We start from the raw sequence: 57671 nt of genomic DNA, 5'->3' as shown, positions 1-57671 counted from the left end.
CGCGGCCGCACCATGATCATCATCGACCACGACATGGATGCCCTGTTCGAGCTGGTCGAGCGCATTACCGTGCTCCAGGAAGGCCGCGTGCTGGTCTCCGGAACGCCCGAGGAAATCAAGACCAACGCCGCGGTGCAGGAAGCCTATCTCGGCGGCGTCCACGGAGAGATCGCCGCATGAGCCTGATCGAGGTCAACGGCCTGAACAGTTATTACGGGGACTCCCACATCCTGTTCGACGTCGCCATGCATGTCGACCGTCACGAGGTGGTGGCACTGCTCGGCCGCAACGGCGCCGGCAAGAGCACCACGCTGAAGAGCCTGATGGGTGTCGTGACACCCCGCAGCGGCAGCGTGAAATTCGACGGCATCGATATCGCCGGGCGCAGAAGCCACAAGATCGCGCAAGCGGGCATGCAACTGGTCCACGAGGAGCGCCGGATCTTCGGCAGCCTGTCGGTGGAGGAGAACATCCTCCTTGCACAGATCACCGCGCCCAAACGCTGGCCGCTCGGCCGCATCTACGAGATGTTTCCCCGGCTGAAGGAGCGTCGCAACAACCGTGGCACCGAGCTTTCCGGCGGGGAGCAGCAGATGCTCGCGATCGCGCGGGCGCTGGTGCGCGATCCCAAGATCGTGCTGCTGGACGAGCCGTTCGAGGGCCTTGCGCCTGTGATCGTCCAGGATCTCGTCAAGGCCTGCCGCGAGCTGGCGGCGGCCGGCCAGACCATCGTGCTGGTGGAGCAGAATCTGGCGGCGACGCTAGCGCTGGCGAGCCGGATCTACATCATCAACAACGGCCACATTGTGCACGAGGGGCCGGCGCAGGAGCTGAAGGCCCAGCCGGAACTGCTACAGCGATATCTCGGCGTTTAGATGGATGTTTGAGCATGATCTCTTCGGAATGCCGCGGCACACTTTTCCGGATCATGCTCTAGCCGGCGAGCGCCGCGACCATCCGTCTGGCGTGATCGGCGAGCACGGCCATGTCTTCCTTGCGCGTCTGCGCCGGCAACAGCTCGATCCCGGACCTGACCGGCATGACGTGCATGTGCAGGTGAAAAACCACTTGGCCGCTGGCCGGCTCACTGAATTGCTGCAGGATAATACCCTCGGCGTCGAACGCCTTCATCGCCGCAATCGCGATCCGCTTAGCGGTTCTCGCAACCGCGGCGAGATCGTCATCGGCGATGTCGAGGATCCCGCGCGCCGGCGCGCGAGGAATGACCAGCGTGTGTCCGGGCGAGCGCGGCATAATATCCAGGAAGGCGAAGCTGCGGTCGTCCCTGAAAACTTCGAAGCAGGGAATCTCGCCGCGCAGGATCTTCGCGAAGACGTTTTGATCGTCATAGGCCGCCATGAACCCCTCCCATCGCTGCGAGGTACGATCAAACGCGCTCCTTTCCGTTGACGCAAGCAAGCCTGCGATCTATCCACGATGCCAAGCGAGATGGTTCCATTGACGACAGGCTTTGATCCCGGAAACAGCAGCTATACGCTTGCGATCAGCGGCAAGGCGAACCTCGAAATCACGCCCCAGGCGATCCGATATAGCCGGGAATTCATGCCGCAGTTCTTGCGTCGCCTGAAAAACGTCAGGCTCGGCGTCGGGCGATCGTTCGTTTCTGGGTCGGATTCAATATCGGCGCTTCTGGCCAACGATGATCGGATCTTCGAACAGAACCGCGTGCTGGATCCTCCGCCGTTGAAATGGCTGATGCGCCAAGTGGTGGAGAGTGTCCGGAAAACCTTCCCCCAACTCGGCGAAATTGAGATCGATAGCGCCTGGGGCGGCTTCGTCGATTGCACGCCGGACGCAGTGCCAGTGGTGTCGCAGGTGGACGGGGTGGAAGGCCTCGTCCTCGCGGCGGGCTGCTCGGGTCACGGCTTCGGTTTAGGCCCGGGGCTTGGCTATCTGGCCGCAGAGCTTGTCGCCAACGACAGGCCTAGCGTCGATCCCACTCCGTTCCGGCTGGCGCGTCTGGTCGATGGCTCGAAGCTGGACATCGCCGCCATATGAAGATCGAACCGGAAGTCAGGCAGTCCCAAAGGGGCGTTTCCTCCCCAACTTGAGTCACTCCTTCGGAGTGGCTCTTTCTTTATGGACAAGATGATTTGGCTGATCGAGGTGCCTCGGCCGAAGACCCACCGTTTGGACCTGGACGAAAGCATCGCCAGCTCGCCGGCCGATGGTTCAACAGGCAGGCGTCTCTCCCAATGGGCGAACGATCGTGCCGGCGTTCATGATGTCCGCCGGATCAAAGGCGGTCTTGATCCGGCGCATCGCCGCGTCGCGTCCGAGATCGCCGTACCGCTTCAGAAGGTGCTTCTTGAATCGACCGACGCCGTGCTCCGCGCTGAACGTGCCGCCGAGCGCCTCGAGCGCCGCGGCCGTGTCGTAGAGTTGCAGCGACAGGATGCCTTCTTCCACCCGCTTGGTGAACTCCAGCCCGTCGACGCCGGTAGGAACGAGCACGTTGTGCAGATTGCCATCGCCGACATGACCGTAGATGGACAGCTCAATGAGCCATCAATTCTAGCGTGTAACGCTCAAGCCGTAGCAAGCGGACATCAATCCAAGTTGCGGATATTGCCGGTCGATCGTGGCCACTTCTTTTCGCATCTGTGCGACGATCCAATCTCGGATTTCGGCGGCGATGGGCCGCATGGGCCGGTGGCGGGGCGGCAGAAACTCGCAGAGACGGCGTGTGGTGGCCAGTGTGTCGGAGGCCGGCACCAGTGCGCCGGTCAGAAGCCAATGCGAGGTCACCGTCAGCCAGCCGAGAGCGATGCCCTGACCTAGCAGGGCGGCCTGCACCACTACGGCATAATCCGTGAAGCTCAGTCCCTTGGCTACGCCGCGGCGCCCGGTCAGAAGCGATGGGTAATCCGCGGCCCAATCGCCCGGTGTCTCGGCAAGACGAATGATGGTGTTGCCCTCGGTAGGATCGGTCTCGCCGAGATAGCCGGGACTGCACATCGGCAGCATCACTTCTTTCATGACCAGCGTACCGCCGGAGGACGGCTCGTCGCGATCGCGGAAGCGCATGCCGAGATCGACATTCTCGACCGGCCCGCGCAGCGCGCCGGAGATCAGCTGAAAGCGCAGATCGACTTGCGGAAACTGTTTCTGCAGCTTGTCGATGCGTGGCATCAGCCAGTGTGTGGTGAAGGCGGAGGAGACCGACAGCGTCACCGTCTCGGTGCCCTTGCGGCGCCGCTCGATCTCGACGAGCCCGCTCTCGATGCTGCGGAAGCCTTCGAGCACACGGCGATACAAGAGCTCGCCTTCCTCGGTGAGCACCGCGCGCCCCGCTGTGCGATCGAACAGGCGAACGCCGAGATGCTCCTCGAACTGGCCGAGCATGCGGCTCACCGCCGGCTGCGTGACGTTCAGCTCGGCGGCCGCAGCCGTGAAGCTGCCATTGCGCGCCGCCGCGTCGAAGACGAACAGGGCGTTACTGGAAGGCAGCATGCGGCGCAGCTCGTGCATAACGTCATGTTATGGTCACGGTGAGAATTTGGCAATTGCCGAGTTTTCGCAAGTCTGGTGTCATCGACATGACAGCCCAAAGACAGGGGCTCTGAATGACGATTTGCTGCAGCGCACGCTTCGGCGGTGGCTGCACAGAATCCCTGTCTATAATGCAGGCTTATGGCGCGCAGCGAGGCACGCCAGCTAGGGACACGCGAGGTCGATCGTTGGACAAGCGAGCGAAAAGCGTCGAGATCAGGTCCGCCAGCAAGGCCTATGGCGCCGTTCGCGCCCTCGACGACGTTTCGCTCACTGTCGGCGCCGGTGAATTCGTCTCGCTGCTCGGCCCCTCCGGCTCCGGCAAGACCACGCTGCTCGGCATTCTGGGCGGCTTCATCCTGCCGACGTCAGGCACCATTCTCTTCGGTGGCCGCGACATCACCTATATGCCGCCGCACAAGCGCGATATCGGCGTCGTGTTCCAGAACTACGCGCTGTTTCCGCATATGAGCGTCGGCGAGAACGTCGCCTTTCCGCTGCGTGCGCGGCGCCTGCCGAAGTCCTCCTGGCCGGACAAGGTGCGCGCGGCGCTCAGCATGGTCGGCCTTGCCGGATATGAAGAGCGCGGCATTGCGCAGCTTTCCGGCGGCCAGCGGCAGCGTGTGGCGTTGGCGCGCGCCATGATCTTCGAGCCGCGCCTGATCCTGATGGACGAACCGCTCTCCGCGCTCGACAAGCAGCTGCGCGAATCCATGCAGATCGAGTTGCGCGCGCTGCACCGGCGAATCGGAGCCACCATCATCTACGTCACCCATGACCAGCGCGAGGCGCTGACCATGAGCGACCGCGTCGCGGTGATGAAGGATGGCAGGCTGATCCAGATCGACAAGCCTGAGCGCCTGCACGATCATCCCGCCGATTCCTTCGTCGCCAGCTTCATCGGCGAAGCGACGATGCTGCCGGTCCGCCGCGTCGATGCTTCCAGCGTCGCGCTCGGCAATGCCTTGCTGCGCAGCGCGCGTGCCATTCCCGATGGCGATGCCTTGATGCTGGCCGTGCACAGCGAAAAGCTGCTGATCGACGACGGTGCGCAGGATGAGGCCTGTAACCGGCTGACCGGGACCGTCACCGACATCGTCTACCAGGGCGAGAGCCTGCGCATTTTCCTCGCGCTCGCCGATGGCATAGCGCTCAGCCTGCGCCAGCCGAGCTACCACCAGGCCTATCACCGCATCCCACCGCTCGGCGGCAGCCTCACCGTCACGCTCCACCCCGAGGACACCATCATCGTGCCGAGGGTGGGGGACTGAACTCAAGCCTCATCCAACCCGAGAGAAGAAACTGATATGTCGACCCAAGCCGCGTTCAGCAATTTCAAGGTTCTCACCTTCGACGTCGTCGGCACCTTGATCGACTTCGAAACCGGCGTGCTCGAAGCCGTGCGCAAGATCGGAGGCAAGAAGGCGGCCGAGCTCAGCGACGAGCAGATATTCGAGCCCTACAAGCGTGGCCGCGACAAGCATTACGAGCGCTCGAGCGAGGTGATGTTCCACGTCTATCGCCATCTGGCCACCGAACTTGGGCTGCCAGCGGACGATGCGTCCTGCGACATGTTCCAGCTCTCCGTGCTGCGCTGGGGGCCGTTCCCGGATTCGGTCGAGGCGCTCAGGCGCCTGCGCACCAAATTCCGCTTGGTCGCGATGACCAACGCGGACCGCGTCGCGCTGTCCTGCTACGCGCACGCGCTGGGCAACCCCTTCGACGACACCGTCTGTGCCGACGACACGGGAGTTGCAAAACCGAACCCGGAATTCTTCGCCTACAACAGGGGCCGCCAGTCGGCGTTCGGCTACAAGCAATCCGACATCCTGCACGTCGCGCAGAGCCAGTATCACGACATCGGGATCGCGCGGAAGCTCGGCTACAAGGTGTGCTGGATCGAGCGCCGCCAGGGCATTGCCGGCTTCGGCGGCACGCCGGCGGTGGAGACGCTGACCAAGCCGGACTTCCACTATCCCACCCTGAAGGCGCTTGCCGACGCCGCGATCGGTCCGGCGGCGTAACGGAGAGCCGCGGCATGACAAGGGACTTCAGCACGCTGCCATCGGTCAATTCGCTGTGGGAAGCCACGGCGGACCCGGCGCGCGCGTTTCCCGTGCTGTCGGGCGAGAGCCAAGCGGATGTGGTGATCATCGGCGCCGGCTACACCGGCCTCTCCGCCGCGCACCACATCGCCAAAAGCGGGCTCAGCCCCGTCGTGCTCGAGGCGAACCGCCCCGGCTGGGGCGCGAGCGGGCGCAATGGCGGGGTGATCACGGCGAAATTTCGCCTGTCCTTCCGCGAGATCGATGCCTTACACGGCCGCGACATGGCACGGCGCATGTACGAGATCGCGCATGAATCGACCGACATGGTCGAGGAACTGGTCTCCGAGTTCGGCATCACCAGCGCGAACCTAGTGCGCACCGGCCAGGTCAAGGCCGCGCACAATGAAGCGACGCTAAAGGCCGCGATCGACGAGGCCAACTGGATGACGCGCGAGATGGGCTCGGCCGCGGTTCGCATTCTCGACAAGAACGGCGTGCGCGAGGAGACCGGCTCCGACATCTTTGTCGGCGGCGTGCTCAATCCCGGCTCGGGCGGGGTCCATCCGCTGAACTATTTGCGCGGCCTGGCAAATGGCGTGGCGAGCCGCGGCGTTCCGATTTTTCAGGAGTCGCCGGTCGTCAAGCTCCGGCGCGAGAAGGACGGCATCGTCGCCGAGACGCCGCAAGGCGCGGTGCGGGCGAAGCAGGCGATCATCGCCACCAACAGCTATTCGGATCTGACCGATGCCACCGTGCAGATACAGCGCACGCTGATCCCCTTCCGCAGCGCCATAATCGCGACCGAGCAGCTGCCACGCAATCTCGCGGGAAAACTGATGCCGACGGGGCGCACCTATACCGAGACCAAGCGCATGATGCGCTGGTTCCGCATGGTCGACAACCGCGTCATCTTCGGCGGCCGCGGCGCCTTCGGCAAGCAGGATTCGCAAGCCGCATTCGACGCCTTGCGCAAGGCGATGGTCGGCATCTTCCCCGATCTCGCCGATGTCCCGCTCGCATACAAATGGTCGGGGCTCGTCGCGATGACGCTGGACTCGGTGCCGCATATCGGCCGGCTCGACGACCGCACGCTGTTCTCGATCGGCTACAACGGTGCCGGCGTTGCGATGTCGAGCCTGATGGGCCGCTATCTCGCCGCCTTCGTGCGTGGCGAGACGCCCGACGTCGGCCTGCTCGATGCGCGGCGCATGAAGGCCATACCGTTCTATCCGCTGCGTGAGCCCGCCGTGCGCATGGTCGCGGGCTGGTATCAATTTCTCGATGCAATCGGTCAGTAAGATCTATTTGGAGAAGGCGAGGATGACCATGAAGCGCACTATTGGATTGGGCTGCGTCCTGCTGGGCGCAATCGGACTGACCAGTGCGGCCGATGCCGCCGAGCAGATCACCTTCGTCTCGCAAGGCGGGGCCTATCAGCAGGCCCAGACGGTGGCGATCCTCGATCCCGCCGCCAAGAAGCTCGGCATTACCATTAACCAGGACTCCATTCCGGATGCCTGGCCCGCGATCAAGACGCAGGTCGGCAGCGGCAAGCCGATCTGGGATGTCGTCGACACCCCGACCGGCAACTGCCTTCGCGGCGGCGAGCAGGGGCTGATCGAGAAGCTCGACTTTTCGAAGATTCCCAACGGCGCGGCGATGCCGGAGGCCTATCGCAGTCCCTATTCGGTGTCCTACGAGTTCTATTCCAGCGTGCTGTCCTACAGCCAGAAGACCTTCCCGAAGGACGCGCCGAACAGCTGGGCTGATTTCTGGGATGTCAAGAAATTCCCCGGCCGCCGCGCACTGCGCAACCACCCGTTCGCGACGCTCGAGGCCGCGCTGATGGCCGACGGCGTCGCGCCCGACCAGCTCTATCCGCTCGACGTCGACCGCGCCTTCAAGAAGCTGGAGGAGATCAAGCCGCATATCACGGTGTGGTGGACCTCGGGCGCGCAGTCGGCGCAGCTGCTCAATGACGGCGAGGTCGACATGGAGATGGCCTGGAACGGCCGCGTCAGCGCGGTCGCGAAGGAGGGCGCCAAGGTCGCCTTCACCTACAACCAGGGCATCCTGCAGAGCACTTCGCTCTGCATCCTCAAGGGCGCGCCGAATCTCGAGACCGCGATGAAATTCCTCAATGAGGCCGTTGATCCCGTGCACCAGGCCAATCTGCCGCACATCGATTATGGCCCGGGCAACCCCAAGGCCTTCGAGACGGGCGTGGTCAAGCCCGAGCGCGCGGCGCAATTGCCGAGCGAGCCGGCCAATGCGGCGAAGCAAGCGCTGATGTCCTACGCCTGGTGGTCCTCGCCCGCGGGCGAAGCCGCCGAGAAGCGCTGGGCATCGTTCATGCAGAAGTAGGGCGAGGCAGCCTTGACGACATCCGTGCCAGATCCTTCCCAGAAGCATCAGCGCCGCGAGCACGGTCTGATGCTGGTATTGGTGTCGCCGGCGCTGCTGGTGATCCTGGCGCTGATCGTGCTGCCGGTCGGCTGGCTCACCTGGCAGTCGATCTACCATGACGGTTTCACGCTGGAGAATTATCGCCGCGTCTTCACCGAAGACGTCTACTGGCGCAGCTTTGCGCTGACCTTCGAGATCAGCCTCGCGGTCACTTTGATCGCGCTAATGCTCGGCTATCCCGTGGCCTACCTCGCCAACTCGGTGCCGAAAGGGTGGAGCATCCTGATCCTGTCGCTGGTCGTGCTGCCGTTCTGGACCAGCGTGCTGGTGCGCGCCTATGCCTGGCTGGCGCTGCTGCAGCGCACCGGCGTGATCAACCAGTTCCTGCGCTATCTCGACGTCATCAGCGAGCCGCTCGCGCTGGTCCACAACACGTTCGGCACGGTGGTTGCCACCGTGCACATCCTGCTGCCATTCATGGTCCTGCCGCTCTATGCCACCATGCAGAAGATTCCGAACGATCTCATGCAGGCCGGCGCCAGCCTGGGCGCGAGCCCGTCCCTGACCTTCGTCCGCGTGTTCCTCCCGTTGTCGCTGCCCGGCGTGCTCGCGGGCTGCACCATGGTGTTCGTGCTCTGCCTCGGCTTCTACATCACGCCGGAGCTGCTCGGTGGCGGGCGCACCGTGATGTTGTCGATGCTGGTGAGCCGCAATGTCGAGCTCTACAACCAGTTCGGCGCCGCGAGCGCGGTCGCCGTGGTGCTGCTCCTATGCGTGCTCGCGATCTTCTTCGTCGTCAGCCGTTTCATCTCGCTCGATCGCGTGCTGGGGCAGAAATGATGCGCGTCTCGCCCGCCCGGATCGTCCTCTACGTGGTCAGCGCGCTGGTGCTGGTCTATCTGATCCTCCCCGTTCTGATCATCGCGCCGATCTCGTTCTCCAGCGCGCGCTTCCTGACCTTCCCGCCTCCGTCCTTCTCGCTGCGCTGGTACCAGCAATACTTCTCAAATCCGGCCTGGATGCAGGCGACGCGGGTGACGCTGACGGTCGCGCTGCTGACCGTCCTGATGGCGACCCCGCTCGGCGCGGCCGCCGCCTATGCCATCAACCAGTCGAAGCTGCGGATCATGCGGCTGATCCACATGACGCTGCTGCTGCCGCTGGTGGTGCCGATCATCATCACCGCCGTCGGCATCTTCTTCGTTTATGCCAGGATCGGCCTGGTCGCGACCATGCCCGGTCTTGTGCTGGCCAACGTGATGCTGGGCCTGCCCTATGTCGTGATCTCGGTGCTGGCGGGTCTGCAGAGCTTCGATCCCGCGCAGGAGATGGTGGCGCGCAGCCTCGGCATGAATCGCCTGCGCAGCTTCTTCGCGGTGACGCTGCCGCAGATCAAGTCCAGCGTGGTCGCCGGCGGCATCTTCGCCTTCATCTCGGCGATGGATGAGACCATCGTCGCGCTGTTCATCTCCGGCGGGCAATACCAGCCGCTGACCAAGCGCATGTTCACGTCGCTTCGAGACGAGATTGATCCCACAATTGCAGCGATATCGACGCTGATGACGGCGGCTTCCTTCTTCCTCGTGCTGCTCGCAACTGGTCGACGGAGGAAGAAAACGTAGGGCGCACGCCATCTGAGGTCCGGTAGATTGAATCGTATAGGAGGGTGGGCGCCTAGTTCAGCTGCGCGTTGACAATGCGGATTCGTGCGACGAATGCCCATCTTCGGCCGGATAAGTCCAGTGGTACGACCAGTAAGTCACTGATTGTGCCCAACCCGTCGCTATCGCTTAATCAGCGGGTCCCAGGTTCGAGCCCTGGTGCGCCCACCAAGCTTTTCAACGGCTTGGGTATCTGGCGATACGGGTATTCCAGCAAGCGATCAGCGGCCTTTCAGCCGATCACCGTCTCAATTCGGATCGAGGAGTGATCGTGGTCTGTGCTCGTCTCTTTATTCTCGGCAAGATGCCCACGTCGCTGAATTTAGTCCGGGCCGAAAACATGCGCATCGTACAACTGGACATTCGCAGCCCGTCATCGGACTGCTACTCGCGCTGAGGCGATCGATGTCTTGCGCAGCGCGAGTCGCGCGTAGAGTTTCGGAACAATAGGACGCTTGCAGGTGATGTTGGTGAGGGTCACGCCGGCTACAGACGCGTGCGATACCTTGTTGCTCGGGGCGTTCGCGTGCGCGAGGCGGATGCTGATCGCCGTCGTTCTCCCGAGCGTCGTGCTTCCGCTCTTCGTACTTTCTCCCGGAGCCGCTGCAATTGAGCGAGCAGGCCAACGAGTTCGATCGTTGCGTGACGCAGAACAGCCAGACTGCAAATCCCACTACTCACGACAACACCCCCGAACAGGCCCTTGCCAAACCCGTGACGGGAAGCTCGAATTTGTGATGACCTGCCAATAACGTCTAAGCGATTGATCATCGCGCCGTCCGTTCGCTTTACGACGATACGCGGAAATATTTTCGCGCATTCTAACGCGTCGCAACAAAATGCCTGCATCGGGGAAAGGGAATTTGGACGCACTCTCTAGAACGGCCTCGTCATTTGCATCAGAACGAGGGAGCCGCACCAAGCATCTCCGCCGTCCGGATGATCGGCTCTTCGACCCAGGCCTCGCGGGCGAACCAGTTATGATTAGCCTGACAGATCGGACAACGAGTATTGCCGAAAAACACGATGCTCCGCAGGAAAGTCTCACGATCGGATTTGATGCCGGTCGTGATCGCGCGACCGGTTTGCGGGCACTTGACCATAATCATACCCATGCGAGCCTCCCTGAAATAATTTGATGGTTGAATAAGGGGCCGGCCGGCTGGAGTGCGCTCTCGTCGGTGCGGGTTAACTGGGGGGCATCGCACCTGGGGTCGTTTGTTCGAGCAAGGGGCAGCTTGCTCGTGACGACGCTTCTCCAACCGACCGGATTCCTGCTTGGCGAAATGGGGATATCGCCGGCTTTCGCTCGGCAACCTTGAATGGTGCTGCGACCTCAACCGAAAGCTTCTGGGAGGCGCCTAACAATAGTCATGTCCAAATCCCTGCGGTTTCGCGCGGAACGTTCCGCTTGCAATGAAACCATTATCTTGGTCTTGACGGACAGATCAGCCCACCGGATCACTGGTATCGCTCCCTCGTGCAATTCGTTAATATTCGCTGTCCTTATTTAATGTGCGAACTAAAATTTGCATTGTCGGTCTGATTTGCGACTCTCGGCCGATTTATTTTGCGGGTGCTGCACGGCACGATGTCCCTCACCGAAATATCGGTCTTTCCTCCTTGGCTATAGCAGCCCCGCATTGCCGTCGTCGAGTTCGCTGCGTGCTGCGGCTTGCTCGTAGGTATTAAATGGTTACGCGAGGTTCAAATATGAAACAAATTTTGATTATGCGATAAATATGCAAATTTCGTTGTTAATTGCTGCCAATCACGTAAGCTAAACTCGTCCAAGTTCGTGCGACTGGAGGAGACGATGTGGGAATCAATTCTTAACAAGCACAACCTCACCTCGAATACACTGCAGTTGGCTCAGATGCGCGCTGAATTGCTAAGCATTGGCGAGAAGGAGCGCATTCTGAGAGAACGGAGTGCCGATCGCGAAGCTTATCGGTACCTGTTGGATGCTCATCGGTTGATTGCGAGAGCGAGCCTTCTTGGAAAGCAGGTGTTGAACATTTCTCCGCAGGGAGGGGGCAAGGACGGTCAGCTGGCGGCATGACCGGCCGGATTGTCATTTTCGAAACGAGCCCGATCGGGTGGCGTGTGTTCGGCTGAACGGGAATTGCAGCGCCGCAGGCCGGGCTAGACTGAATCTCGCGGGCGACGGCCGTCTCCTTGGTGCCGCGACAATAGCGCCTCCCAGACGCTGTCGCCGCCTCGTCGGTACAGGGCGAGGCAGACCTGTTCACATTGGTTGGAGCCGTGCTGGAAAGATCGTCGGCAGAGATGGTGTTGAGACCAGCTCCGGATGCAGTATTCGCGCTGCTGGAGGGTCGATCAATGCTCTTCAGCGAAGCAGGGCAGAAGATTTTTGAACTGGACCGAGTAGGGGCATTCATTTGGTGTAAGTTGGCACAAGGCGCCTCTCTGGAAGAAATTTGTCAGGGGCTTGGTGCGCTAGGCATTGACGAGCAAACGGCACGCCAGTTCACGCGACAGGCTGTAAATGTCTGGATCGATCGAGCGTTGCTTGAAGTCGATTGGCGAATGCCGACCGATTGTGCCTTCTCAGCGATCCTGGGTCGGCACAGAATAGGCGTCCGGGCCGCAAATCGGGACCTCTTGAATCGGCTGCTTCCGCTATTTTGTGTTCCGGACCAGAGCGCCGGCTGCGACGTCGACGTTGCCATCGAAGCAATGATGCTGGACGGGCACGTGTTCTTCCGCGGAGAGGATGCCCGCATCTCCAGATGTGAAGTCGAAGCGCTGGCCCCCACGATCAAAGCTTACATCACCGAGCGGCTCATTCGAAACAGTCGTTGGGTCTTCTCCCTTCATGCCGCTTCTCTCGTGAAAGACGGTATGGGCCTGCTGTTATGCGGCCAACCGGGAGCTGGGAAGTCTACCCTCACACTGCAACTGGTGGACGCCGGACTTCGGTATGCCGGCGATGATGTTGCGCTGGTTGGAGCTGACGGAACGATCTGCGGACTCCCGTTTGCTCTCACCCTCAAGCAGGGATCGTGGGGCTTTCTCTCGCGACTAGACCGGCACGACGCGACGCATTGCCGCTCCGACGGCGTTCTGGTGCGGTACGTACCAATTCCGGCTGCACAGAACCAATGCTTTTCCGCAAGCTGGGTCATCTTCTTGAACCGGGTCGCGAGCGGTCCGGCCGAACTGACCGCGATAGATCAGTTGGATTCGATGAAGCGGCTCATCGAGGACGCATTTGCTGCTGACGGACGACTTTCGCAGGCCGGCTTTTTCGCTTTGAAGCGGATTGTCGCGGGAGCGCGATCGCTTCAACTCACCTATTGCGAGGCCGTGGAGGCTCGGCGATTGATTATGGATTTGTGCAATGGCAAGACATAGCGCCGCACTGACGAGCCTTTGCAATTGCTTGCGAGGCATGCCACCGGTCAATGTAGAGTGGACGCCCGTAATCGGGCTCGCAAACCAGACTCTGACGACGCCGGCGCTCATCGATTTTGTCGACAAATTCGCATTGATGCTGCCGGAGGACGTCTGCACATATATTCGCCAGATCCACCGCCGAAACGTGCTGCGCAACAATCGGCTCATCGCCCAACTGGAAGAAGCGGTCGTTGCGATGAACAGCTTGGGAATTACGCCGATCATGCTCAAGGGGGCATCGACACTGGCGACCGCGCCCGAGGAGCGACGAGGCGTTCGGTTAATGTCTGATCTGGACATCATGATTATGCCAGACGAGGCCAGAACGGCAGTCGCCGCTCTATGTGCAATTGGTTACGATATCGATTACCAGGCCGCTTCCGAAAGCCAGAGATGGCACGTCGAGCTGAATCGGTCGCAGGATGTCGGCACCATCGACCTGCAGCGGGCAGCTCCAGGTCCTGCGTACCTCTACCAGAGCTTCGGGCATGCGCTGAACCATTGCGTCCCTGCGCCGCTGGGACGGGGACGCGTCTATATCCCCAAGCCTACCTACCAAGCGCTCATGTTGATCATCCATGATCAGTTTCAAGACTATGGTTATTGGCTCGGCGACCTCGACCTGCGGCACCTTGTTGAATTACGCGATCTAAGCAATTCCGCCGAGGGCCTCGATTGGGGGGAGCTTAGCTCTCTTGTCTCGAGCGAGTTGATGAAGAACGCAGTCGAAACCCAGCTGTTCGCTCTTGCTGAGCTGCTTGGCGTCGAGATTCCGCACGCGTTGCGTTCCCGACTGATTCCGCGCCTGCAGTTCATGCGACAGTTGATGCAAGCACGCTTTCCGGCCACACGCGTGCCCCTCCTGGCGATGAACGTTCTGGACCTCAGAAACTACCGCAGGGAGGCGGCCGTTGTCTCGACAAGAACCAGCGCGAACCGACGTGGATTGTGGTCTGTGCCAAGAGCTAGAACCTTACAGTTTCTGCTGAATGCGACGACCGCAGTTCGTGCGGGAAAGGTCTAGAGCCTGCGACCGTCACACGAGCGTTCTCGAGAGATCGTGGCGGCAGGTCTTGGCAGAGCGGGTTTTCGATCTGCTACCTGCTCCAGATGGGTAGGCGGCTGCCCCAATCCGCAGGACTGAACATTCTCAGCCGACCCGAGGTGCGTCCAGTCGCGCAGAGCTAGGAATGCTCTCGACCACCAGCATTCCCTTCGGACGATTCGCCGTTCTCGCGGATTTTGAACTCCTCCAGCGTGTGGCCTGATTGGAGGGCGGCAACCAGCCAGCGGGGCTGCTTACCACGTCCTGACCAAGTCTCTGTTGGCTGGAGCGGGTTGTAGTACTTCGGTACGACCTTCGGGTATTTGCGACGGGGCTGGCCGGTCCCCGTCTCAGACGCCCCGATTTCAGCTTCGCCGAATTGATCCGGCTGGTTGAGTTGCGCAAGACGCTTTTCCAGTTGCCGCTTTTCGGCGGTGATCTTTTCGGCGAGAATCTTCGTCAGCTCCTCGTGAAGGAGCCAGAGTTCCTCGAAATCCATGGCTTCGAGATCTTGCCTTCGCATAGCATTTCTCGTCCCCGTTCGACTGATGCCCCTACCTGCCTGTCATCTCCACGTCGAATATCGTTGTTCGCGCGGCGAGTTACGGACAGGGACCGAGACCGGTCTTTCAAATTTGACGCGACAATAAATAAATAGTATATTATTTAATATTATATTGCGAGCGTTATTTTTAATCGATGTATTGAAAGGCCAGAAGCCTTGCTGCAAGCCCGAAAAGAAACATTGGACGCTATCGACTGCCCTATGGGGCGCCTTGAAGCGGCGATCAGCCGGTTTATCGCTCCGTCGGCTGCATTGACCGACATCCAGGCTTTGAAGCTGCAAATCCAGCTGCGAGGGCTCGCGCTAAGAGACATCGCAATCATAAGCTCGCGATTGCGGCAGGCCGATGGGCGCATTTCAGGTGGATTGTCGACTACGAAAGGCGGCCTCGCGCGCCGGGCCTATCCGCCGAGAGTGCGGCGCGGCAGATTGATCCCACGGCCCGCTTAACGTGCATTCTTCGCTTGAGTGGAGGCGTCGGTGCACGTAAGGCGCGTGATGTTGCTTTGGCCGAATTAAATTGAGGGGATAGTTCATTTTTCTGTCTTGATTAGAACCGGCGACGCAGTTATGTGGAGCACGAACTTGTCGTTCAGTTCCACATATTTTTGTAATGTTGACCCTCTTGGTTCTTGATTACCCGGCCGGGGCAATATTAAATGGGCGCAACTACAGGATGCTAGCATGTCGACCAAGAAGCTCGAACTAGAAGCGATGTCCCTCGACGATCTATGGTCGCTTCATGAGGAAATTAGCGGCATTTTGTCGGATCGAATCAAGGCGGAAAAGCAGGAACTGGAGAAGCGCCTGGCGGTTCTCGGCGGTGGCATGGCTGTATTAGCTGAAGCAGGCGGGCCCGGCGTCTCTCCAACCGGCAAACCGAGGCGCAAATATCCGCGCGTGCTGCCGAAATACCGCAACCCGCAGACTTCCGAAACCTGGTCGGGACGTGGCAAGCGGCCGCGGTGGTTGGTTGCTGCCATGAAATCCGGCCGTCGGATCGAGGAGTTTCGCATAGGGGAACCGGCTCCGAAGTTGCGGCAACGGGCGTGAATTGCCGACGTGGGCCGGCGTGGCGCCGCGATCCTGTTCGCTTAACAGGCGTTGCGTCCCCGCAGCACTTCCATGGGAGTTCGCAGCAGGATTGCGAGGTCTAGCCGAAGACTCCAATTGTCGATATACCAGAGATCGTACTCCACGCGTCTCTCAACCATCGTCGCTGTAGGCGTCGGTCCACGGCAGCCATGGATTTGAGCCCATCCGGTCAATCCGGGTCTCACTCGGCGCCGGAAGGCGTACTTCCGGACGAGCTTTTCGAACTGTCCGTCGTGGGCCACGGCATGGGGGCGTGGGCCTACCAGTGACATGCTGCCGTCGAGGACATTCAACAACTGCGGCAGCTCGTCGAAGCTCGTTCGCCGTAGCCATCTGCCAACCCGGGTGATGCGAGGATCAAGAGGCGTTGCCTGAACGACGACAGGTCCATTCTCAAGCACATGCATCGTCCGAAACTTTCGGATGGAAAATATTCGGCCATTGAAGCCGCATCTTTGTTGCTTGAAGAGGATCGGACCGGGAGAATCCAGCCTGATCGCGACCGCAGCGATGGCGAGCAATGGTGCAAAGACCATCAAAGCAAATCCCGCGCCGATAATATCAATTATTCGCTTGCTTGCGCGCTCGATTGCGGTGAGGGGGCCCGGCTGGATTTCCACGCAAGCGGCACTTCCCAAGCTCCTCGTCGGATGTCGAAGCAGTTCGGATGCGGCACCTACCGGGACGAACACGATAGGGAATGGCAGCACCCTCAGGTCGGAGATAAAGGCACGAAGGTCGGCCCAACGTTCCGGATTGGCCTCCAGCACGATTTTATCGACTTCGGAATTCCGAATATGTTCGATCACGCGGCAGCTGAGCCGTTTTCTGGAACCGGGGTCCGAGCCCATCGCAGGCAACCCAAAGCGGCCCTTAACGCAATAGCCGAGGACCGCAAGAGTCTCCGACAGACCAGCATGATTCGAAGGCGGCTGATCGGTGATCAGGACGAGATTCGTCCGAGCGAATTTCCTGCCACTGAAGCATTTTATTAGCAGTGTCCTGGCAACGCACCGTTGCGCAATCAAAGATGCCAGGCCGAGTGCCGCAAACAGGAGGCCGGCACCTCGGAAGAACTGTGGCTTGTCATCCAGCATCTCTACAGCGGCGGCCAGGACATGCAACAAAATCCATGTGAGGCAAATGGCGCGAACTTGGCTTCGGAGAACGAGGAGTTCTGTTGGCCGATACAGTCCCCTGCCTTTCAGAATGTAGACAAAAGATACTGATGCTGCGGCCGCGTAGGCGCATGCCTGGCCTAGGCCAGCTGGTGCCGGGCTGCCGGGTGAAAGAAGCGCGGAAAGGAAGCCGGCGAATAGAATGGTCGCGATATCGGCGCAGATCGCTACGAATTCAACAGAGTCGTACCGGACGGGCCATTTGCCTTCATCAGCAATGGACGATCGTGAGTTGACGAGAGCTAGATCGCTCTCATGGTCGCCGATATGCCGGGTGATAAAATTCATGGCCAGTCAACAGGATCGCATGCGGTTAATAATTAATATATTATGAATTTAAATATATTATTCAACCTGAATTGACCTGATTTGATAAATTTAATCGGATCTTGAACGCCCGGGCCCGATTATCAATCAGGACCGATCTGGGTGCGATCGGACACACTGCTGGAAAACGCTATGGGCCTTGCGAGCGCAACTTGTGGAGGTAGCTTGGGTCGAGCTCCGAAATCGAGCTCTCGGCAAGCGCCCTGCCGTCTGCCGATGCCGATTGGTATGCGGCGGCGATAGCTGGCCCGAGTGCGGTCCGGCCGGTAATCGCAACTTTAAGGTCGCGCCGGATAAGATCTCGTAGCTCAGGATCCTTGATCGCAGCGTCGATGCCGAGAGCGACGGAAAGCCGTAGTGGAATAAGATCCAGCGCGTTTGGTGCAGTATAGTAGGACATCCTAAGTAAGCTTGTCGTGTCATAAGTCGCCGCGTGCTGCTTTGAAAGCGCCGCCAGCATGAGCCAAACGTCGCCTCGAAGGGGCGAGTATTCCAGCACTGCAGAAAAAGCATTTAAGTCCGTGGACCGGCCGGTGTTCTGCGGGTCCGTAGCCTTGTCAGACTTAAGGCGCCCAGTTGCAGTGGCGACATCCCCGCGCGTGGATTGGTGCGCTGAGATCAAGGCTTCGTTCGAACCGGCAACCGATGTATCAGAGAGGCGATCACCAAACGGCCAACTTTGCGAGACCATCAAAGCTGCTTGCGCAGCTAACAGCAATCCGATCATTGTCAGAACAACGCGTGTCAGAGGCCATGGGAAAGCGAAGATGGCCGAATGAATGCGTCGCGCTGCCGTGGCTCGGTCGCTGGCGTCCTGTGTAGGCTGCCGCAACTTGATGGATTCCACGTCGCGGGCTGTACCGGACAGGCTTTGAGCGAAAGCCAGGCCGTAGACCGCCGCCACCAACAGTGATGTCCATAAATCGAAAAGGCCGTTTTCGGCAAAGGCCAGTATTGTCAACGATACGCAAGCGCCTGCGCCGACGGCTGGATATTGGTAAGCCTGATTGCGAGACAACGCGCGCCCGAACAAGATGCAGGCGCTGATGACGGTGACTATCAATAGCCCGCAGAGGAACGTACGTCCCATTTCGACCGCGACCGCCGCGGCAGCGGTCGGCCGTTCGCGCATTGCGACCATGCCAACGTCTCCATAAATCGGCAGAAGCACAACAAAAGTGCCTGCACCGGTCCCGATCGGGTGAGTGTCCTGTAGCATCCGCTCGGTTGCGGCCCGAGTTTGCGTCGATAAGGCAATCGTCAGGTCAGCATTCCGATTGATCGGAACGAAAGTGAGGCTGGCGACGAACAACATGGTGGCGGTTGAGAGAACACCAGCTCTGCCCCACAGGCCAAAGAACCATTTGCGAATTGCGACCACCGTGAGGACGACTGTCACCCCGAGCAGCACGGCAATCAGCGCTGTCGAACCGCTACAAAGTGCGATCGCCACAAGCGAGACGATCAATGATAGAAACGCGCTGCTAAGAATGGCGAGCGGTCCTGTCGGCGAGCGAGGCGATCGTCTAGGCCGCCGCAATTGGTCGATCGCACGGATAGCCATTGCAGTGGAGAGAAGGACACCAAGTGCTGCCGCGGTCGAGCCGGTCCAAGCTTGTTCGGCGGGCCAGGAGCCACTCAGGTTGTTGTTTCTCCAGATCGAAAATATACAGCTGACGGCGGTGATCGATACAAGGACATAGAGGACCTGCGCCGCCCGATGTGTGTCCAGAGTAACGACCGCGGTGACGAGGGCGGCAGCGAGGACAATGTTGTAATGTGAAAGCGCCAGTACCGTCTCGTGTACATCAACCGAGAACCTTTGTGCGAGAGGTTGGTGTAGAGCGGCCGACGCCGTCGCCCAGATCTGATTTCCGAGCCCGCGGAGCGGGATCGGAACAACTTGCAGTGCGATCCAAAGCACGGGTGCGGCAAGAGCCAGAATTATAAGGGGCCGCAGAAGCCTTGCGAAGGAGGCGAGGGTTGATGACTTGGAGAAGAGGCCGACGGCCAGTATAGCGGCCGCAAGAATGCCCGATAGCACCACTGGACTCTTTAGGTTCTCGACCACAGCAAAAGCCGCAGCGACCGCCGCAGGCACAGCGAGCATTGCAGACTGGACAACCATTTTACACCACTTCTGACTCTGACCCGCTCAAACCAAGGGCATGTTGGGGAAGGCGCCCGACTCCATCGTTTTGGCTCGACGCAAGTCAGAGGGGGTTATCCTAAGAGACCGACAAGCCATATCTGACGTAGTTGCTGTCATCGTAGTAATCACTCCGGTGAGCGTCGTACCGTGCCATTGCCCTTATATCGGTCTTGTTAAGGACGACGCCGATCAAGGAATCGGAGATGGTCGGCGCAGTATGCAGGGCATGCTGAACCACATCGATTTTCGTCCGTCCCCATTCGACGACGAGAACGTAGCAGTCGACCAACGGCGCAGTGACACGCACGTCTACCAGGGGCGAGAGTGGCGGGAAATCAACTATGACGTAGTCATAGGTCTGCCGCAAACGGTCGAATAGCTTGCTTATGTTTTCGGCGGAAAGGATCTCGCTCGTATGAAGGATGGGGCCGCGCCGGACGGCTGGCAAGAATGCGAGATTGGTTTTGGGGTCGTGCCACAGCGCTTCTTCGAGCGAACGCTGACCGTTCGCCACCTCGAGTAAACCGAATGCAGCTTTCGGAGCCATAGCCGCAGAGAGTGAAGGGTTTCTAAGGTCGCAATCGACGACAATAGCTCGCTTGCCGCTATGTCCGATGAGGTGAGCTAGAGAGGCTGCAATCGTCGTCTTGCCTTCATTTGGCAGAGCCGACGTGATTCCGATCACTTGGTTCGACGCCTTTGCAGGGGTGTGGTCTATGGCAAGCTTGATCGAACGGATAGCTTCCGTGAAGCGGGAGAGGGGCATTCCGATGACGGCCCGGTGGAGCGTCGGTACATTTGACATCGTGCGTGATCGCAGATCCTCATCCGATTGCTGCGATCGGACCGTTGACTTCTGCGCCTTCGGAGGCGACAGCAAGGGCACCAGCGACAAGCACGGTAGCTCCAGTGCGGTCTCCACCTGTGAGGACGTGCGGAAAACTCTGTCCAAAACGTCTCTCAAAAGAGCCAAGCCGATTCCGAGTGCGAGTCCGGCGGCTAGGCCGAAGCCGAGCACCAAGTTTGCCTTCGGCTTGCTCTTGCGCTCTGGCGGTGAGGCGGGAAAGACCACCCGTGCCTCCGAAATCGGATATGTCTCCTGCTGAGTCGCCCCCATGGAGTGCTGGAGAAACGCCTCATGCATGGCGCGCAGACTTTTCGCTCGGCTCTCCAACTCCCGTATGGTCAGTTCTGCTGAGTTCGTCAGGCGCGATTGCGAGACGGCTCGCGCAAGTTGCTTCTCGAGTTCCTGCTGCCGCTGCTGAGCGGCCTCCAATTCGTTTTTGCTGGTTTCGGCGAGCCTCTTAACTTCTTCGAGGATGGACGTGCGAATGTCGCGTATCCGAGTCCGCAGGTTGACAACCGCCAAATGATCGCGGCCGAACCGGGCTGACCAATCGGCTTCGCGACGTGACAACTCGAGATACTGCTGGCGAAGCGTATTGATAATCGGGCTCTGGAGGACATCGGCGCTCGCCGCGTCAGGGGCGCTGATGGTGGTTGAGCCAGCTGCATTGGCGCGCAGGACCGCCTCGTAGCGGTTGAACTTGACCTGTGCATCGGAGGTCTGGGTTCGGGCGGCTACCAATCGGGCGTTGAGATCGTTGACGGGCTGTTCGTCAATCGATTTTCCGCCGGTCGAGACGATGTTGTTCTGGGATTTATATGCGCTCACGGCGCGTTCGGCCGTCAGTGCTTGCTCATTGAGGTTGTGGAGACGTTCCTGCAACCAACTGGCTGCCGTTCGCGTAGCCTCGAATTTCGCATTCATCTGGTCGTTAATGTACGCATTAGCCACTGCGTTGGCGATCGCCGCCGCGCGTTCCGGGTTGCTCGAACTGTAGCTGACCTCGATGACCTTGCTAAATCCGATCCTGTAGGCCGAGAGCCTATCCAACAAGGCGTCTATCGCGCCTTCGTTAGGCGCATCAGCCTTCGAAGCGTGCTCCGGCTGCTTTCCGCGGTTTCGAATGCGATGCAGTAGCGAGCTGAAGGACCACCGTGAACTGGTAAGGTCCGGATCGTTGGCGAGCTCCAGCTGCGTTATGACTGCCGCTGCAATTCCCCGCGACCTTATCATTTGCAGTTGCGTTTCGATTTGAGCCGCGTCGACGACGGGCTCTGGAAGGAGTGACTGCTGCTGAACGAACTGGGCTCGAGGATTGGACAGTAGGATTTGTACTTGAGCTGTGTAGGTTGGGGGAGCGAACCGCAGGTAGAACATCGCGGCAGCGAATACGAGAGCCGCGGTGACGATGATCATAAGATATCGACGTCTTAGAAAGACAACCGCGAACTTGATGAGATCGCCGATTTCCCCGCCGTTGATTTGGTTCGACTGGGCCTGCTCGCCCAGAGGCAGTCGCGTTCTGTCGGTCGGTAAAAGATTGCTCTGGAGCATCGGGTACCTGTCTGAGTCGGGAGCATGTCGGATTGGCCGCCCGCATACGAGCGTTCCACATGATTTATTAATTGAATATATCGCAAAAAAATATGATTGCAAAATTAAATATTATTCTGTTATTAATTGGACGATTGTTGCGGGAAAACGTTTCTTTATCCGCCGGCGCGGAGAGTGGCCGGCGAATGGAATTAAAATGAGATCTGATTTTGCAGTTAAAGTGTGGCCCGGCTGGGCTCACGAAGAAGGTAGAAAGCTTATCGGCCGCCTCCCCGATTATTCAACGACGTCGAATGCTTGAATGGGCCGCGTTTTTGTTGACATAGCGAGACGCTGCGAACCCGGCTCGTGGCCTTCTGGCAGGGTTGAGCACCATGTACCTGAGGACGCTTCTATGCTCGAAGTGCGGTCTTTAGAGATTCCAGATGTCAAGATGATTCGCACGGATCGACTATCCGATGCCCGGGGCTACTTCTGTGAGACGTTTCAGCGAAGGGCGTTCGCAGAGAAGGGGATTCTCGTAGATTTCGTTCAGGACAATCAATCCAGCTCAGATAAGGTTGGCACAGTCCGGGGCTTGCACTTCCAGCGGCCGCCGTTCGCCCAGTCCAAGCTCATACGAGTGCTAAGCGGCGCTATCCTCGATGTCGTGGTCGATCTTCGGCTTTCGTCGGCGACCTACGGAAAGCATATTGCGGTCAAGCTGGATAGCCAAACGGGTGAGCAACTGCTTGTCCCGAAAGGTTTCGCGCACGGTTTCTGCACGCTGCAACCTGAGACCGTCGTGTTCTACAAGGTCGACCAGGTCTACGCTCCGAGCCATGACGGAGGGCTCTATTGGGCCGATCCGGCACTGGCGATCGAGTGGCCGGTGACAACAGTCGAGGCCCAAGTGTCGCCAAAAGACAGGTCCCTGCCCAGGCTGGACCAGCTTACGGCCATTTTCGAGTGACGGAGAGCGGTCAGATGCGCGTTGTGGTGACCGGGGGAGCGGGATTTATCGGCTCTGCAGTGTGCCGTAGCTTGGTGCTGCAGAAGGGCGCCGCAGTGATCAATGTCGACAAGCTGACGTATGCGGCCAACTCAGCCTCGTTGGCGTCTATCGAGGGGCTAAAGTCATACTTATTCGAGCAGCAGGATATCTGCGACCGCGAGGCCATGGATTTCGTGTTCAGTAGCTACCAGCCTGACGCGATCATTCACCTCGCAGCCGAGAGTCACGTCGACCGTTCGATCACCGGCTCGGCCGCTTTCATCGCCACGAATATCGTGGGCACCTACACGTTGTTGGAAGCAGCCAGAAAATACTATGAGGGCCTCTCGGTGCCACGACGAAAGCGGTTTCGCTTCGTTCACGTCTCGACAGACGAGGTCTACGGCTCACTCGGACTTGCCGACTACTTCCGGGAGGAAACGCCTTACCAGCCGAGCTCGCCCTATTCAGCGAGCAAGGCAGCCTCGGATCATCTCGCGCTTGCTTGGTTCAAGACCTATGACCTGCCGGTCATTGTGTCGAATTGCTCGAACAACTACGGCCCGTTTCAGTTTCCAGAAAAGCTCATCCCTTTGATGATTCTTAATGCGATCGAGCGCAAGCCGCTGCCGGTATACGGCGACGGCCGAAACGTACGCGACTGGCTGCATGTTGAAGATCATGCGGCAGGTTTGATCACGCTTCTGTCGGACGGCAAGCCTGGCGAGAAGTACAATTTCGGCGGCGATAGCGAACGCTCCAACCTCGACGTGGTCACCCAGATCTGCGACGTTGTCGACAGACTGTATCCCGGTCCGGCATCTAGACGATCGATGATCACCTTCGTGCCGGATCGTCCGGGACACGATGTCCGCTACGCGATTGACGCATCGAAAGCTCGCCGTGAGCTCGGCTGGCGGCCCACAAGGACGTTCGAGCAGGGGCTGACCGAAACAGTCGCATGGTATCTGAAGAGCCGCGCGTGGTGGGAGCGTGCCCGCAGCGGCGTTTATGACGGCTCGCGTCTAGGGCTCTTGGCTACACAACACTGAGGCTGCAAATGACGGAAGGCCCATTCTGATTGCTGGTCGCAACGGTCAGTTGGCAAGGTGTCTTCATGACCTCGCGGCGCTGCACAGCATGCCGGTGGTCTCTCTTGGACGCGGCGAATTCAATCTGGAGGCTCATGGGGAACTCCGTCGAGCGATCGATCCATTCGCACCGTCCATGATCATCAACGCTGCCGCTTACACGGCGGTGGACCTAGCAGAATCGGAAGTAGCAAGAGCGTTCAGTATTAATCGCGACGCAGCCGCCGCGTTGGCCGATGTCGCATGGCAAATGAATATACCGTTCATCCACATCTCAACCGACTATGTCTTTGACGGCACAAAGCTCGATGCCTACGACGAAAGCGATGTTCCAGCGCCGTTGAATGTGTACGGCGCATCGAAGCTCGCTGGCGAAGCGGCCGTTCTAGGGGCTCACCCGCTCGCAACGGTAGTTCGCACTTCATGGCTATATAGTCCCTATGGCAACAACTTTGTTCGGACGATGCTGCGGCTCTGTGAATCGCAACCGGTCGTCAGAGTCGTTCAGGACCAACGCGGAAATCCAACTTCCGCGCTCGACCTTGCGTCGGCGATCCTTCAGCTCTCGGGGCGGCTGCTAACCCACGATCGTAGAGCCATGGCCGGCATCTTTCATCTTGCCGGACAAGGTGAGACGACTTGGCATGGGTTTGCCCAAGCAATTTTCGCCTTGCTCGCTCATCGCGGAATCCGAGTGCCGCAGCTTGAGGCGATTACGAGCGAGCAGTACCGGACCGCCGCGCGAAGGCCACGGAATTCGCGCCTCGATTCATCCAAGGCCGAGCGCGTCTTAGGCATTCGATTGCCGTTATGGCCTTGTTCTCTCGAAATCTGTCTCGACCAACTCGCGGAAGGTGGAATCGATGCTGAAAGGAATTGTGCTGGCTGGGGGCAGCGGAACTCGACTGTATCCAATCACGAGAGCGGTCAGCAAGCAGTTACTGCCCATCTATGACAAGCCGATGATCTACTATCCATTGTCGACGCTGATGCTGGCAGGCGTGCGCGAGATTCTTATCATAACCACGCCATCAGACCGGTGTCAGTTCGAGCACTTGCTGGGGGACGGCAGTCAATGGGGAATTAGGCTAAGTTACGCGGAGCAGCCGCGACCCGCCGGTCTCGCGGATGCGTTCATTATTGGCGCCGACTTCATCGGCGGCGATCGCGTTGCGATGGTGCTTGGAGATAATATCTTCTTCGGCGACGGCTTGAGCGAATTGCTCACAAGGGCTGCCGAGCGTGAGGAAGGTGCAACCGTCTTCGCCTATCACGTGCGGGATCCGGGGAGGTATGGCGTCGTCACATTTGACGAGGTCGACCATCCGCTACGAATTGAGGAGAAGCCGAAGCAGCCGAGTTCGAACTGGGCGATCACTGGTCTCTACTTCTTCGACAACAACGTCGTGCGCTACGCACGACGCGTCAAACCGTCGTCGCGCGGCGAACTCGAGATCACTGATCTGCAGATGCGCTATCTTTCGGCCAAGAAGCTCCATGTAGAGCGGATGGGGCGAGGTTTCGCCTGGCTCGATACAGGCACGGTGGAATCGCTGATCGATGCCGCAATGTTCGTGCAGACGCTCGAAAAGCGACAGGGGATGAAGGTTGCCTGTCTGGAGGAAATTGCCCTGAGGCAGGGCTTTATCGATCGCGATCAAGTCGCCGCGCTCGCCGGGCCCTTGGAGAAAAGCGGCTACGGCAAGTATCTGAATGAAGTCGCGCATTTTATTCGATAAAGCCGAGTCGACCGTTCGGAGCCTCAGATTGGGGGCGCAAACTTTGCCCTATCCAAATGGTCCCTACGGACCAATCTCCCATGGCTGGCTTTCGGGCTATTTAATCCGATTTCGCGGTAGCAGTGCCGCTCGAAAATATGCGGTCGGTGTTTCGTCGACTGCGATTCTATTTTTGTCATTTGTGATTTGATTTAAATAGAATAATGCTATTAAATATGTTTGGGTTGTTCGACGGCGAGTAACCGATTTGATACCCTTCTTGGATTTGAAAGCACAAGCTCGGACAGTCGGATCGCAAATCGACGCTGCGATCGCGCGTGCCATTCGAGACGAACGGTCCACATGGAGACGTGAAGCGGGCGCTTTCGGGAAGCGCTTCGCGGATTACTGCAACGTTGCTTGCTGCAGCGCCGTTAACAGTGGTGCATCGGCGCTCCGTCTTGCATTGCTGGCTGCTGGAGTGCGGCCGGGCAATGAGGTGATCACGGTCTCGAGAATTTCGTCACGGCGACGGCCGCCATTATCAGCTGCGGTGCAACACCTGCCTTTCTGGACGTTGATCCAATCACCTGGACGATGAACCCTGCTCTGATCGAGGCTGCGATTACGAACAAAACGAGGGCGATCCTGCCGGCCCGTCTGCATGGGCTTATGGCGGACATGGATCCAATTATGTCGATTGCCCGCCGCCATGGTCTCTTTGTAATCGAGGACGCTGCGCAGGCGCATGGTGCTGTGTACAAGAGAAGGCGTGCCGGCTCGATCGGAGATTTCGGCTGCTTCAGCTTCTATCCCGACAAGAATCTCGGAGCTCATGGCGAGGCCGGAGCAGTTGTTAGCGATCAGCCGGAACTTGCGCGACGCGTGTCCGCGCTCCTCGATCGAACGCCGGAGGACGATCGAAATCATATTGTCGCAAGATACGATGGCCGAATAGACGAAGTTCAGGCGGCAATACTGAACGTAAAGATGGACGACATCGAAGCCTGTACCGAGGCACGTCGATTGATCGCCGCGAAGTATGATCAGGAGCTGTCCAATCTGGCACTCGCGCGTCCGCGGCCGCCCAGCCACAGCCGGCATGTCTATCATATCTACGCCCTTAGGCTTCGGCATCGCGATCAGAATCTTGCCATGCTGGACCGCGCGGGGATCGGCGTTGGCATTCATTACCCTGTTCCGGTCCATCTACAACAGAGCTACGTAGAACTCGGATATCGCATCGGCGATCTGCCTGTAAGTGAGAGGCTTGCGCGTGAGTTTCTATCGCTTCCCATTTATCCCGAGCTGTTGCCGGAGCGACCCGGCATTGTTGCCGCCGAAGTGAGAAAGGCCGCGACAGGAGAGACGCAAATATTCCGAAGCAATTGGGCATTTCAGGACAAAATGCCTCGATATGGCCGATTGGCCTAGAACAAGGAGAGCGGTCAGGATGGATCTCAAGGGCAAACGCGTTCTCGTTACCGGAGGTGCCGGATTCATCGGTTCGCATATCGTAGATTTGTTGTGCGACGAAGGCTGCGTCGAGATCGTCGCGCTAGACAATATGACGACCGGCCGACCGGAGAATCTTAGGAAGTCGCTTAATCGAGGACCCGTGCGATTGGTCCGCGGCGATTTACGCGACACCAAGTTGGTGGAAGCTCTTGTGAAGGGAGCCAACATCATCTTTCACCACGCTGCACCATGCAGCGCTCATTGCATGGCCGAACCGCGTCTTGCCATGGAGGTCATGGTGAACGGTACCTTCGACCTGCTTGAACTTTGCGTCAGGTATGACGTCGAGAAGTTCATCGCCGCGTCCTCCGCTTCGGTGTACGGCGCGGCGGAGGAATTTCCGACGACGGAGCATCAGAACCCGTATGGAAACCGTACCGTCTGTGGAACGGCCAAGGTCTGCAATGAAGGCCTGCTCCGCGCTTATAACGATATGCATGGTCTCGACTATATCGCTTTGAGATATTTTGACGTGTATGGCAGCCGAATGGACGTGCACGGTCGATACGCCGAGATGTTGATCCGCTGGATGGAGGAAGTGGAGGCTGGAACGCCGCCGGTGATAGTTGGGCACGACCAGCAGACGTTGGATTTAGTGCATGTCCGTGACGCAGCACGCGCAACCATCCTTGCGGCGAGAGCAAAGGTCAGCGACGAGGTGTTCAACGTGGGGAGCGGCATCGAAACAAGCCTGGTGCAGCTCGCTTCGGCCTTGGCTTCCGTTATGGGCCATGACGGCGTGCTCCCGCAAATCGCGCCCGAGCACTCGATCAATCCTGTACTGCGCCGCGTGGCGTCGACAGGCAAAATGGAACGTCTGCTAGGGTTCCAAGCCACGGTGCCGCTCGAACTCGGACTAACTGAGTTTGTGAAGTGGTGGCGCTCCGAACGAGGACTTGCGACCGCGCGGCAACGGCAGGCTCTGGCTTCATGAGTCCTCTTGCTGTGCCACAACATCCCGTGAAGAAGCCGTGCGTGCAGCCATCCTGGCACTGCACTTTGCGTGCTCGACGCGGTCTTCCCGATAGGAGGGCCGGCGCTTGACAGGGCGCAAGCCGAAACACCGAAGCCGGGCAGAATTTCATTCATAAAATTGAGTGCGATGGAGAATGGCAATGCGAGTTCTTGTAACAGGTCATCTTGGCTACATCGGCACGGTCTTGACGCCAATGCTGGTCGGCGCCGGTCACGAGGTGGCTGGAATGGACAGCGATATCTACTCCCGGTGTACATACGCTGCTGGCGGTAGCATTCTCGAGGTCCCGACGATTTGGAAGGACGTCAGAGATGCGGAGGTTGCGGATCTCGTTGGCTTCGACGCTGTGCTGCATCTAGCCGCGCTCTCCAACGATCCGCTCGGCAATCTGAGGCCTGAACTGACTGACCAGATCAATCATCGCGCAAGCGTTCGCATGGCCGAGATTGCGAAACATGCCGGCGTACGTCGTTTCGTGTTCGCCTCATCCTGCAGCAACTATGGAAAAGCCGGCGAGGAAATGATCGATGAGACCGCCGCGCTCAATCCGGTAACGGCCTACGGAGAATCCAAGGTAGCCTCCGAACGTGATATTTCGGCGTTGGCCGGTGACGGGTTTTGCCCGGTGTATCTGAGGCCGGCGACAGCGTACGGAGTTTCGCCGCGACTGCGCTTCGATATTGTCCTGAATAACCTTGTTGCATGGGCGTTTACGACAGGAAGAATTCACCTGAAATCGGATGGCTCGCCCTGGCGGCCGATCGTCCACATCGAGGATATTTCTCGAGCTTTCATAGCCGCATTGGAGGCGCCTGCCGAATCCGTTTTCAATGAGGCATTCAATGTCGGTCAGACCGCTCACAATTATCGAATTCGGGATCTAGCCGAGATCGTCGCGAGTGTGGTGCCGAATTCCACGGTGGAGTTTGCGGAGGATGCGAGTCCAGATGAGCGGTCCTACCGAGTGAGCTTCGAAAAGATCCGCCGCAAGTTGCCAGGGTTCCAGCCGCGCTGGGACGCTCGGATGGGCGCCGAACAGCTCTACAGGGTCTATCGTTCGTCAAAATTGACTTTGGAGGAGTTCGAGGGGCCGCAATATCAACGCATCGGCCATATTCGGAAACTGCTGGCGGAGAGAATTCTTAGTAGCGACTTACGCCGCACGAGACTGCAGCTCGCAGCGGTGTCTTGAATGCTCGGCTCACCGTAGACGAAAGCCGGGTGAGCGGGAAGCCAGCGCGGGTATACTGCTGTTGCGCCCCGCGGTTCCGCTAGCGCAGGCCCGCGCTGACTGCCTGGATTCGGGCGTTGCTTCGGGGCGTCATTCGCCGAAGTTGCCGACAATGTCGCGGGTAAGGCATTGCAAGGTCGCTTTCTTCTTGAAAATCACCAAATAGCGGAAGCTCTCGAGTAGCGGCCAGCCGAGCTTTCATTAGGACTATAAGCCGAGAAGGGCTCTGGCGTTGCGAGGCGCCGCGATAGTCGTCACCTTATTTTGAGCCAAAGCCGGAAAATTTAGATTTGTTAATGACCAGACGCCAAAACGCCAAAATCCCGACAAATGGAAATAACATTCTCTGAACCGATGTTAGCGACAAGTGCCATCCTTTTCGATTCCAACGAAATAGGGAAAGGGCGCCACGCTGAAAAAGTTTCGAGCGATCGAGGGACTGCGAGGCTGGCTGGCGTGGGCCGTGGTCTTGGCGCACCTCGCATACTGTTCGGGCTTCAATACGGGAGCATTGGCGGCACAGTTCAGATCGTTGGGCCCACCCGCTGTCCTCGTCTTTCTTATCGTCAGCGGCTTCGTGATCACGCACGTTGTCGTTGAAAAATCGCAAGCATATCCGGTTTATCTTGTGCAGCGCTTTGCACGACTGTTTCCGTTGTTTGCAACCACCTGCATTATTGGTTTCTTTGCCAACGACCTGCTTGCCATTTCGCTAGCCGCTCCTGGTTTTAACGATCCCGAATTCGCAAGGGTTGTGAATGATGTCGCCGCAAGCAATCATAAGTACTTCTGGTCACACTTTCTCGCGCATGCCACGATGCTGCACGGTGCCATTTCCAATGCAGCGTTGCCGTATTCGGAGTACGCATTCAACATGCCCGCCTGGAGCATTTCGCTGGAATGGCAATTCTATCTCGTTGCGCCGCTGATAATTTGCGTTATCCGAAATGACTTATTCCTCCCGCTATTGGCCATTGCCGTTGCGATTTGTGAATTGTGGTTCAGAAATTTTGTCGGCACTGCTCAGCCCGGAGCCTTGCCGCTTGCAGCTAGTTACTTCGTTGCGGGAATTGTGAGTCGACTGACCTACCCGTATGTGGAAGGTCATAATTGGCTTGTTCCGGCCGTGGCTTTGGCGATCGTCTTTTTTCCGTTGCGTGATCTGCGACCGCTCCTGATCTGGTTTATTGTATTTTTTGGTCTTCCGCCGAAGTGCCATGAACGGCCGGGACTTGGTGGCGATATATACTCCTGCGCGTTGACAAATCCCGTGGCGCAATACTTTGGTTTGCGCTCCTATTCGATCTTTCTCTGTCACTACCCGGTCATTTCAGCAATCGTTTGGCTCGTCTTCAGCTACTCCGGGACTCCTCCTGGGATGTTGCTGCTTTCATGCCTGAGCATACCCGCCACGATAGTCGTTTCAGAACTCACGTATCGATACATTGAACTGTCGGGGATCAAGATGGGACGACGCGCCGCGGCTTGGATGCAGCCGCCGATTGCGTCGGGTGTGGCTTCTCGATGAACATTCATGCGAAGATCCGGTCGCTCAGGATCAACGAGTAGGGCGGGCGAGTGGCCTCCTCGCGATGCGGACGCGGCAAACGTGGTCATCATCCAGCCCTTCACGCCGTGAGAGCGAACGAGGCATGCCGGGCGATCCGTTGCTCAAGCCAAGTGTGTCCGTTGAAGTGCTTGTATTGTTCTGCCCGCAGCTTGTCGGCCAGGCGACCCGGCGGTAGATCGACATCCGCATAGGTCAGGACTGCATCCCTTTTGACTGCGTGCCGCAACTTGCAACCCTCTACGAGACCTTCAGGAAGGTATTGCATTTGGCTCATTTCCTCGGAGTTCACGGCTTCGCCATAGGTCATGTACATCCCATAGTCATCGAGGACCTCGCCCGCCTCCAAATCGCGCTTGGCGACAGCACAGACCTCGACAACCGGACCGGCGATGGGAGGGGCGACCAAATCTTTGAAGAGGAACGCACGGGCTATCGAGTTCGGCACTTCGAAATGAACGAGGTGATATGGAGTGAAGAATGAGTACAGGGGGCCTCCACCCATTTTGTACAAACTCAAGTACTTCTGTTGCTTTGGATCGGTGTGCTCGGCTAGCACGTAAACCTTGGTGAGTGGTGTGCCCACGAGATAGTCGATGATTCCACCCAGGGCGCGGACTTCGTCTATATCGTAAAGTGTGCCGATCTTCATGACGTCGCCGCGATATTCCAGCCCGCGCGACATGCCGCGTGATCTAACCTTGAAGCCGGTAGCATTGGCCACGATCGTTTGCTCGAAGCTGATCTTGGATCCGTCGGCAAAGCTGGTGACCATGGCTGGATTCTGTCCCCATTGCTCGGCAAATCCCTTCTGGGTGGTGGGGTTGCGATACGGGTCCTGAAGTCCCTTGATGTTGCCGACAACGCGCGGGATCAAGCCAAGCCCCTTTACCCATCGAACCAGGTTCATTTGCACTCCCGGTTCGTCGCCATCGCATGCGGACAAGGCGCCGCCGTACTTCCTTGCATAGACCTGCAAGATGGGCCCGATAGTCGCGTCAATCTCCGCGTTCATGAGGACGACGGTTTTCTGGTGCTTGAAGGCTTCCAGCGCGACTTGGGCGCCGAGCTCAACCGATCCGGTCACGTCGACGATCACGTCAACCAGATCCGATTTGGCGAGCAGGAATGCGTCCTCGGTAACCGCCGGAACGCCGGCGGCAATGGCTTTGTCGAGCCGCCCTTGGCTGTCCACGTCAACGACGTCGGTCTGGCCGGAATAGCCGAACACGTCACGCCCGCGCTGGGGCTTTCGGCTGTACATGGCAACGACCCGCATTCCAGGAACACTGTTGTTTATTTGATTGGTAAGCCCCTGAGCCATGAAGCCCGCGCCGAGAAGGCCGACACGGATTGGCTTTCCTGCTGCATGACGAGCTTGCAGTGAGTGGTCGACGAGTATCATCGTAGATTCTTTCAATTGGGAAGGGTCGGTCAGGGGTTGCGAGCAACGCGCCGTCGGCGTCAACCTTCGATGTCGGCGAGCTCCATCCGCCCTTTCAGTTCGGATTCGACCTCGCTGAGTAAGCGAAATTTCTGATCCTTCTCCGAGATCACGGAAACGGGAAGCGGCCACGTCAATCCAAGCCAGGGATCGTTATACATCAGCCCGCTCTCCGCCTCGGGCGTATAGAACTCCCCCACCTGGTAACTGGTATCGGTGTTGTCGACGAGAGTCTGATAACCGTGAGCAAAACGTTCCGGCACGTAGAGCGCCCGCTGGTTGCTCTCGTTCAGTTCGACAGCGACATGTTGCAGATAGGTCGGGCTTTCGGGACGCAGGTCGACGATGATGTCGAGGATGGCGCCGCGCGTGCAACGAACGACTTTCGTCTCCGACGCCGGCGGAAACTGAAAGTGCATGCCGCGCAGGGTTCCCCGCCGGATGTTTGACGCGATATTCGCCTGCGCGATGACCGGATTGAGCCCGAGGGTCTTAAACTCTCTCTGGCAAAAGGCTCGCGCAAAAAAACCGCGCGGATCCTCGCGGCGTTCAATATCGATAATGTAGGCTCCTTTAAGTTTGGTTTCGGTTATAATCACTCCACTTCCTCCATAATTGCCCGATCGGCATTAAAATGCATCCAAATTTCAATGATGATAATCCTTAAGAGCGAAATTTCAAATTAATTTCCAAAAAATATTGATTAATTGGTGTCGCCATATTAAAATGCGGCTATTCAACTAGCGAGAATTATGTATTTAAATCGAGACTTGTAGGATCCGCTCTTGGCGATCGTAGCGACCGAAACGGTCGGCAGAAACATGGGAAGCGCTGGCCATGAAAGTTGTGCTGTTCTGTGGAGGGCTCGGGACCCGCATCCGAGAATATTCTGAAAGCATTCCGAAGCCGATGGTACCCGTCGGCCAGCACCCGATGCTGTGGCATGTTATGCAATACTATAGTCAGTATGGTCATCGCGATTTCATACTGTGCCTGGGCTACAAGGCCAATGTGATCAAGGAATATTTCCTCAACTCGGATCGCTGGGCTCACAGCGATTGCGTTGTTTCCAACTTTGGCAGGAAGGTTGAGGTCATCGGCGAGCAGCCACCGGATTGGCATGTTTCGCTGGTTGACACCGGCATTTGGCGAAACATCGGTCAGCGCTTGATGGCGGTGCGCTCCCTCGTTGAGAACGAGGATATCTTTCTCGCAAATTACAGCGATGGCCTGACCGACGCGCCATTGCCCGAAATAATCGAGCGGTTCAAGAAGAGTGGAATGGTCGGATGCTTTGTTGCCGTGCATCCTCCCTTCAATTTTCATCTTGCTGAATTCAACGGCGGAGACGCCGTCAAGCGTTTTCGCTCCAGTCAGCAGTCCGAGATCTGGATCAATGGGGGCTACTTCATTTTCCGGAAGGAGATCTTCGACTACATACGTGAGGGCGAGGAGCTTGTGCTCGAACCATTTAATCGCCTGATCGAGGCCGGAAAGCTCATGGCCTACAAATACGAGGGTTTCTGGCGAGCGATGGATACGCTGCGGGACCGGCAGGTTCTTGAGGAGATGATTGAGCGCGGCGAAATGCCCTGGAAGATTCTTACCAAAGCGCGCACGCAGGCGGCCTCATGAGGGGACTTCAACTCGCGGCGGCCGGAGAGCGCCTGTCAGTCTTATGCCTGGGCGCACATTCAGATGACATCGAGATTGGTGCAGGAGGAACACTTTTGAGCTTGATGGATCAAGGCATCCGCCTTGATGTTCACTGGTGCGTGCTCAGTGGCGGGAGTGAGCGCGAGCGCGAAGCGAAGGCCTCTGCCGCTGACTTTCTGGCTGCAGGCGCGAGTCATCGGATCGAAACTCTGGAGTTTCGCGATGGTTACTTTCCGGAGCAGGGTGTGCAAATCAAGAACTGGTTCGAGGCGTTGAAAGATCGCGTCAGGCCCGACGTAATCCTCACGCACCGACAAGAAGACGCACATCAGGACCATCGCCAGGTCGCCCAGCTCACCTGGAATACATTTCGCGATCATCTCATTCTTGAGTACGAGATTCCGAAGTGGGATGGCGATATGGAAAGGCCCAATTTCTATATGCCAGTCTCTGCGGCTGCAATTCAGCGCAAGATAGATTTACTCATTTTTCACTTCGGTACCCAGCGCTCCAAACAGTGGTTCGATGCGGAGACCTTTCGCGGCTTGGCGCGTCTCAGGGGAATGGAGTGCCGGGCGCCAGACGGGTATGCAGAGGCTTTTGTGGCGAGAAAGCTCACACTCGCCTGAATCCTTCATTGCCGCCGGGCTGGCCCGTCTGCGGAGATTGTAATGCAAAACTTGAAGGGGATGATCGTTCGTGGTGGCCTGGCAAAGCTCGGCGGCCAGGCAGCGAATTTCGTTCTTCGCCTCGGTTCCATGGCTGTCTTGGCGCGCCTGCTGGATCCGCAGGATTTTGGATTGGTCGCGATGACGGCAGTCGTCACGGGAGTCTTTCAACTTCTCATGACTGCCGGGCTGTCCTCTGCCACGGTGCAAAGCGACAGCATTACGGACGACCAGATCTCCACACTATTCTGGATCAACCTGTTGGTCGGAACGATACTCGCGGCGCTTTGCGCAGCCACTGCGCCAGCTCTCGTGATCTTTTATCATGAGCCCCGATTGCTCTGGCTGACTGTGGCAACGGGCGGGGGATTTGTCCTGACAGCGCTAGCGGTGCAGCATTCTGCGCTCCTGCAGCGTCGACTGCGATACACGAGTCTGGCCATCATTGAATTGCTTTCGCAGCTGGTGAGCGTTGCGGCCGGAATAGGCATGGCGATTGGCGGGCTGGCATATTGGTCCATTCTGGGAATGACGTTGGTTTCGACTGCCGTCTACGCGGTCTGCGTTTGGATGGCCAGCGGATGGATTCCGCGATTGCCCCGCCGAGCCGCGGGAGTGGGCACCATGCTGAGATTCAGCGGAATTGTTACGCTGAACAGTTTCGTTATCTATGTAGCCTATAATTTCGAGAAGCTGCTGCTGGGCCGATACTGGGGGGGCGACGCCCTTGGTATTTATGAGCGAGGCTACCGGCTCGTGAATCTCCCTACCGCAGAACTCAACGCGGCAGTCGGGGGAGTTGCATTTGCTGGATTGTCTCGAATCCAGAACGAGCCTGCACGATTGAGGAACTATTTTTTAAAGGGATATGTCCTAGTCCTTTCAGTCACCTTGCCTACCACCATTTTTTGCGCGGTCTTCGTCGATGATATAGTGGGCTTGCTGCTCGGTCCGAAGTGGACGGAAGTTGCGGTCATCTTCCGCTTCCTGACTCCGACTATCCTGATCTTCGGCATCATCAATCCGATGGCATGGCTGCTCTATTCGATCGGGCTACAGATGCGGAGCCTGAAGATCGCGCTCGTGATTGCTCCGCTGGTCATCGCGGCCTACATCATCGGATTGCCGTACGGGCCTCGCGGCGTGGCGTTTGCTTATTCGGCGGCAATGACGTTGTGGCTTGTCCCGCACATAATTTGGTGCCTGCATGGAACGCAGATTTCTCCACGGGATCTACTCGTGGCGGCGGGCCGTCCACTGGTCGCCGCCAGTGTGGCAGCGGCGCTCGCTCTCGCGGTCCAGCATTATCTCGAAGGATCGAACCCGCATTCCTGGAGGCTTCTGATTGGAGGCGGCATTATTGCCGCCGTTTATTCCTGGGTGCTTCTGTTTCTCATGGGACAGAAGACATTCTACTTCGGCCTTTTCAAAGAGATAAGAGGCGCGTTTTCCGCGCCGTAGTAAGACCTTTTAATCACAGTGAGCTTTCGGATCAAACGTTTAGCACTAGCAAGTTGGCTGAGTGCATCGGAGAGTAAAAGATGAGCAAGCTACGATCGGGTGAGTGGGTGGAGGTCCGCAGCAAGGAGGAGATCTTGCGCACGCTCGACAATGACGGTTGCTTAGAAGGGCTCCCCTTTATGCCGCAAATGTTCCAGTATTGCGGTCAAACGTTCAGGATTTATAAGCGGGCGCACAAGACCTGCGATACGATTACTGGTAAATGGCTTGGACGAAAGCTCGCGAACGGCGTTCATCTGGATCTTCGTTGTGATGGCAAAGCATACGGCAATTGCCAGGCCGCCTGCCTGATCTTTTGGAAGGAAGCGTGGCTCAGGCCCGTCATAGGCGGATTGACTTCGGCGAAGTCCTCGTCACGATCTTGTGCCCCATCTAGTGGCATGATCGGCTCGGCTATGTGCACCGAGGATGACGTTTGCAAAGCGACGGATGTCCGCGACGCTGATGGCGAGCCAATATACCGTTGCCAGGCGACTCGATTGCTCGACTACACCGCGCCGCTGCCTTGGTGGGACGTCAGGCAATACGTTGAGGATTATACGTCCGGGAATGCTACATTGGGCCGGATCTTCATCGGCCTTGCCTACGTCGGATATTATTTCGGTTCGCTTGCGTACCGCGGGAGGCTGGGGCGACCAGGTCGTTGGCTCTATGATCGCTTCCAAGGAATGAGGGGCGGTTTTCCGTTTCCGAGAAGGCAAGGAAATATACCGTTCGGAGCTCCCACTCCAGCGTGTGACCTGAATCTGCAGCCCGGTGAGTTAGTCCGTGTAAAATCGTTCGAGGAGATCCTGGCATCACTCGATACAGCGGGCAAAAATCGAGGATTGGGCTTCGATGCAGAACTGGTGCCTTATTGCGGACGAACTTACCGCGTTAGGGCGAGGGTGAATAGCTTCATCGATGAAAAGACGGGAAGAATGATCAGGCTAAAAACCCCGGCCGTGCAGTTAGAGGGAGTATGCTGCCAATCTCGCTACAGCCACAACCGAATGTTCTGTCCAAGAAGCATCTACTCATGGTGGCGTGAGATTTGGCTCGAAAGGATTTCGGAGGCGGCGCCGGCCGACCTGTTAGCGTCCACCGGAACTATTGATCATCGCGAGAACGAAAAACCCAGCTATGTTGCCGGTCGGAGTTGCACAAGGAACTCTCCGTCCGTTCTCAAGCTGGATTGACACGCGTGAGATCTGGTTTGAGAAGTTTGAGAGAGCGTCAACACCAAACCAGCTCCGGGACGATTGATCGTTGTGGATAACTTGAAAGATACGGCTCAAGAAAATTGAGCGTCAGATCATCCACTTATCGTTGAAAGTAGGATAATGCCGCTTCCGTCGCAACCTCCGAATGCCCCGACGAACGATCTGAGTTAGGGGCGCCGGAAGAAGTATCAAAGCCAGGGATCTTGCCACAGGCAAAAGATCTCCCAATTCGATGTGCATCAAGCCTGCGCTTAAGTCCCAACGCCATCGCCAGAGGATAGGGAGCAAGTCTCGCAAGGTCGCATTCGCTTTCCGTCTTGATCCGATAATGCCAAAGGCGTGGTGCGCGAAGTATGCTTTGGCTAGCGATGCAAGTGCGCGCCGCCTCTTTGGATCCCTCACGTCTTCATCAGCTCTTTCACTTATTAGTTGGACGATCCTCCGCAGATCATTCAGGCGAAGTTCGATATCAAATTTCGATGTTTGCGTCTCAGCGTGCTGGCAATAAACCCCGCAGCTTTCGTTGATGAGACCGACTCTGCCGGACAGCAAGATTGGCATCCAAGTCGCCAAATCGCCAGCGAAAGGCCAATCGAGAGGCCAGCCTCCTATGGCCCTGAGCGCCTCAGTTCGAAACATTATGGTGCAGACGTGTGCGGATATGCGACCTTTTAGGTATTCCTCCAGGACATCAATCCCGTCCCAGATGCCGGTCGCGAGCCTTCGACTGCCGACCGCAGGTAATGTCCGCCGGTCAGCCACCAAGTAAACGTCGCCAATTCCGATTATAACTGCGAGACTCGGGTCCGTTCTTACAAGCGAAACACAGCGATCCAGCATCCACGGAGCGATCCGGTCGTCATCTGGCACAATGACAATGTAATCTCCTCTTGCCTCCCTTACGCAGACGTTCCAATTGGGAATAGGACCCAAGTTTCGTTCCTGAGTGACTGTTCGCAGCTGGGGGGCGCTGAATTGGCGGAGCAGTCCAGCTGTTTCGTCTGTCGACGCATTGTCCGATACGATGATTTCATATCGTTGGTAAGATTGCGCGAGCACAGAAAGGACGCAGTCCTTCAGCCAATTAGCCCGGTTGAAAGTCGGGATGCCGATCGTAATCGAAGGGGCGTCTTCACATTCGGACGAATTCGGAACTAAGCCCACCATCGGAACACTGACCTATATATTTGGGACCCAGTAAAGCCGATGCTCTGCGCTGGTATTCCCGCTGGTGACCATGCCTCTAGTTAGGCGTCTGGCGTCCAACAAGGATCGTGGGCCAATAAGTTGAATGCCCGAATTAAATTCAAAATAATATATAAATGCAAATGATAATCCTCCTAGGTCCACGGAGCCGCCCCTCTGCTGCAGGCCAACGGGGCACTCGCCATGAGTTCAACGACGCGCGCCCGCCCCTTGTGTGCTGGTGAAAAGCTACCGCAGGAGAATTGACGGCTTTCTTGAGCAAGGCAGCGATTCGTAATGCGCTTAGTTCCGCGTCCGAAGTGGTAGCGGCCCTTGTCGCCGATGCCGGGTTGATTTCTCCACCTTCGGGGTACACGGCGACTTTGCGAGGGAACGGCAACGTCCGGTCTTTTTCTTGCATGGAGCTCGCGGAGATGTCAAGCGATGTCCGACTTTGACGCGCGTATTGCCTCAGGTCACAGTGTTACTGAAGTGGATAGCGATTCTTTCTTCCTGGTCATGGAGAGCTTACAGGCGCCGCGCCAAGTCGCGGCAACAGCGCCGCGGTATGGCGTTTCGCGGACATTGCTGCTGAGATGGCGACGGTCGTTTCCGGCCTGAGCCGAGGATGCCGCCCAACGTGGCTTCGTGCCGGCGATGGTGGTCGCGGAGTCGGGTTCGACGCCTTGTCCAGTCGCGCCGGACAGCAGCGGCGGGTCGATCGAGAGCGAGTTTGCTGCCGGGGCTCGGATGCGGATCACGGGTACGGTCGGCGCGGCGACGCTGAAGGCCACTGTGGCGGTGCTGGCAGATGGACGCTTACGGTGATCCCCATTGCGTCGGGCGTGCGGGTGTGGATTGCGACCGGCCACACCGATATGCGCCGTGGCATGAACTCGCTGGCCTCCTCGCTCGGTTACAAGCAAGCATCCGCTAAGCTTTATCTGAGCCGGATCGCGCGGTTCAGCCGTTTTGCTGCAGCACGCGGTTCACGGCCGATCGGCGAAGCTATCGTCGATAGCTATTTATTCACATTCACCACGGACTCACCGCGGATTGCGGCAGTATCCGCGCTCCAACACGCGCGACGGGTGGCGCCCGAACGATTCATTGCTTCAATTCGTTCGCTACCCGCCCCATCTCGTTGAGTCGAAGCGCTAGCTCCGGTGAGCTGCCTCTGGCGCATTTCTCTTTGCCGCTTGCGGACCCGGAGAGGACCTGAACTCAGCCGCTGCATAAAACCTCTATTCTAAAATGTGTTGGGGGCGGCAATTGCTTGTCTCGTCAGGAGGCAATTTTCTACGTCGGCCTGACAGAAGGACGGCCTCATCAAGCATCTGCTTGGCCAGAAGCTTGTTCTTTGCTTTCTCCTTCTCCAGCAAATTCAATTGCGTCCATGCCGCGAATTCGCCCTTCCAAGCCTCATGTGCTCCCTTCAAAACCGCGATAATCTGCTCATCCGTGAATGCTTCGTCCCTCTACAGGTCGGCGTCGAACTCCATCTGGCGGGCTTTAGGGCGACGACAATCGCTTATAAAATGACTTTTTGCGGGATCTAAATATGATATTATTTGAATGTCTTGCAGGAATTACGCAGTGCCCTGATGGCTTGAAGGTAAATCATGCTTTATGGAACCGAATGTCCCATTAGAATTATGGTTGCGGTGACTTTTCATTTTCGAGAGACACGCCTCCAATACCTTTTTCAAGTCGTTCGAGCGCTTTGTGAATATCCTGTGGATCTTTTGGATATTTTCATCGTCACCAATATTGACCGAGACGAATCGCTCAAACAGATTACGAACTTGTGTGCACCGCTTTTCAAACCGTTTCCCGTACGTTCAAAGTCAAAAAAGAGCCTTTTGATTGAGAGCTACCCAAAACTTGCTAATCCTTGGCTCCTGCCATGGAGCCACAAACATCTTATTTCGGATAGGTTCCTAAAAGCCGAATCGACGTACACTCATTTCATATACGTCGAAGATGATGTTTTGCTTTCTTTTGATAATTTCTGCTATTTCATCCATTATCGAGAGATGCTCAAGGCGAGAAGGTTGATACCTTCATTTCAGCGCATTGAATACAACGACGCTGATAATCGCCTCTATCTGCTTGATCAGATCGGTATAACCGATCTAGGCTCAAGAAACAGTGTGCATCTAGATGGGTATACGTTCGTCAATCTGGACTATCCATTTAACGCGATGTTCATCTTGGACCGAGAACTCGCAATGGAATATGTGGAGACGCCGTCATTTGACCGCGAGCGGAGCAAGCTTGTGCGGCCAGAGTGGGATGTTGCCTGTCGCGCAGCAATGGGATTGTGCTTCGAAGATCCTCCGGACGGCTTTTCCGCTCGTTACGTATCGCCAGTCGATCCAAATTCCTTAGCGACACCTTCTTGGTCGTGGGTTTATCACTTGCCGAACAACTACGCGAAAGACCGCCTAAAACCTTTCGCTAAGACACGAGCAGATCAGCAATTCAGCTCGGAAGGAAATGTCCTTAACTGGCGTCCCGCTTCTAAGGTTGTCGAATATCTGGCGCTGATCCGGGGCAAAAAGCGCACTAACGGTCCTGAGCCGTCGTTGTGACTGCAATGGCCTCGAACGTATTGCCCTCCGGCTATTCAGCTATTTTCCATTGAACTTTATCTTGTACAAAACCGGGCTCGCTTAGCTGACCAAGCATTATGTATTGCCTGGCCAGATAGTGTTGTAATAAACCAAAGCTGAGAAGATTGAAAACCTTAGCTCTTCGCTCCATTCCGCCAATGAGGGCGTCTGTGACGTTCAAGTCTGCATCGTTGAGAAGCTTCATAGCCGTCTCCTCCACGAAAAATCTGAGGTGAGTGCGATCCAGGATCCCTGCGTCCTGATATCGGAAGCGACGTTGGAGCAGAAGCGGTATCGATACGCTGAAATGAGCTACATTTGGAACTGAAACGATAACCCGGCCGCCCGGCTTTAGGACCTTTGCTAGGTTTTGTAGGGTCTCGCTTGGATCAGGGAGATGCTCGAGAACGTCAAGCAAAAGGATTAGATCGTAGCGCTTCAGCCGTACAATGCTTTGGTCCACGGGGCCAATGATCGTTAAATCCGCATTCAGTTTCAGTTCATTCGATAACGCTGGATTTATCTCGATCGCAGTTGTTTCCGACTTTGGATAAATGTTTTTTAACCACCTTAGGGTGGCGCCGGCTCCAGCTCCCACTTCAAGTATGTGGGAGCATTGCTTCGGTAGCAGCGGCTCAATTTCACGTCGACTCCAGTGGTAATAGTCCATTTCTTTATTCCTATTTCAAAATCAACGCTGATGGCTATTTAAATGATATTACGCGCTTCTGGCGGAGCCAACAAATGCGAGCGGTTCCAGAAAATCGCGAGGTTCGTCGGTAAGGATAATGGAGGCGCGCGAGCAGCGAGTCGGATCGGAAGTGGCCGACGAGCCCAGCCCTGGAATCGGCAGCGCCCCTTCTGCGGTGCGGGCCGGTGGCTCCGCCGAAGCCGACCGAAGAACGTGAAGTCTTGGCTCAACGACACTGCTTGTACAAAGACTGTATCAGAGGGTGGTGACGCTTGTCGGCAGGCGTGAGGCCGCACTGCTCTGGGTGGCGTAGAATGTCAGGTGGCGGACCTGTCCACCGTTGGGGCCGGTGGCACCTTGGTGCGCTATCGAGGCCCCGCCGGACGATGCAGCGGCGCGGCGGCGCGAGCTGGCACCCTGCGCCGTCGCTTCGTGCTATCGACGGTTCACCACTTCGCTCTCGGCGAGAGCGAGCTTTTTCGGGTTGGTTAACGACCGCGCCCTTTTGAGCGGAGGGCTCCAGACAGGAAGTCATTGCCACACGTGCTGTGTTAAGGAAGTAACATCATTCAATATGCCGATAACTAATACAAAATCTAGATATATTTTGTTGGGTGCTCGGGCCTTGCGCATTATTTGGCCGGCTTGGTTTACGACAATACCTCCGCCAGCTGAGTTTTTGGCATTTTGGTGGATCAGAGTCGAAGCTCCTGTCAAGCGCGGTTGTCCATCCGGACTCGATCGGGGGAAAGCTTTCTCTGGGGTCGCCAGTATTACGAGCGTTCGACGTTAATTGCCGATATCAATGTTTTAATTGTTATTGCGAATTGATATTGATTTGGCGAAACGGTGGAGTTAAATTATATTATGTATTGTGTGCATGGGATTCGCTGGTGGAGCCGGGTGGAGAGTGGCGCGCCGCCAGTCGTCTCCGACAGGTCAGCATACGATGCATTTCGCGCGTTTCGCGACGTCGGGCGCGAAAATCTCGGTCGAGGCGAGGCGAGGTGACGGATGACGGATGATGCGTCAACGTGGGGTGGTGGCATCGAGACGAGCTGGCTTAAGTTCGCGCGAGCTCTCGTGTGATGGGACGGTTCGCGACGGTGAGCTCGATCATTCCGGCCCCGCGCTGGCTGGCATCAATCGGAGAAGCGAAGCGTCTGTCGCCTTTTTGTCCTAACACTGCGTTTGATCTGGGTCTGCAAGAGCTTGTCACGTGGTCGAGCGTGGACCGCGAGCCCACGTCTATTTATCAGCGACAGGGAGCAGCGTCGTGAGTGCGAGCGCAATTCCATTTCTGACCGATGAAGAGGCGGAGCGCGGCTCCGCCCTGTCCAGTTGGATTTCGCAAGTTAGGGAAGTGAGCCGCCTTAGAGCCCGATTTGGCGGCCGCGTGGCCCAAGCGTGCGCCGTACGGACTCAGAGTCATCACCGTGTGGTGAGCCCACCGAACCTATGGCTGCTGCAGCAGGCACGCACGCCTGAACCATTCCGAGCCGGCTAACTATGATCTCGATCGTCGTCCCAGCCCACAACGAGAGTTCTGTCCTTTCACGGACGTTGGGCCAATGGGTCAGCAACCCCAATTCGAAGGAGATGAACGTGATCGTTGTTTGTAACGGGTGTACGGACGATACTGCGAACGTCGCCCGGCGTTTCGGCTCGAACGTTCATGTTGTCGAATCGGACATCGCAAGGAAAACCCACGCCTTGAACCTAGGCGATCAAATCTCGGGTGAATTTCCGCGGATCTATGCTGACGCCGATGTTCTTATTAGCACTGATGCCATTAGGTCTTTGGCAAGACGCCTTGATCGCGGCGATGTTTTGGTAGTCGCGCCAATCGCAGATATCGATCTGACAGGCTGTTCGCGGCTGGTCCGTGAATACTACCGAATTCGCTCACGGCTGCCATCTTCACGCGAGGGAATCGGCGGCTCTGGCGTCTATGCCTTGTCGGAGGCGGGCCGGGCGCGATTCAGCGAGTTTCCAGACGTCATTGCTGATGACATCTATGTTCGCCTTCAGTTTAAACCAGAAGAGCGCGAGACGCTGACCTCGGTCAGATCGACGGTGTTTCCTGCACGCACAATCCGGCAACTGATCGCGGTCAGAAGTCGCGCGTATGCTGGGAATTTTGAACTCGCTCATCGTTTTCCCGAGCTGTCCGTCAACATGAGTGAAACCAACGATCGAGCGCTCATCCGATTATTCAGGGAGCCTCGCCTGTGGCCGGGCTTAGTGGTTTATTGCTATGTCAATATTCTTGCTCGATTCAGGGCAGCGATTCCTAATCGGATCAAAGCGACCGCCTGGCAAAGAGATGACACCTCTCGTCGAACGTCATCCGCTGGCTTGCGCTCATGAAAGGTCAAATTTGGTGAACCTATTTTGCGGCGATCATGGAACGGTAGGTTAATTAGCCATTGGCGCCGTCTGTAAGGGAATAGGATGATTCAGAGCCACATCGCGCGCAGGCAGGCAGTGCGGCGAATTGCATTTACCACGATCGGCGATGCAAGCGACGTCAAGTTCTGGTCCGGCACTCCGTTTCATATGTCCAAATCGCTCGCAAATGAAGGTTACGAGGTGGTCCATATTGGTCCCCTGAACGCACCGATCTTGCCGCTGTACAAGATGTACTCCAAACTTTGCCGTACCTTTCGCAGGCGTGGTGTTTCCCCATTCCATGCAGGGGCTGTCGTCGCACAGTATGCAGCTGACTCAGCTCGCAAAATCCGCGCGGTATCGCCCGATGTCGTCTTCGCGCCCGCAGGGTCCACTTTCGCCTGGAGTGTGCCTGTCGGTCTTCCGCTCGTCTATGCGTCCGACGCGACCTTTCGGCTCGTTGAGAACTACCACCCTAACTATCGAAACTTGTCACGATCGGCTCGGGAAATCGCTGAACGCTTGGAACGCGAAACAATAGCGCGCGCGGATCTGATCCTCTACCCGTCGGAATGGGCAGCCGAATCTGCCATTAGGGATTACGGTGCGGACCGTACTCGGGTGCATATCATTCCTTGGGGCGCCAACCTGGAGGAAGCGCCGGATCGTGCCTCCGTGCTCGGAGGCCGCAAGCCGGGTCCGTGCCGGCTCCTCTTCATCGGTGCCAACTGGGAAGAGAAGGGCGCGGACGTCGCGGTCGGGACCCTCGTTGAATTAAGGGACAGGGGCGTAGAGGCGGAACTGGTGATCTGCGGATGTACCCCGCCTAGGCCGGTCACTCAGGATGGCCTGACGATCATCCCTTACCTTGACAAGAATGATCGTGAACAGCGCAAACGATTGGACGAGCTCTATCGCGACGCGGATTTCTTTCTGCTCCCGACCCGGGCAGATTGCTACGGCATCGTGTTTTGTGAAGCTGCAGCCCATGGCATACCGAGCATTGCGCCGGCCACTGGCGGCGTTCCCTATGCGATCCGCAACGGGGAGACGGGCATCTTGTTGCCGCAAAATGCGGCGAAGGCGCACTATGCGACGGTTATCTTAGAGACTTTGGCGAACCCGGGCCGGCTGGCACGTCTGAGACAGTCGAGCCGCGACGCCTTTGATGCTCGACTGAACTGGCAGTCTTGGGGCCGTCGGGTCTCAGACCTGATACAAGCTTTATGATTGTCCTGAACTATCACGAACTGGTGGAAGTCTCGCCTCCGAATGCGTGGTGCCTGACCCACGAAACATTCAATGCACATCTTGCGCTTTGCGGGGACAGACTGGTCTCGCCTCAGAGTTTTCTGAAGCATTGCACCGATCCGAAAGCCAACCGCACCGACGCGGTCCTCCTTACCTTCGACGATGGATTTGTTTCCGACTACACGCTTGTCTATGCTCGCTACGTGAAGACCGGTCGAATTCCGGGTTTCATGTCTTTTATCCCGGTAGAGTTTGTTGGGGCGCCGGGACGCATGAGCTGGAAGATGATTGAAGAAATTGCCAGGGGTGGTGTTGTAATTGGTTCACATGGCATGGCTCACGTCGATTTGACCAGTGTCTCAGGGGCCGAACTCAAGCGCGAGCTTACGGTGTCGAAGTCGATGCTGGAGGATCGCCTCGGGCAGCCGATTACTCTCTTCGCTTTCCCATACGGGCGCTTTTCCCGACGGGTTTGGGAGACGGCTCTGATGGCTGGCTACACGCACCTCTTTACGATCCAGCTTGGGCATCATCGCGGATTCGAATCCTTTCTCTATTCCCGCCTTTGTCTAACGAACAACATGGACGCGGAGTACATGCGCCAGTACTTCCTTGATCCGGCTTCGATGCGTAGCGTTGCCTGGAAGATCAGCACAAAGCTGGGACTCTATCGCCAACTGATGCGCTGGCGGTATAGATAAGGCTTTGGCAGAAATCGATTGAGCCAGCTTGCTCGGAGCCGACCACGAAACAGTTGAACCGATTTCTCAGTCACCGGGAGGCGGAAACGGACGTTCGTGGCCCTGTTAATCGCCGAGCCAGTTTCGGCTTTGAAGTGTCCATGGGCGCGCGCTGATCTATGCTGGCCCGAATTCATACCGGCTTTAGTTGAAGAGCGCCTCGTAAGCCGCAATCAATTTCGGTTCCTCATGCTCCCATGACAGTTCGTCGCGTACACGCTTGCGTCCATACATGCCCATCTCTCGGCAACGAACTGGGTCGTCGATGAGCTCGAGAACCCGGTCGCCGAAATCGGCTGTGTCGGTGATGCGCGCGTATAAAGAGGCCAACCCCGCCGAAACCCGTCCCTCGGCTAGATCGAACTGCACGATCGGTTTGCCCAACGCCATGTACTCCATGATCTTGTTCATGGTCGACATATCGTTCATCGTATTCGGGCGATCGGGATTAACACAGACATCGGCGGTGGAAAGTACCTCAAACAGTGTCGTATCGTCTACTCGGCCGGTGAAAGTCACGAATTCCGAAAGCCGCATCTGATCGCTCGCCTTCTTTAGCATATCCAGGCTTGGTCCCGCTCCCATTACGACGAACTGAACGTCTGTTCGTTGACGTGTGGTCGTGATGTGCCGGATTGCTTCAAGCAGAAGATCTATGCCTTCCTGTTGCCCAATGACCCCGACATAGGCGACCAGGTGCGATCGGCCATTGCGCCAAGTAGTGTCAGGAGCTAACTCGCGCACGCGCGCGAGGTTTGGCCCCGAGCGAACCACGAACACGCGATCCGACGTCATCTTGCCGCGCTGAACGGCGACCCGAGCATAGGACAGGTTGGTGGCGATGGAGATGTCGGCCACCTTGAAGGTCATCCGTTCGAGCAACACAAGGACCTTCCATATCAACCCGCGATGTCCGAATTTTGCCTCAAATAGCTCAGGATTCAGATCGTGATGATCAAACACGAACTTCTTGCCGAACAGGTACTTGTAGAAGGCTCCGATCAGGAAAATGAGATCTGGCGGATTGCAGGCATGAATCGCATCAAAGCCAGGTCCCATGAAGACTTTCAGCGAATAGATGAATTCCCACATCAGAGCGCTGCTGTATTCCGCGAAGTAGGCGAGCTTACCTTTTGCCTGGATGGGTAGAGGATGACGATGGATTTCGATGCCGTCGATCACCTCAAAGGAGCGTTCCGCGAACGGCCCTCGTGGGCAGATGACCGATACTTCATAGCCGGCTGTGCGCAGTGATTGGGCTTCCGCCCACACACGGCGATCGAACGGAACTGGAAGATTCTCGACGATAATCAGGATTCTGCGCGGTCGGATACTACCCGTGGCTTCGGCGGCAGTTACCATCGTCATTAGCGCCGCACCAGCTATTTACCAACACAGGCCACGGTAGTTAATTCCACTTTGTCTGTCCGGATTGATGCGCACAAGGTCGATGATGATTTTTTCACGACCAATCAAGGACAAGGAGTTCTTCCTGAATTGTTCGCGGTTCCCCACCACGAGGACCTCCGCAAAGTCGACGAGATCGCTCATATTCTCCCGAAGCAGACAGGTGATGTGGGGTAGGCGTTTCGTCAGGTAATCTCTGTTGACTCCAGTCAACCGAGACAAGCGAATGTTCGAATCATAAATCGCCAGTTCATAACCGCGACCAATCAACCGTTCGGCAATCTCCAGCAACGGGCTGTATCGTAGATCATCTGTATCCGGCTTAAAGCTCAAGCCTACCAGGCCGATCCGTCGCTTTTCCGTCGCTGTAACAAGTCGAAAGGCGCTTTGAATCTGGTTCTCGTTCGCTTGCAGGACCGCGCCGAGCAGGGGCGTGTCAATGTCAACCATTCTCCCGGCATGGCGCAAAGCGCTAATGTCTTTTGGCAAGCAGGAGCCACCAAAAGCGAATCCGGGCTTCAGATATGCTGGAGAGATGTTCAATTTCGTATCGCTCACCACGGCATTCATCACTTCGTGACTGTCGACGCCCATCGCCTTGCAGAGCAAACCCACTTCGTTTGCGAAGCTGATCTTCGTCGCATGCCACGCATTGTTCGCATACTTGACGGCCTCGGCGGCGCGAATTGACATGATCTGCGGCTCTAACGAGATTCTTTCATGGACCGCAATCAGACGCTGGAGCGTTCGCGGATCGTCCTCGACGCCGAACACTATAGTCCCAGGGTGATCATAGTCAGCGATAGCCGTTCCTTCGCGCAGGAATTCGGGCAGATATGCTATTCCAAACCCTCGGCCGGCCCGCTTGTTCGACGAGCGCTCCAGGATCGGGATGACGATTTTTTCCATCGTGCCAGGCAGCATCGTGGAGCGCATCACAACTGAATGAAAGTTCGTAGACTTGGCGATGCTCTTTCCGATCTCTTCCGCTACTCGGCTCACAAATGATATTTCGAGCGATCCATTCTCCTGCGAAGGCGTTCCCACACAGATGAACGAGATATCTGTCGACAAAACGGCCGCTCGCGCGTCAGTGGTCGCTCTCAGTCGACCGGCGCGGACACAAGCAAGAATGCTTTCATTGAGCCGTGGCTCGACGATAGGCGACAGGCCTTTGTTGAGAACATCGACCTTGCTCCGATTGACATCGACAGCCACCACTTCATGGCCATCGCGCGCAAGACAGGCCGCAGATACTGTCCCAACATACCCGATACCGAAAACGCTGATTCGGAACTTGTTAGATTTGCCGACGGCCCTTTCTTGAGATTTCGGGGCCTTTGATCTGCTTCGTGCCGAATTAAATTTGCCGTAAACCAAGCTTTCCATGTTCAACTCTCGAAAGCCTATCCGAGTATCATTATTTTTATGTGGTTTTTCGATTATATTTTGACGATTTGAAAAATCAATATCAATTTAATGTATAATAATGCAATTTAATTCGGTTTGTTTTGGCATGTCAATCGCTCGAATTGCCCCTGATCTCCGAGCTATTCAACGTCCTTGGCGGAAGGAATGCAGCCCGGCTGAAATGCTGATTATGTGGCGGCAATGAATGGGGTTCGTACCAACCTACTGGCTCCCGTTGACGAGCTTGCCTGTTTCCCGGAGCCGCGAATTTGCCGGTTGATCGCCCGACGGGTCCCGCCTTCAAGCGCGCGAACCGAGGATCCTCGCCTAGGATGGAAGCGCCGGTTAGTCGCTTTCACTGTGGGGGCGGTGGAGCGGTCGCTAACTGCGAAACCAGGTCCGTTCCCTCCAGGGACCGTCCTGCCGCAACTGACGGAGCCGAGAACGCGAGGCGTCAGTATCTAGGTGACATTGCGCTGGACCTCAGCGTTCTTCTTTAGGACGGAGGCGAGACGTAATTATGCTCCAATTAAAGCGTTCGAATTAAATCGTCTTAAGTGCAGGCGAGTCGTGATGAATAAATTGGACAAAAGAAACGTTTTGTGGTCTGGATAAATTAAATGTGCCAAGAACCTTCCGCCGTCGGTCGAGATTGGGAAGGGCGAGAAATTCACAAGCGGATGAGACCGAGTGGAGCGCATTGCAGCAAGAGGTTCTCGTGAGGTGGGGGGGGCGCTGGGTTCCGTGGGCGGTCTAGCCGCCACCGCCGGGCTGACGCGGAGTTCCAAGGTCTCGCTCCTCGTTCCAGTTTTCGTTTTCACTTTGGCCATGCCGATGCAATTCTTCTTAGGCGCGACGCGCCTGTCGCCCTACCGGCTGGTGCTGGTGGCGACTTTCGTTCCGTGTTTTATGGCGTGGCTATCCGGATCGCTCGGGCGAATACGGCTGCCGGACGTTTTATTGCTTTTGGCGGCGACTTGGGGCGCGGTCATATTGGTGAGCATGCACGGCGTTGACCAAGGTCTGCAATCTGCAGGTATATTCGTCATAGAGACATTTGGGACATTCCTTTTCGCAAGGCGATACGTTCGAGATGTGTTTGCGTTCCAGTGCATGGTGAGTTCTTCTGTCCTTATGGTCCTTTTTCTTCTGCCGTTCGCTATATACGAGAATGTCACAGGCTCGCCGATCTTGCTCGAATTGTTTGGCAAGATATTTTCGGTCTACGGTGTCGCCGGTAGTGAACTAAGGTTCGGGCTTAGACGAGCTCAGGGCCCATTCGAACACTTCATTTTATTTGGTGTCGTTTGTTCGAGTGTATTCGCCTTGAGCTTTTATGTGTTTGGTTCGGGCGCGCGCCGGGGAGGGCGACTGGCCACGGGCTTTGTGATGATGGCGGTATTCTCCTCGCTTTCCGCCGGTGCTCTCCTCTCGATGGTCGTCCAGACCATGTTGATCGTTTGGGACAAGGCCACGGCGAGTGTAAAGCGACGTTGGGCAATATTGGCCATAGCTGCAATTGCAGCCTATTTCATCGTGGATTTGAGCTCCAATCGGAGTCCTTTCACCATCTTTATTTCGTATCTGACCTTCAACGCAGACAATTCCTATATGCGTGTGCACATCTGGAATTACGGGACGGATTCAGTAATGCGGCACCCGATCTTTGGAATTGGCTTCGGCGATTGGGAACGTCCAGAGTGGCTGGGCGGCAGCATAGATAATTTCTGGTTGGTCACTGCCGTGCGCTACGGTATTCCCGGCCTGTTGTTCATCGCCGGCGGGTTGCTTTCGGTTTGCTTGGGTTTGGGACGGCTCAGAAACCTTTCATTTGACGCGACGCAATGCCGAAAGGGTCTCATTATCACCCTTTGCGGACTAGCCGTCTCCGTTTGCACGGTCCACTTGTGGGATGCTCCTTACGTCCTGTTCATCTTCCTGCTCGGTAGCGGCATGTGGATGTTTGAGCCGCGCAACTGGGGGACTACCGCGCCGTCGGCCGCGCGCACCATTCATTCAGATTCGCCGAGCGGTGTGTGGGGAGGTCCGGAAGGGCGCAGTCACGCACCGGGCGATACTCCCAGGTGGCGTGGTCGTGCGACTTGGAGAACAAGACGAGTGCTTTCGCCGCCGCTCGATTATGACGAAAGTTCGTAGAATTTCTTGGAAGGAGGGACGCTCGTCTTTCCGAGGAATACGGCCATTTGCCAGAGCCGATGTTCCGTACTTTCATACTCACTGCATCGGGATGGTCGGACAAAACGACTATGCACCTGTGAACGCAGATCGTTTAGTACGCTATGGGCCTTCAAGGGGGCACGGCAGCTGGCGTGTATGGCCGCGGGATGACCTGGCCGAGGACGAGTCGATCGCCCTGCCAACTCACCCAGCGCACATTCTCCCATCGCGCTATGTTGATGCGCCGACCTTTGACCACGTCGAACAGGAACGCTCCGTACCGAAAGGAACCGCGCACGAAGTAGACATTCTTCAGGCTCACCGAGGAGCCGCCGTCTGCCGGGATACGGAGACCGTGATTGCCGCCCTCGAACAGTACGTTCTCCAGGATGTGTGAGCCTTGCCAATTATCGGACGACCAGTAACCCGCAGTCGTGGCTCCCGCCATCTTGAACGTGGAATTCTTGACTTTGACAGTTCCTGTTGAACCTGGAGCATAGCACTGCAACCCATCCGCGTGGTCATTGCCGATCCCCGTGGCCTCGATATAAACCCACGATAGATTGATATTGCCGCTGATGCAGCGAATACCCTCTCGTGACTGAATGCGAACCCGGGTGAGGCTACAGGAGCCATCGCAGGTAATCGTCGGCTCCCCCGAGTTCTCGACGATGGACAAGTCGGTCAGGGACGAATCCGACGACAGCGCGATAGGACTCGTGCCGCTCGTGACATTGGCATAGACGGGATCATTGAAGCTCAATGGAACGCTGGCCGAGTTCGCCGCCGGATCAGGCGTGGGATGAGGCCCAAGCTCGGGCGTCGGGGCGGGAACGACCGCCACGCGCCCCGTGGCGGAATCCCGATAGCCACTGGGGCGCATCTCGAACGCTGGGCCTGGTGCCGTCAAAGCGCGGTTACTGCAACCCTCCTGCGCCTTACTGGCCCGTATGTGGTTCGAGAATGCCGCGCCGGAGGTATCATGGCACGTCCCCTCCGGTGCGTTGGCGTTTGGCTGGGCGATTGCCGCTGCCGGCAAGAGGACCAGCGTCATGAGGTAGCGCATCATGGAAGCTCCTAGAAGCGGATTTTCCGCGAAATCTCTGCACCGCCATCTCACCCGGAAATCTCACAGCAGACAAGCGCAGCAAGGCGTCGAATCAGCGAAGCTTGCTTTGCAACAACGACTTTGTTTGGTTCGAAAAAACGCTCCGATGCAGCCAGAGTGTACCGCAGAAGGGGGTTGACTGTAGATTGGTTGGACGTCGCATTGCCTCCTGGGGATCGATCACGTCGGAGGCTGGAGCTCTGCTGCTGAGGCGACGGATCTCATAATTGGACATCTGGTCGCGTGCTTCAGCGCCGGACCTGATCGATCACGTTACGCCCTTATCCGCTCTTTCCAGAGTGATGCTGCGCTACCCAGCGGTCAAGCGACTGAATACGCATTTCTCCCCCGCCTCATCGTACAGGGACGACGGAAACGCATAGCGGCGATCGCACGTGACCGAGGTGACTTCGTGACTTCGTGCAGCAAGGAGCAAGAAAATACGATGGCCACGCCCATCGCTGCGCGATAGGCCTTGCGGCCATATTCGGGAAGACTAGATCCCCGCCGTTCGTAACCGTCGTTGAGGTTAATGGTCACAGCGAAATGACGGTGTGCATCGAACGCTACGGTATTGTCCCGGTGCGGCCGGAACTAGCCACCAGTCTTCGCATCGTAACAGCCAACGAGCCAACGCTCGAGCGAGTGGTACTGAATTGAAAGGCCGGAACACCATTAGCAACAGGGGCGAATCGCCAGCAACTCCCTGCAACGGATGACCGTCGGCTCATCCACGATGAAGTAGTCCAATCGCTTACGAAATTCCGGATTGAAGCGTTTGAGCTCGCCTTCGTGCTCGATGGCACCGATTTCACGCCCGCCGTTTCGTCATAGAGAATTATCAGGCGCTCGCACAACGGACGGTCGAAAACCTGCGGCACGAACAGGACGGGCGCATTGCTTTCCCCATCGTTGTTCGCCAACAACGATGTCAGCGCCGACCGGATATGGTCGGCAAAGACGCTGCGATCGTTCAGTGGGATGAGTCACTGACTTGCAGTGCCGGACTGATGATGAACGCTACCGGTCGTACCCGGCGGTTACCTGCTGCGACACAAACCGCGCGATTTCCGAAAGCGGCAGCGTTCAATCTGGGCCTCGGCTTCGGCAACGGGTGGCGGCGGATGGCCGAAGGAGAACAGCAGAAGATGGCGGCCGCAAGTTCATCGAATGAGCCATCTCGCCGGCATCTTTCGCTGCCAGGAACCAAAGCGCAGGCTCCCCGACGCCGACCCCTGAGATTTGACCAGCAGATTACACTCGCCAACGGCGAGGTGCGCGACGCCGGGCACGTGGCGGCTCTTCCGAAAGCGCACAGCGACCGCAGCGGCAAACAGCGATGGAGATGCTGCTCTGGGCCGCCGCGGGCCGAAGTCATGTTCGCCAATATGGCGCTCTCAAGGCGCTGAACGCAACTCGCTCTCCGACGGGTATTCCGGATTATGCCGCTATCTGCGGCTGAATGCGTGTTGAACGATGATCGCAGGCAGGACCTGATCGACGGTATAGGTCAGGCTCTTCGACGAACGGCTGTTCGTGGCCAGAGGTTTTGAAAAAAGGTTTGCATCCAGCGGATTAGTTATTTAATTTTGATTTGATTTAATATTTAATGGCGAGCCGCCTGAGATAAGCGCAGACGAGAGGCAGACGAGAGGCGATGACAGTCTGTTAATGAACTTCAGGATGCATCTACGAGCTTGAGCGTCGCGGTGTCGGACCATGCTCGTAACGTCAAGCTTTTCGCCTCGCATTGGGAAGCGGGGAAGGAGTTGTCATGAGGATTGGGCCAGCGCTTTCAAGTGTACTACGTGCCACGACGGTTGAGGAGTTGCGGCCCGCCGGAGCGCAGGATGCAATAGTGGTTGGCGCGGGAGCCGCCGGAGGACTGGCGGCGCTCCTACTCGCAGAGGCTGGTCTGCGCGTGCTTGTGCTAGAGGCCGGCTGGCAGAATTCGCCACGAACGACTTTGATGCGCCGAGCCATAGCAACCATGAGCCGGAGACTGGCGGACCCTGCGACGCTTCGCTTATTCCCTCCTGCGGCTGTTCCCTTTGGTAAAATTGCGTTGCGAGGGCTTGGCATGTTGCGACAACCGGTCCAATCACGCTGCAGCATCTGGGGCCGAGCACCGGAATCGTTTGTCGACGATCACGATTTGCCTTATGTGACGCCACGGAACCAACCCTTCGTGTGGATACGTGCGCGAGCGCTCGGCGGGCGCGTGGGCCTTCCGGGACACGGCCGGCAATACTATCGCCTGAGCTCGTCCGACCTGGCGCCGTGTGACGGATTGAGCGCGCCTTGGCCGCTTGAGCCAGGTGAGTTGGACCCCTGGTATTCGATCGTCGAGCGACGGCTTATGCTTGCCGGCGCCCACGAGGGTGTGCCGTGGCAGCCTGACAGTCAGCTCTCGCGAGAACTTGAACCTACACTCAATCAATTCGCTCTGATGGCGGCGATTGCTGCACGATGGCCTCACTCGCGGCCGATGCTCACACGCTTTGCGCCACCGCTGGATGCCTTGGAAGGCGCGGCTCTCACCGGGCGTCTTCGATGCCGTGAGGGCGCAGTTGTAAGGCGGATCGATGTTGACCGGTCGGGTCGGGTGCGCGGCGTTTTCTGGTTCGACCAACAGAGTGGCACTGAGGTACAGGCTTCCGCCCCATTGGTATTTCTTTGCGCGTCAGCATTGGAATCGACTCGATTACTACTGCTTTCGCGTTCGCCAAATGGGTCTCATGGCCTCGGTGCAGGGTCTAGCGCCCTAGGGCGCTACTTAATGGACCATATTGTAGTGACAGGGTGGGGTGGGGGCCCGCCGCTGGAGCCCAGCCCAGTTCTCGAAGACGGGTGCGCGGTTTACCTTCCGCGCTTCGATGCTCGCGACAAGCCTGCGCCCCAGGGCGGGCGAGGCTTTGGTGTGCAGTTGTATCAATTTCCAGGAGGGCAGGGGCGCTCTCATTTTACGGCAGTCAGTTTCGGCGAAATGCTCCCTCATTCCGAGAACCGTGTAACGCTACATCCCACACGACGAGACATATGGGGAGTCCCGGTATTGTGTATCGATTGTCGCTATAGCGAAGCGGACTTGGCCCATGCCGCCGATCAGGCAGCAGCTATACGCGAGCTCGCCGCGACGGCTGGCGTGACGCTCAGCCGCGTTAATAGCCGGCCGGCGCCGCCAGGTTCCGCGATTCATGAATGCGGCACCGCCCGGATGGGCACGGATCCCGCGACCTCAGCGCTCGATCCCAGTAACCAATGCTGGGAAGCGCAGGGATTGTACGTAACAGATGGTTCCTGTTTCCCCTCACAGGGTACGCAAAATCCGACCTTGACTATCCTCGCTCTGACCGCGCGCGCATGTCATCACGCCGTGACCGCCGTCGGCCAAAGAAAGCGAGAAGCCGCATTCGGATAATCGGAGACCTCGCGTCATGACGGTTGCTATGGCCAAGCCGATCCGAGAGATCCTTCCTCGAAACATGCTCCCACTGGGTTTTGGATCTGGTGCATTGTTAAGCAAGCGACGAACCCGCCGTGAGGCCCTTAGGTTGCTTGAAACAGCGATGGATTGTGGTGTCACGTATTTCGATACCGCGCGAATGTATGGCGCCGGTCGCGCAGAGGGCATTTTGGGAGAGTTGACGGCGCGAAACCGGGAGCGCCTAGTTCTGGCAAGCAAGGCGGGCATCCTCCCACAAACTCGAGCGCTTCATGTACGAGCAATGAGCCGCAGCATTCGGTTTCTGCACAAAGTTGCGCCAAACACAAAGCATCACGTCTCCGTGCCGTCAGCCTCGGTGCCGCGTTTCGGAGCCTTTGGACTCGTGGAATTCCGAAAAAGTGTCGAGACCAGTCTCAAGGAATTGCGTACTGATTATCTCGATATTCTGCTGTTGCATGAGTGCACCGCTGCCGATCTAGACAAAACAGACCTGCTACATTATCTCAATGACCTTAAGTGTGAAGGAAAGATTCGTGCCTTTGGCATTGCGACTGGCATAGAAGAGACGATCTCTATCCTCGAGAGACATGCGGGGTTGTTGGACGTTGTGCAAATCCCGAGCGCCATCTGGAATATGAACGTCAGGAAGCTTCCGGCAATCGACGGCCTCGTGATTACTCACTCTTCCCTCACTGGTCGATTTAGCATATTGCTTGATCGCCTGGCGTCGGATGAACGATTGGCAGCCGAATGGCATTCGCTGACACAGATAGATCCACGTGACTCAACCAAATTGGCTCATCTCCTTCTGTTTCATGCGCTGAATGCAAATCCAAATGGGATGGTTATCTTTTTTTCATCCAGCCCAGCGAATGTCGCGGCAAACGTGAAATCGGTCAGCAGTCATGCTATCGATGAGAAGCAAATCGCGGGCTTGAACGCATTGTTGGCAAGAAAGCAGGTCGCCGATTTCTTTGAGTCGAGCTTTCAAGGACTGAACTTCTGACTTGTGTGGACCGACGACGTTGTATTTTTGTCAAATCGCGAGCACGTAAACTGAACGCCTGTGCTGGCGCTGTCGGCATTGTGTCCCGGTGGGGTGATGCGGGGGGCGTCGCCTGCCGTTAAACAAAACTGGGTTCGGATGATTAGAGAGCGTGATGTTTTTATACGGAAACATACCCTGAATTTTTGAGATAGTTGGCGCACTCCTCCTTGGAGAAGAGGTCGAGGAGTTCGCCGACCTTGCGCCAAGTCGCTTCGACATCACGTGTCTGGGCGGCTCGCATCAGGTGTTTGAGCTTGGCGAAGACCTGCTCGATCGGGTTGAGGTCGGGGCTGTAGGGCAGCAGGAAGAGCAGATGTGCTCCTGTGGCGCGGATGGCGTTGCGCGCCGCCTTGCCCTTGTGACTGCCGAGATTATCGAGGATGACGAGTTCACCTTTTGCGAGGGTCGGCGCCAGTACCTGTTCGACATAAAGGGTGAAGAGCTCGCCATTGATTGGGCCGTCGATGACCCATGGCGCGCTGATCCGATCGTGGCGCAGCGCCGCGATGAAGGTCATGGTCTTCCAATGGCCGAAAGGCGCAGACGCCTGGAGACGTTGCCCGCTCGGCCCCCAGCCTCGCAGCGGCGCCATGTTGGTTTTGATCCAGGTCTCGTCGATAAAGACTAGGCGCGAAGCGTCGATCCTGCCCTGATGGGTCTTCCAGCGCGCCCGTTTACGGGCGATATCGGGACGATCTTGTTCGGCCGGCAGGATCGTTTTTTTGTAAGCGCTTAGCCGTGACCCTATTGAGGCTGGCTTGACGTTTTGCGGAATCGCCACGGCATGAGATCATCGATCTTGCTATGGGGATGACCGTCGATG

Annotated in this window: 47 protein-coding genes and 2 pseudogenes (1 of these 49 running past the window's edge); 33 read left to right on the top strand and 16 right to left on the bottom strand. The window is 57.3% G+C overall.

Annotated features, from left to right (window positions below):
- Together IVA91_RS23875 and IVA91_RS23870 are read left to right on the top strand one after the other, a co-directional pair.
- Positions 1-180 carry the 3' portion of a branched-chain amino acid ABC transporter ATP-binding protein/permease gene (locus IVA91_RS23875; RefSeq protein ID WP_247448982.1) on the top strand. The gene continues 1668 nt to the left of window position 1, outside the view, so the window shows 180 of its 1848 coding nt (coding positions 1669-1848); its start codon lies beyond the left edge, outside the window; its stop codon occupies positions 178-180.
- On the top strand, positions 177-875 hold the full coding sequence (locus IVA91_RS23870; protein WP_247281197.1) for an ABC transporter ATP-binding protein: 699 nt from the start codon (positions 177-179) through the stop codon (positions 873-875). The genes IVA91_RS23875 and IVA91_RS23870 overlap by 4 nt, the downstream gene beginning before the upstream one ends.
- A gap of 58 nt (positions 876-933) precedes the next feature.
- Here the strand turns inward: IVA91_RS23870 and IVA91_RS23865 are convergent, their stop codons facing one another.
- Positions 934-1359, bottom strand: coding sequence for an HIT family protein (locus IVA91_RS23865; RefSeq protein ID WP_247281196.1), 426 nt, complete (start codon positions 1357-1359; stop codon positions 934-936).
- Between the two features lie 99 nt (positions 1360-1458).
- On the opposite strand from IVA91_RS23865, the gene IVA91_RS23860 reads away from it, so the two are divergent.
- Positions 1459-2019: an FAD-binding oxidoreductase gene (locus IVA91_RS23860; RefSeq protein WP_247281195.1), complete on the top strand. Its 561-nt coding sequence runs from the start codon at positions 1459-1461 to the stop codon at positions 2017-2019.
- Between the two features lie 174 nt (positions 2020-2193).
- Here IVA91_RS23860 and IVA91_RS23855 read toward each other — a convergent pair whose 3' ends face one another.
- Both IVA91_RS23855 and IVA91_RS23850 read right to left on the bottom strand, forming a co-directional pair.
- Positions 2194-2511 (bottom strand): FAD-linked oxidase C-terminal domain-containing protein, encoded by a 318-nt coding sequence (locus tag IVA91_RS23855; RefSeq protein WP_346015522.1) that lies wholly within the window; start codon positions 2509-2511, stop codon positions 2194-2196.
- 24 nt (positions 2512-2535) lie between these two features.
- Complete coding sequence (locus IVA91_RS23850) at positions 2536-3492, bottom strand: LysR family transcriptional regulator (RefSeq protein WP_247281193.1); 957 nt, start codon at positions 3490-3492, stop codon at positions 2536-2538.
- A gap of 209 nt (positions 3493-3701) precedes the next feature.
- On the opposite strand from IVA91_RS23850, the gene IVA91_RS23845 reads away from it, so the two are divergent.
- The 6 genes from IVA91_RS23845 to IVA91_RS23820 all read left to right on the top strand — a co-directional run bounded on the left by IVA91_RS23845 (position 3702) and on the right by IVA91_RS23820 (position 9589).
- Positions 3702-4784, top strand: a complete 1083-nt coding sequence (locus IVA91_RS23845; protein ID WP_247459270.1) for an ABC transporter ATP-binding protein — start codon at positions 3702-3704, stop codon at positions 4782-4784.
- Positions 4785-4820: 36 nt separating this feature from the next.
- Complete coding sequence (locus tag IVA91_RS23840) at positions 4821-5537, top strand: HAD family hydrolase (RefSeq protein WP_247281191.1); 717 nt, start codon at positions 4821-4823, stop codon at positions 5535-5537.
- A gap of 14 nt (positions 5538-5551) precedes the next feature.
- On the top strand, positions 5552-6859 hold the full coding sequence (locus IVA91_RS23835; RefSeq protein WP_247281190.1) for an FAD-binding oxidoreductase: 1308 nt from the start codon (positions 5552-5554) through the stop codon (positions 6857-6859).
- 22 nt (positions 6860-6881) lie between these two features.
- Positions 6882-7925 carry an ABC transporter substrate-binding protein gene (locus IVA91_RS23830; RefSeq protein WP_247459268.1) on the top strand — a complete coding sequence of 348 codons (1044 nt, stop codon included), beginning with the start codon at positions 6882-6884 and terminating at the stop codon, positions 7923-7925.
- A gap of 69 nt (positions 7926-7994) precedes the next feature.
- On the top strand, positions 7995-8807 hold the full coding sequence (locus IVA91_RS23825; RefSeq protein ID WP_247281211.1) for an ABC transporter permease: 813 nt from the start codon (positions 7995-7997) through the stop codon (positions 8805-8807).
- Positions 8804-9589, top strand: a complete 786-nt coding sequence (locus tag IVA91_RS23820) for an ABC transporter permease (RefSeq protein WP_247459266.1) — start codon at positions 8804-8806, stop codon at positions 9587-9589. Before IVA91_RS23825 ends, IVA91_RS23820 begins: the two co-directional genes overlap by 4 nt.
- A 938-nt stretch (positions 9590-10527) precedes the next feature.
- Here IVA91_RS23820 and IVA91_RS23815 read toward each other — a convergent pair.
- A complete protein-coding gene (locus IVA91_RS23815; protein WP_247281187.1) occupies positions 10528-10743 on the bottom strand; it encodes a hypothetical protein in 216 nt (71 codons plus the stop codon).
- 701 nt (positions 10744-11444) lie between these two features.
- On the opposite strand from IVA91_RS23815, the gene IVA91_RS23810 reads away from it, so the two are divergent.
- The 3 genes from IVA91_RS23810 (at position 11445) to IVA91_RS23800 (ending at position 14072) form a co-directional block, all read left to right on the top strand.
- Positions 11445-11690 (top strand): hypothetical protein, encoded by a 246-nt coding sequence (locus IVA91_RS23810; protein WP_247281186.1) that lies wholly within the window; start codon positions 11445-11447, stop codon positions 11688-11690.
- Between the two features lie 281 nt (positions 11691-11971).
- Entirely contained in the window at positions 11972-13006 is a 1035-nt protein-coding gene (locus tag IVA91_RS23805) for a PqqD family peptide modification chaperone (protein WP_247459264.1), read from the top strand.
- Complete coding sequence (locus IVA91_RS23800) at positions 12993-14072, top strand: nucleotidyltransferase family protein (RefSeq protein ID WP_247459263.1); 1080 nt, start codon at positions 12993-12995, stop codon at positions 14070-14072. The genes IVA91_RS23805 and IVA91_RS23800 overlap by 14 nt, the downstream gene beginning before the upstream one ends.
- Positions 14073-14232: 160 nt before the next feature.
- Here IVA91_RS23800 and IVA91_RS23795 read toward each other — a convergent pair whose 3' ends face one another.
- Entirely contained in the window at positions 14233-14616 is a 384-nt protein-coding gene (locus IVA91_RS23795) for an H-NS histone family protein (protein WP_247459261.1), read from the bottom strand.
- A gap of 726 nt (positions 14617-15342) precedes the next feature.
- Here IVA91_RS23795 and IVA91_RS23790 point away from each other — a divergent pair.
- Positions 15343-15711, top strand: a complete 369-nt coding sequence (locus tag IVA91_RS23790; protein ID WP_247459259.1) for an H-NS histone family protein — start codon at positions 15343-15345, stop codon at positions 15709-15711.
- A gap of 41 nt (positions 15712-15752) precedes the next feature.
- Here IVA91_RS23790 and IVA91_RS23785 read toward each other — a convergent pair whose 3' ends face one another.
- The 3 genes from IVA91_RS23785 to IVA91_RS23775 all read right to left on the bottom strand — a co-directional run bounded on the left by IVA91_RS23785 (position 15753) and on the right by IVA91_RS23775 (position 21811).
- Positions 15753-17219: an exopolysaccharide biosynthesis polyprenyl glycosylphosphotransferase gene (locus IVA91_RS23785; protein ID WP_247459257.1), complete on the bottom strand. Its 1467-nt coding sequence runs from the start codon at positions 17217-17219 to the stop codon at positions 15753-15755.
- 169 nt (positions 17220-17388) lie between these two features.
- Positions 17389-19386 (bottom strand): hypothetical protein, encoded by a 1998-nt coding sequence (locus IVA91_RS23780; protein ID WP_247459246.1) that lies wholly within the window; start codon positions 19384-19386, stop codon positions 17389-17391.
- 100 nt (positions 19387-19486) lie between these two features.
- The gene (locus tag IVA91_RS23775; RefSeq protein WP_247459244.1) at positions 19487-21811 is read right to left on the bottom strand and encodes a Wzz/FepE/Etk N-terminal domain-containing protein; all 2325 of its coding nucleotides are present in this window, start codon (positions 21809-21811) and stop codon (positions 19487-19489) included.
- A 394-nt stretch (positions 21812-22205) separates the two neighbouring features.
- Here IVA91_RS23775 and rfbC (IVA91_RS23770) point away from each other — a divergent pair, with 394 nt between their 5' ends.
- The 8 genes and pseudogenes from rfbC (IVA91_RS23770) (at position 22206) to IVA91_RS23735 (ending at position 30846) form a co-directional block, all read left to right on the top strand.
- Positions 22206-22763 (top strand): dTDP-4-dehydrorhamnose 3,5-epimerase, encoded by a 558-nt coding sequence (gene rfbC / locus IVA91_RS23770; RefSeq protein ID WP_247459242.1) that lies wholly within the window; start codon positions 22206-22208, stop codon positions 22761-22763.
- Positions 22764-22777: 14 nt separating this feature from the next.
- The gene (gene rfbB, locus IVA91_RS23765) at positions 22778-23836 is read left to right on the top strand and encodes a dTDP-glucose 4,6-dehydratase (protein ID WP_247459240.1); all 1059 of its coding nucleotides are present in this window, start codon (positions 22778-22780) and stop codon (positions 23834-23836) included.
- Between the two features lie 22 nt (positions 23837-23858).
- Entirely contained in the window at positions 23859-24830 is a 972-nt protein-coding gene (rfbD, locus tag IVA91_RS23760) for a dTDP-4-dehydrorhamnose reductase (protein ID WP_346015521.1), read from the top strand.
- A complete protein-coding gene (rfbA, locus tag IVA91_RS23755) occupies positions 24739-25614 on the top strand; it encodes a glucose-1-phosphate thymidylyltransferase RfbA (protein ID WP_346015519.1) in 876 nt (291 codons plus the stop codon). Before rfbD ends, rfbA begins: the two co-directional genes overlap by 92 nt.
- A gap of 247 nt (positions 25615-25861) precedes the next feature.
- A pseudogene (locus IVA91_RS23750) lies at positions 25862-27027 on the top strand (DegT/DnrJ/EryC1/StrS family aminotransferase).
- A gap of 19 nt (positions 27028-27046) precedes the next feature.
- A complete protein-coding gene (locus IVA91_RS23745) occupies positions 27047-28045 on the top strand; it encodes an NAD-dependent epimerase/dehydratase family protein (RefSeq protein WP_247459236.1) in 999 nt (332 codons plus the stop codon).
- Positions 28046-28226: 181 nt separating this feature from the next.
- Positions 28227-29279 carry an SDR family oxidoreductase gene (locus IVA91_RS23740; protein ID WP_247459234.1) on the top strand — a complete coding sequence of 351 codons (1053 nt, stop codon included), beginning with the start codon at positions 28227-28229 and terminating at the stop codon, positions 29277-29279.
- Between the two features lie 451 nt (positions 29280-29730).
- The gene (locus IVA91_RS23735) at positions 29731-30846 is read left to right on the top strand and encodes an acyltransferase (RefSeq protein WP_346015520.1); all 1116 of its coding nucleotides are present in this window, start codon (positions 29731-29733) and stop codon (positions 30844-30846) included.
- Between the two features lie 100 nt (positions 30847-30946).
- Here the strand turns inward: IVA91_RS23735 and IVA91_RS23730 are convergent, their stop codons facing one another.
- Together IVA91_RS23730 and rfbC (IVA91_RS23725) are read right to left on the bottom strand one after the other, a co-directional pair.
- The gene (locus tag IVA91_RS23730; protein ID WP_247459229.1) at positions 30947-32290 is read right to left on the bottom strand and encodes a Gfo/Idh/MocA family oxidoreductase; all 1344 of its coding nucleotides are present in this window, start codon (positions 32288-32290) and stop codon (positions 30947-30949) included.
- Between the two features lie 59 nt (positions 32291-32349).
- Positions 32350-32928 (bottom strand): dTDP-4-dehydrorhamnose 3,5-epimerase, encoded by a 579-nt coding sequence (rfbC, locus tag IVA91_RS23725; RefSeq protein WP_247459227.1) that lies wholly within the window; start codon positions 32926-32928, stop codon positions 32350-32352.
- 238 nt (positions 32929-33166) lie between these two features.
- Between rfbC (IVA91_RS23725) and IVA91_RS23720 the strand changes: the two genes are divergently transcribed.
- The 4 genes from IVA91_RS23720 to IVA91_RS23705 all read left to right on the top strand — a co-directional run bounded on the left by IVA91_RS23720 (position 33167) and on the right by IVA91_RS23705 (position 37352).
- Positions 33167-33964 carry a sugar phosphate nucleotidyltransferase gene (locus IVA91_RS23720; RefSeq protein WP_247459225.1) on the top strand — a complete coding sequence of 266 codons (798 nt, stop codon included), beginning with the start codon at positions 33167-33169 and terminating at the stop codon, positions 33962-33964.
- Complete coding sequence (locus IVA91_RS23715) at positions 33961-34614, top strand: PIG-L deacetylase family protein (protein WP_247459223.1); 654 nt, start codon at positions 33961-33963, stop codon at positions 34612-34614. The genes IVA91_RS23720 and IVA91_RS23715 overlap by 4 nt, the downstream gene beginning before the upstream one ends.
- A gap of 42 nt (positions 34615-34656) precedes the next feature.
- Positions 34657-36114: a lipopolysaccharide biosynthesis protein gene (locus tag IVA91_RS23710; protein WP_247459222.1), complete on the top strand. Its 1458-nt coding sequence runs from the start codon at positions 34657-34659 to the stop codon at positions 36112-36114.
- 80 nt (positions 36115-36194) lie between these two features.
- On the top strand, positions 36195-37352 hold the full coding sequence (locus IVA91_RS23705) for a hypothetical protein (protein WP_247459220.1): 1158 nt from the start codon (positions 36195-36197) through the stop codon (positions 37350-37352).
- 1685 nt (positions 37353-39037) lie between these two features.
- Here IVA91_RS23705 and IVA91_RS23700 read toward each other — a convergent pair.
- The gene (locus IVA91_RS23700; RefSeq protein WP_247459218.1) at positions 39038-39355 is read right to left on the bottom strand and encodes a hypothetical protein; all 318 of its coding nucleotides are present in this window, start codon (positions 39353-39355) and stop codon (positions 39038-39040) included.
- Positions 39356-39385: 30 nt separating this feature from the next.
- On the opposite strand from IVA91_RS23700, the gene IVA91_RS23695 reads away from it, so the two are divergent.
- Positions 39386-39709 (top strand): hypothetical protein, encoded by a 324-nt coding sequence (locus IVA91_RS23695; RefSeq protein ID WP_247459217.1) that lies wholly within the window; start codon positions 39386-39388, stop codon positions 39707-39709.
- Between the two features lie 474 nt (positions 39710-40183).
- Positions 40184-41155: a hypothetical protein gene (locus IVA91_RS23690; protein ID WP_247459215.1), complete on the top strand. Its 972-nt coding sequence runs from the start codon at positions 40184-40186 to the stop codon at positions 41153-41155.
- Between the two features lie 31 nt (positions 41156-41186).
- Here the strand turns inward: IVA91_RS23690 and IVA91_RS23685 are convergent, their stop codons facing one another.
- Positions 41187-41846: a class I SAM-dependent methyltransferase gene (locus IVA91_RS23685; RefSeq protein WP_247459213.1), complete on the bottom strand. Its 660-nt coding sequence runs from the start codon at positions 41844-41846 to the stop codon at positions 41187-41189.
- A gap of 1530 nt (positions 41847-43376) precedes the next feature.
- Between IVA91_RS23685 and IVA91_RS23680 the strand changes: the two genes are divergently transcribed.
- The 3 genes from IVA91_RS23680 to IVA91_RS23670 all read left to right on the top strand — a co-directional run bounded on the left by IVA91_RS23680 (position 43377) and on the right by IVA91_RS23670 (position 46210).
- On the top strand, positions 43377-44237 hold the full coding sequence (locus IVA91_RS23680; protein WP_247459212.1) for a glycosyltransferase: 861 nt from the start codon (positions 43377-43379) through the stop codon (positions 44235-44237).
- 84 nt (positions 44238-44321) lie between these two features.
- Positions 44322-45488, top strand: coding sequence for a glycosyltransferase family 4 protein (locus tag IVA91_RS23675; RefSeq protein ID WP_247459210.1), 1167 nt, complete (start codon positions 44322-44324; stop codon positions 45486-45488).
- Positions 45485-46210 (top strand): polysaccharide deacetylase family protein, encoded by a 726-nt coding sequence (locus IVA91_RS23670; RefSeq protein ID WP_247459208.1) that lies wholly within the window; start codon positions 45485-45487, stop codon positions 46208-46210. The genes IVA91_RS23675 and IVA91_RS23670 overlap by 4 nt, the downstream gene beginning before the upstream one ends.
- A gap of 183 nt (positions 46211-46393) precedes the next feature.
- Here the strand turns inward: IVA91_RS23670 and IVA91_RS23665 are convergent, their stop codons facing one another.
- Entirely contained in the window at positions 46394-47617 is a 1224-nt protein-coding gene (locus IVA91_RS23665; protein WP_346015518.1) for a glycosyltransferase family 4 protein, read from the bottom strand.
- An 18-nt stretch (positions 47618-47635) separates the two neighbouring features.
- Positions 47636-49045: a UDP-glucose/GDP-mannose dehydrogenase family protein gene (locus IVA91_RS23660; protein ID WP_247459206.1), complete on the bottom strand. Its 1410-nt coding sequence runs from the start codon at positions 49043-49045 to the stop codon at positions 47636-47638.
- A gap of 765 nt (positions 49046-49810) precedes the next feature.
- Here IVA91_RS23660 and IVA91_RS36565 point away from each other — a divergent pair.
- Positions 49811-51223, top strand: a complete 1413-nt coding sequence (locus tag IVA91_RS36565) for an O-antigen ligase family protein (protein ID WP_247459204.1) — start codon at positions 49811-49813, stop codon at positions 51221-51223.
- 151 nt (positions 51224-51374) lie between these two features.
- On the opposite strand, the gene IVA91_RS23650 is transcribed toward IVA91_RS36565, so the two are convergent.
- Positions 51375-52313 carry a hypothetical protein gene (locus IVA91_RS23650; protein WP_247459202.1) on the bottom strand — a complete coding sequence of 313 codons (939 nt, stop codon included), beginning with the start codon at positions 52311-52313 and terminating at the stop codon, positions 51375-51377.
- A 986-nt stretch (positions 52314-53299) separates the two neighbouring features.
- On the opposite strand from IVA91_RS23650, the gene IVA91_RS23645 reads away from it, so the two are divergent.
- A complete protein-coding gene (locus IVA91_RS23645; protein ID WP_247459200.1) occupies positions 53300-53761 on the top strand; it encodes a hypothetical protein in 462 nt (153 codons plus the stop codon).
- Positions 53762-55789: 2028 nt separating this feature from the next.
- Positions 55790-56806 carry an aldo/keto reductase gene (locus tag IVA91_RS23640; RefSeq protein ID WP_247459198.1) on the top strand — a complete coding sequence of 339 codons (1017 nt, stop codon included), beginning with the start codon at positions 55790-55792 and terminating at the stop codon, positions 56804-56806.
- A gap of 160 nt (positions 56807-56966) precedes the next feature.
- On the opposite strand, the pseudogene IVA91_RS23635 reads toward IVA91_RS23640, so the two are convergent.
- A pseudogene (locus tag IVA91_RS23635) lies at positions 56967-57578 on the bottom strand (IS630 family transposase); the annotation flags it as partial.
- Positions 57579-57671 lie beyond the last annotated feature (93 nt).

This window comes from Bradyrhizobium sp. 153 (assembly GCF_023073835.1).
Classification (GTDB): Bacteria; Pseudomonadota; Alphaproteobacteria; order Rhizobiales; family Xanthobacteraceae; genus Bradyrhizobium.
The sequence above is the reverse complement of the archived record's forward strand: the minus strand, read 5'-3'. Positions and strand labels throughout refer to the sequence as shown.

Coding starts and splice junctions, on each gene's coding strand:
- IVA91_RS23830 (WP_247459268.1), top strand. CDS start 6,882: ATGACCATGAAGCGCACTATTGGATTGGGCTGCGTCCTGCTGGGCGCA.
- rfbA (WP_346015519.1), top strand. CDS start 24,739: ATGCTGAAAGGAATTGTGCTGGCTGGGGGCAGCGGAACTCGACTGTAT.
- IVA91_RS23640 (WP_247459198.1), top strand. CDS start 55,790: ATGACGGTTGCTATGGCCAAGCCGATCCGAGAGATCCTTCCTCGAAAC.
- IVA91_RS23850 (WP_247281193.1), bottom strand. CDS start 3,492: ATGCACGAGCTGCGCCGCATGCTGCCTTCCAGTAACGCCCTGTTCGTC.
- IVA91_RS23705 (WP_247459220.1), top strand. CDS start 36,195: ATGAGCAAGCTACGATCGGGTGAGTGGGTGGAGGTCCGCAGCAAGGAG.
- IVA91_RS23835 (WP_247281190.1), top strand. CDS start 5,552: ATGACAAGGGACTTCAGCACGCTGCCATCGGTCAATTCGCTGTGGGAA.
- IVA91_RS23870 (WP_247281197.1), top strand. CDS start 177: ATGAGCCTGATCGAGGTCAACGGCCTGAACAGTTATTACGGGGACTCC.
- IVA91_RS23825 (WP_247281211.1), top strand. CDS start 7,995: ATGCTGGTATTGGTGTCGCCGGCGCTGCTGGTGATCCTGGCGCTGATC.
- IVA91_RS23785 (WP_247459257.1), bottom strand. CDS start 17,219: ATGAATTTTATCACCCGGCATATCGGCGACCATGAGAGCGATCTAGCT.
- IVA91_RS23810 (WP_247281186.1), top strand. CDS start 11,445: ATGTGGGAATCAATTCTTAACAAGCACAACCTCACCTCGAATACACTG.
- IVA91_RS23675 (WP_247459210.1), top strand. CDS start 44,322: ATGATTCAGAGCCACATCGCGCGCAGGCAGGCAGTGCGGCGAATTGCA.
- IVA91_RS23730 (WP_247459229.1), bottom strand. CDS start 32,290: ATGATACTCGTCGACCACTCACTGCAAGCTCGTCATGCAGCAGGAAAG.
- IVA91_RS23690 (WP_247459215.1), top strand. CDS start 40,184: ATGCTTTATGGAACCGAATGTCCCATTAGAATTATGGTTGCGGTGACT.
- IVA91_RS23780 (WP_247459246.1), bottom strand. CDS start 19,386: ATGGTTGTCCAGTCTGCAATGCTCGCTGTGCCTGCGGCGGTCGCTGCG.
- IVA91_RS23715 (WP_247459223.1), top strand. CDS start 33,961: ATGAGGGGACTTCAACTCGCGGCGGCCGGAGAGCGCCTGTCAGTCTTA.
- IVA91_RS23815 (WP_247281187.1), bottom strand. CDS start 10,743: ATGGGTATGATTATGGTCAAGTGCCCGCAAACCGGTCGCGCGATCACG.
- rfbC (WP_247459242.1), top strand. CDS start 22,206: ATGCTCGAAGTGCGGTCTTTAGAGATTCCAGATGTCAAGATGATTCGC.
- IVA91_RS23800 (WP_247459263.1), top strand. CDS start 12,993: ATGGCAAGACATAGCGCCGCACTGACGAGCCTTTGCAATTGCTTGCGA.
- IVA91_RS23660 (WP_247459206.1), bottom strand. CDS start 49,045: ATGGAAAGCTTGGTTTACGGCAAATTTAATTCGGCACGAAGCAGATCA.
- IVA91_RS23745 (WP_247459236.1), top strand. CDS start 27,047: ATGGATCTCAAGGGCAAACGCGTTCTCGTTACCGGAGGTGCCGGATTC.
- IVA91_RS23720 (WP_247459225.1), top strand. CDS start 33,167: ATGAAAGTTGTGCTGTTCTGTGGAGGGCTCGGGACCCGCATCCGAGAA.
- IVA91_RS23820 (WP_247459266.1), top strand. CDS start 8,804: ATGATGCGCGTCTCGCCCGCCCGGATCGTCCTCTACGTGGTCAGCGCG.
- IVA91_RS23665 (WP_346015518.1), bottom strand. CDS start 47,617: ATGACGATGGTAACTGCCGCCGAAGCCACGGGTAGTATCCGACCGCGC.
- IVA91_RS23680 (WP_247459212.1), top strand. CDS start 43,377: ATGATCTCGATCGTCGTCCCAGCCCACAACGAGAGTTCTGTCCTTTCA.
- IVA91_RS23740 (WP_247459234.1), top strand. CDS start 28,227: ATGCGAGTTCTTGTAACAGGTCATCTTGGCTACATCGGCACGGTCTTG.
- IVA91_RS23775 (WP_247459244.1), bottom strand. CDS start 21,811: ATGCTCCAGAGCAATCTTTTACCGACCGACAGAACGCGACTGCCTCTG.
- IVA91_RS23685 (WP_247459213.1), bottom strand. CDS start 41,846: ATGGACTATTACCACTGGAGTCGACGTGAAATTGAGCCGCTGCTACCG.
- IVA91_RS23865 (WP_247281196.1), bottom strand. CDS start 1,359: ATGGCGGCCTATGACGATCAAAACGTCTTCGCGAAGATCCTGCGCGGC.
- rfbB (WP_247459240.1), top strand. CDS start 22,778: ATGCGCGTTGTGGTGACCGGGGGAGCGGGATTTATCGGCTCTGCAGTG.
- IVA91_RS23645 (WP_247459200.1), top strand. CDS start 53,300: ATGGTCGGCAAAGACGCTGCGATCGTTCAGTGGGATGAGTCACTGACT.
- IVA91_RS23670 (WP_247459208.1), top strand. CDS start 45,485: ATGATTGTCCTGAACTATCACGAACTGGTGGAAGTCTCGCCTCCGAAT.
- IVA91_RS23650 (WP_247459202.1), bottom strand. CDS start 52,313: ATGATGCGCTACCTCATGACGCTGGTCCTCTTGCCGGCAGCGGCAATC.
- IVA91_RS23840 (WP_247281191.1), top strand. CDS start 4,821: ATGTCGACCCAAGCCGCGTTCAGCAATTTCAAGGTTCTCACCTTCGAC.
- IVA91_RS23805 (WP_247459264.1), top strand. CDS start 11,972: ATGCTCTTCAGCGAAGCAGGGCAGAAGATTTTTGAACTGGACCGAGTA.
- IVA91_RS23790 (WP_247459259.1), top strand. CDS start 15,343: ATGTCGACCAAGAAGCTCGAACTAGAAGCGATGTCCCTCGACGATCTA.
- IVA91_RS23795 (WP_247459261.1), bottom strand. CDS start 14,616: ATGCGAAGGCAAGATCTCGAAGCCATGGATTTCGAGGAACTCTGGCTC.
- IVA91_RS23710 (WP_247459222.1), top strand. CDS start 34,657: ATGCAAAACTTGAAGGGGATGATCGTTCGTGGTGGCCTGGCAAAGCTC.